The 57362-nt window shown below is 57.7% G+C and carries 52 protein-coding genes and 3 pseudogenes (1 of these 55 running past the window's edge); 21 read left to right on the top strand and 34 right to left on the bottom strand.

Translation table 11 applies throughout. The features are described from left to right. The 5 genes from modC to ND528_RS08785 all read right to left on the bottom strand — a co-directional run. A protein-coding gene (gene modC / locus ND528_RS08805; RefSeq protein ID WP_263470124.1) for a molybdenum ABC transporter ATP-binding protein crosses the window boundary here: on the bottom strand, positions 1–81 show its beginning. Its footprint begins 999 nt before the window's first position; only the first 81 of its 1080 coding nucleotides appear in the window; it begins with the start codon at positions 79–81; its stop codon lies off the left edge, out of view. Positions 82–84: 3 nt separating this feature from the next. Next, positions 85–765 carry a molybdate ABC transporter permease subunit gene (modB, locus tag ND528_RS08800; RefSeq protein ID WP_122506786.1) on the bottom strand — a complete coding sequence of 227 codons (681 nt, stop codon included), beginning with the start codon at positions 763–765 and terminating at the stop codon, positions 85–87. Beyond that, positions 766–1470, bottom strand: a complete 705-nt coding sequence (gene modA, locus ND528_RS08795) for a molybdate ABC transporter substrate-binding protein (RefSeq protein WP_408005031.1) — start codon at positions 1468–1470, stop codon at positions 766–768. It abuts the gene before it with no gap. 199 nt (positions 1471–1669) lie between these two features. Further along, positions 1670–2734 (bottom strand): NAD(P)H-dependent flavin oxidoreductase, encoded by a 1065-nt coding sequence (locus ND528_RS08790; RefSeq protein ID WP_263470123.1) that lies wholly within the window; start codon positions 2732–2734, stop codon positions 1670–1672. 104 nt (positions 2735–2838) lie between these two features. Then, positions 2839–5280 carry an autotransporter gene (locus ND528_RS08785; RefSeq protein ID WP_263470122.1) on the bottom strand — a complete coding sequence of 814 codons (2442 nt, stop codon included), beginning with the start codon at positions 5278–5280 and terminating at the stop codon, positions 2839–2841. A gap of 185 nt (positions 5281–5465) precedes the next feature. On the opposite strand from ND528_RS08785, the gene acuI reads away from it, so the two are divergent. Then, on the top strand, positions 5466–6449 hold the full coding sequence (gene acuI, locus ND528_RS08780; protein WP_263470121.1) for an acrylyl-CoA reductase (NADPH): 984 nt from the start codon (positions 5466–5468) through the stop codon (positions 6447–6449). Here acuI and ada read toward each other — a convergent pair. The 4 genes from ada to ND528_RS08760 form a co-directional block, all read right to left on the bottom strand. Beyond that, complete coding sequence (gene ada / locus ND528_RS08775; protein WP_263470120.1) at positions 6439–7500, bottom strand: bifunctional DNA-binding transcriptional regulator/O6-methylguanine-DNA methyltransferase Ada; 1062 nt, start codon at positions 7498–7500, stop codon at positions 6439–6441. The genes acuI and ada overlap by 11 nt on opposite strands. Positions 7501–7580: 80 nt before the next feature. After that, entirely contained in the window at positions 7581–8252 is a 672-nt protein-coding gene (alkB, locus tag ND528_RS08770) for a DNA oxidative demethylase AlkB (protein ID WP_263470119.1), read from the bottom strand. 7 nt (positions 8253–8259) lie between these two features. Continuing rightward, positions 8260–8430, bottom strand: a complete 171-nt coding sequence (locus tag ND528_RS08765) for a hypothetical protein (RefSeq protein WP_016774926.1) — start codon at positions 8428–8430, stop codon at positions 8260–8262. A 28-nt stretch (positions 8431–8458) separates the two neighbouring features. Continuing rightward, positions 8459–8761, bottom strand: coding sequence for a DUF1883 domain-containing protein (locus ND528_RS08760; RefSeq protein WP_007912251.1), 303 nt, complete (start codon positions 8759–8761; stop codon positions 8459–8461). Positions 8762–8972: 211 nt separating this feature from the next. Between ND528_RS08760 and ND528_RS08755 the strand changes: the two genes are divergently transcribed. Beyond that, positions 8973–9329 (top strand): hypothetical protein, encoded by a 357-nt coding sequence (locus tag ND528_RS08755; RefSeq protein WP_130909750.1) that lies wholly within the window; start codon positions 8973–8975, stop codon positions 9327–9329. A gap of 72 nt (positions 9330–9401) precedes the next feature. After that, on the top strand, positions 9402–9632 hold the full coding sequence (locus tag ND528_RS08750; RefSeq protein ID WP_263470118.1) for a hypothetical protein: 231 nt from the start codon (positions 9402–9404) through the stop codon (positions 9630–9632). 2 nt (positions 9633–9634) lie between these two features. Here the strand turns inward: ND528_RS08750 and ND528_RS08745 are convergent, their stop codons facing one another. After that, entirely contained in the window at positions 9635–9922 is a 288-nt protein-coding gene (locus tag ND528_RS08745) for a hypothetical protein (RefSeq protein ID WP_137213729.1), read from the bottom strand. 140 nt (positions 9923–10062) lie between these two features. Then, entirely contained in the window at positions 10063–10248 is a 186-nt protein-coding gene (locus ND528_RS08740; protein ID WP_016774922.1) for a hypothetical protein, read from the bottom strand. 258 nt (positions 10249–10506) lie between these two features. Between ND528_RS08740 and galU the strand changes: the two genes are divergently transcribed. Together galU and gorA are read left to right on the top strand one after the other, a co-directional pair. After that, on the top strand, positions 10507–11346 hold the full coding sequence (galU, locus tag ND528_RS08735) for a UTP--glucose-1-phosphate uridylyltransferase GalU (protein WP_024013124.1): 840 nt from the start codon (positions 10507–10509) through the stop codon (positions 11344–11346). Between the two features lie 129 nt (positions 11347–11475). Then, positions 11476–12834, top strand: coding sequence for a glutathione-disulfide reductase (gene gorA / locus ND528_RS08730; protein WP_263470117.1), 1359 nt, complete (start codon positions 11476–11478; stop codon positions 12832–12834). On the opposite strand, the gene ND528_RS08725 is transcribed toward gorA, so the two are convergent. After that, positions 12831–13847, bottom strand: a complete 1017-nt coding sequence (locus ND528_RS08725) for a DNA-binding protein (RefSeq protein WP_263470116.1) — start codon at positions 13845–13847, stop codon at positions 12831–12833. The genes gorA and ND528_RS08725 overlap by 4 nt on opposite strands. 177 nt (positions 13848–14024) lie before the next feature. Between ND528_RS08725 and ND528_RS08720 the strand changes: the two genes are divergently transcribed. The 3 genes from ND528_RS08720 (at position 14025) to ahpF (ending at position 17351) form a co-directional block, all read left to right on the top strand. After that, positions 14025–14963, top strand: a complete 939-nt coding sequence (locus tag ND528_RS08720; protein WP_263470115.1) for a site-specific integrase — start codon at positions 14025–14027, stop codon at positions 14961–14963. 137 nt (positions 14964–15100) lie between these two features. Beyond that, positions 15101–15664: an alkyl hydroperoxide reductase subunit C gene (gene ahpC / locus ND528_RS08715; protein ID WP_126363038.1), complete on the top strand. Its 564-nt coding sequence runs from the start codon at positions 15101–15103 to the stop codon at positions 15662–15664. Between the two features lie 124 nt (positions 15665–15788). Continuing rightward, positions 15789–17351 carry an alkyl hydroperoxide reductase subunit F gene (ahpF, locus tag ND528_RS08710; RefSeq protein ID WP_212616445.1) on the top strand — a complete coding sequence of 521 codons (1563 nt, stop codon included), beginning with the start codon at positions 15789–15791 and terminating at the stop codon, positions 17349–17351. A 252-nt stretch (positions 17352–17603) separates the two neighbouring features. Here ahpF and gloA read toward each other — a convergent pair whose 3' ends face one another. Beyond that, positions 17604–18125 carry a lactoylglutathione lyase gene (gene gloA / locus ND528_RS08705; protein ID WP_212616444.1) on the bottom strand — a complete coding sequence of 174 codons (522 nt, stop codon included), beginning with the start codon at positions 18123–18125 and terminating at the stop codon, positions 17604–17606. A 137-nt stretch (positions 18126–18262) separates the two neighbouring features. On the opposite strand from gloA, the gene ND528_RS08700 reads away from it, so the two are divergent. Beyond that, the gene (locus ND528_RS08700; RefSeq protein ID WP_263470114.1) at positions 18263–18781 is read left to right on the top strand and encodes a DUF4946 domain-containing protein; all 519 of its coding nucleotides are present in this window, start codon (positions 18263–18265) and stop codon (positions 18779–18781) included. A gap of 216 nt (positions 18782–18997) precedes the next feature. Here the strand turns inward: ND528_RS08700 and ND528_RS08695 are convergent, their stop codons facing one another. Both ND528_RS08695 and ND528_RS08690 read right to left on the bottom strand, forming a co-directional pair. After that, positions 18998–19363 carry a histone-like nucleoid-structuring protein, MvaT/MvaU family gene (locus tag ND528_RS08695; protein ID WP_016774912.1) on the bottom strand — a complete coding sequence of 122 codons (366 nt, stop codon included), beginning with the start codon at positions 19361–19363 and terminating at the stop codon, positions 18998–19000. Between the two features lie 227 nt (positions 19364–19590). Continuing rightward, positions 19591–21126, bottom strand: coding sequence for an EAL domain-containing protein (locus ND528_RS08690; RefSeq protein ID WP_263470113.1), 1536 nt, complete (start codon positions 21124–21126; stop codon positions 19591–19593). A gap of 351 nt (positions 21127–21477) precedes the next feature. Between ND528_RS08690 and hppD the strand changes: the two genes are divergently transcribed. Then, positions 21478–22554: a 4-hydroxyphenylpyruvate dioxygenase gene (gene hppD, locus ND528_RS08685; protein ID WP_263470112.1), complete on the top strand. Its 1077-nt coding sequence runs from the start codon at positions 21478–21480 to the stop codon at positions 22552–22554. Between the two features lie 173 nt (positions 22555–22727). On the opposite strand, the gene rarD is transcribed toward hppD, so the two are convergent. Continuing rightward, a complete protein-coding gene (rarD, locus tag ND528_RS08680) occupies positions 22728–23609 on the bottom strand; it encodes an EamA family transporter RarD (protein ID WP_263470111.1) in 882 nt (293 codons plus the stop codon). A 286-nt stretch (positions 23610–23895) separates the two neighbouring features. Beyond that, positions 23896–25206, bottom strand: coding sequence for an MFS transporter (locus ND528_RS08675; RefSeq protein ID WP_039762752.1), 1311 nt, complete (start codon positions 25204–25206; stop codon positions 23896–23898). Positions 25207–25377: 171 nt separating this feature from the next. Here ND528_RS08675 and ND528_RS08670 point away from each other — a divergent pair, with 171 nt between their 5' ends. The 4 genes from ND528_RS08670 to ND528_RS08655 all read left to right on the top strand — a co-directional run bounded on the left by ND528_RS08670 (position 25378) and on the right by ND528_RS08655 (position 31012). Continuing rightward, positions 25378–26496: a sugar diacid recognition domain-containing protein gene (locus tag ND528_RS08670; protein WP_263470110.1), complete on the top strand. Its 1119-nt coding sequence runs from the start codon at positions 25378–25380 to the stop codon at positions 26494–26496. Positions 26497–26713: 217 nt separating this feature from the next. Continuing rightward, positions 26714–27853 (top strand): glycerate kinase, encoded by a 1140-nt coding sequence (locus ND528_RS08665; RefSeq protein WP_263470109.1) that lies wholly within the window; start codon positions 26714–26716, stop codon positions 27851–27853. 304 nt (positions 27854–28157) lie between these two features. Then, positions 28158–29783, top strand: a complete 1626-nt coding sequence (locus ND528_RS08660; RefSeq protein ID WP_130912217.1) for a methyl-accepting chemotaxis protein — start codon at positions 28158–28160, stop codon at positions 29781–29783. A gap of 41 nt (positions 29784–29824) precedes the next feature. Beyond that, on the top strand, positions 29825–31012 hold the full coding sequence (locus tag ND528_RS08655; protein WP_137213720.1) for a pyridoxal phosphate-dependent aminotransferase: 1188 nt from the start codon (positions 29825–29827) through the stop codon (positions 31010–31012). A gap of 137 nt (positions 31013–31149) precedes the next feature. Here ND528_RS08655 and ND528_RS08650 read toward each other — a convergent pair whose 3' ends face one another. The 5 genes from ND528_RS08650 to ND528_RS08630 form a co-directional block, all read right to left on the bottom strand. Next, on the bottom strand, positions 31150–32145 hold the full coding sequence (locus ND528_RS08650; protein WP_263470108.1) for a 2-hydroxyacid dehydrogenase: 996 nt from the start codon (positions 32143–32145) through the stop codon (positions 31150–31152). Positions 32146–32158: 13 nt separating this feature from the next. Then, complete coding sequence (locus ND528_RS08645; RefSeq protein ID WP_137213718.1) at positions 32159–33457, bottom strand: MFS transporter; 1299 nt, start codon at positions 33455–33457, stop codon at positions 32159–32161. A gap of 57 nt (positions 33458–33514) precedes the next feature. Continuing rightward, positions 33515–34534 carry a sugar kinase gene (locus tag ND528_RS08640; RefSeq protein ID WP_263470107.1) on the bottom strand — a complete coding sequence of 340 codons (1020 nt, stop codon included), beginning with the start codon at positions 34532–34534 and terminating at the stop codon, positions 33515–33517. Beyond that, positions 34527–35309: a sugar phosphate isomerase/epimerase family protein gene (locus ND528_RS08635; protein WP_263470106.1), complete on the bottom strand. Its 783-nt coding sequence runs from the start codon at positions 35307–35309 to the stop codon at positions 34527–34529. The genes ND528_RS08640 and ND528_RS08635 overlap by 8 nt, the downstream gene beginning before the upstream one ends. A 149-nt stretch (positions 35310–35458) precedes the next feature. After that, positions 35459–36487 carry a LacI family DNA-binding transcriptional regulator gene (locus tag ND528_RS08630; RefSeq protein ID WP_263470105.1) on the bottom strand — a complete coding sequence of 343 codons (1029 nt, stop codon included), beginning with the start codon at positions 36485–36487 and terminating at the stop codon, positions 35459–35461. Positions 36488–36710: 223 nt separating this feature from the next. On the opposite strand from ND528_RS08630, the gene ND528_RS08625 reads away from it, so the two are divergent. The 3 genes from ND528_RS08625 (at position 36711) to ND528_RS08615 (ending at position 42234) form a co-directional block, all read left to right on the top strand. Continuing rightward, a complete protein-coding gene (locus ND528_RS08625) occupies positions 36711–37541 on the top strand; it encodes a hypothetical protein (RefSeq protein ID WP_137213714.1) in 831 nt (276 codons plus the stop codon). Between the two features lie 126 nt (positions 37542–37667). Further along, a complete protein-coding gene (locus ND528_RS08620) occupies positions 37668–39656 on the top strand; it encodes a hypothetical protein (protein ID WP_263470104.1) in 1989 nt (662 codons plus the stop codon). A 223-nt stretch (positions 39657–39879) separates the two neighbouring features. Then, the gene (locus ND528_RS08615) at positions 39880–42234 is read left to right on the top strand and encodes an autotransporter outer membrane beta-barrel domain-containing protein (protein ID WP_263470103.1); all 2355 of its coding nucleotides are present in this window, start codon (positions 39880–39882) and stop codon (positions 42232–42234) included. A 55-nt stretch (positions 42235–42289) separates the two neighbouring features. Here ND528_RS08615 and ND528_RS08610 read toward each other — a convergent pair whose 3' ends face one another. The 4 genes from ND528_RS08610 to ND528_RS08595 all read right to left on the bottom strand — a co-directional run bounded on the left by ND528_RS08610 (position 42290) and on the right by ND528_RS08595 (position 48152). Then, positions 42290–42763: a hypothetical protein gene (locus ND528_RS08610; protein ID WP_137213711.1), complete on the bottom strand. Its 474-nt coding sequence runs from the start codon at positions 42761–42763 to the stop codon at positions 42290–42292. A gap of 313 nt (positions 42764–43076) precedes the next feature. Next, positions 43077–43718: a DUF1345 domain-containing protein gene (locus tag ND528_RS08605; protein WP_130912206.1), complete on the bottom strand. Its 642-nt coding sequence runs from the start codon at positions 43716–43718 to the stop codon at positions 43077–43079. 162 nt (positions 43719–43880) lie between these two features. After that, positions 43881–46979, bottom strand: a complete 3099-nt coding sequence (locus ND528_RS08600; protein WP_263470102.1) for an efflux RND transporter permease subunit — start codon at positions 46977–46979, stop codon at positions 43881–43883. Positions 46980–46994: 15 nt separating this feature from the next. Beyond that, complete coding sequence (locus tag ND528_RS08595) at positions 46995–48152, bottom strand: efflux RND transporter periplasmic adaptor subunit (RefSeq protein ID WP_263470101.1); 1158 nt, start codon at positions 48150–48152, stop codon at positions 46995–46997. A 253-nt stretch (positions 48153–48405) separates the two neighbouring features. Here ND528_RS08595 and ND528_RS08590 point away from each other — a divergent pair, with 253 nt between their 5' ends. Together ND528_RS08590 and ND528_RS08585 are read left to right on the top strand one after the other, a co-directional pair. Then, positions 48406–49107 (top strand): response regulator transcription factor, encoded by a 702-nt coding sequence (locus tag ND528_RS08590; RefSeq protein WP_016774890.1) that lies wholly within the window; start codon positions 48406–48408, stop codon positions 49105–49107. A gap of 4 nt (positions 49108–49111) precedes the next feature. Further along, positions 49112–50413: an ATP-binding protein gene (locus ND528_RS08585; RefSeq protein WP_263470100.1), complete on the top strand. Its 1302-nt coding sequence runs from the start codon at positions 49112–49114 to the stop codon at positions 50411–50413. A 5-nt stretch (positions 50414–50418) separates the two neighbouring features. Here the strand turns inward: ND528_RS08585 and pncA are convergent, their stop codons facing one another. Next, the gene (pncA, locus tag ND528_RS08580) at positions 50419–51045 is read right to left on the bottom strand and encodes a bifunctional nicotinamidase/pyrazinamidase (RefSeq protein WP_263470099.1); all 627 of its coding nucleotides are present in this window, start codon (positions 51043–51045) and stop codon (positions 50419–50421) included. 50 nt (positions 51046–51095) lie between these two features. Further along, entirely contained in the window at positions 51096–51263 is a 168-nt protein-coding gene (locus ND528_RS08575) for a hypothetical protein (protein ID WP_163032847.1), read from the bottom strand. A gap of 285 nt (positions 51264–51548) precedes the next feature. Here ND528_RS08575 and ilvA point away from each other — a divergent pair. Continuing rightward, positions 51549–52538, top strand: a pseudogene (gene ilvA, locus ND528_RS08570) (threonine ammonia-lyase, biosynthetic); the annotation flags it as partial. Positions 52539–52574: 36 nt separating this feature from the next. Here ilvA and eco read toward each other — a convergent pair. Further along, positions 52575–53060: a serine protease inhibitor ecotin gene (gene eco / locus ND528_RS08565; RefSeq protein WP_122698181.1), complete on the bottom strand. Its 486-nt coding sequence runs from the start codon at positions 53058–53060 to the stop codon at positions 52575–52577. A gap of 369 nt (positions 53061–53429) precedes the next feature. Between eco and ND528_RS08560 the strand changes: the two genes are divergently transcribed. Continuing rightward, positions 53430–53699 carry a DUF1652 domain-containing protein gene (locus tag ND528_RS08560; protein WP_263470098.1) on the top strand — a complete coding sequence of 90 codons (270 nt, stop codon included), beginning with the start codon at positions 53430–53432 and terminating at the stop codon, positions 53697–53699. Here the strand turns inward: ND528_RS08560 and ND528_RS08555 are convergent. From ND528_RS08555 to ND528_RS08535, 5 genes and pseudogenes are all read right to left on the bottom strand, one after another. Continuing rightward, the gene (locus tag ND528_RS08555; RefSeq protein ID WP_263470097.1) at positions 53696–54094 is read right to left on the bottom strand and encodes a hypothetical protein; all 399 of its coding nucleotides are present in this window, start codon (positions 54092–54094) and stop codon (positions 53696–53698) included. The two genes, ND528_RS08560 and ND528_RS08555, sit on opposite strands and share 4 nt — an antisense overlap. A 90-nt stretch (positions 54095–54184) precedes the next feature. After that, positions 54185–54454: pseudogene (locus tag ND528_RS08550) on the bottom strand (DUF2790 domain-containing protein). Between the two features lie 282 nt (positions 54455–54736). Then, positions 54737–55807, bottom strand: coding sequence for a DUF2931 family protein (locus tag ND528_RS28230; RefSeq protein WP_330221311.1), 1071 nt, complete (start codon positions 55805–55807; stop codon positions 54737–54739). Between the two features lie 3 nt (positions 55808–55810). Further along, the gene (locus ND528_RS08540; protein WP_263470096.1) at positions 55811–56752 is read right to left on the bottom strand and encodes a PoNi-like cognate immunity protein; all 942 of its coding nucleotides are present in this window, start codon (positions 56750–56752) and stop codon (positions 55811–55813) included. An 80-nt stretch (positions 56753–56832) separates the two neighbouring features. Further along, a pseudogene (locus ND528_RS08535) lies at positions 56833–57362 on the bottom strand (hypothetical protein); the annotation flags it as partial.

Here is a 57362-nt window from a genome sequence, read left to right as displayed (position 1 = left end):
GGTGACGCCGCGGCCCGGCACTTGCAGATCGATATCCAGTTCGAACCCCGGATAAGTGCGTTTCAGGCGTACATCAATCATCGATCAGCTCCAGCCTGCGCGGGTCTTGCGGCTGGAATACAGCGCCAGCAACACCAGAAACGAAAACACCAGCATCGCCGCGGACAGCCAGTGCGCCTGGGCATATTCCAGGGCTTCGACGTGGTCGTAGATCTGCACCGAGACCACGCGTGTCTTGTCGGGAATGTTGCCGCCGATCATCAGCACCACACCGAACTCACCCACGGTGTGGGCAAAGCCGAGGATCGCTGCGGTGATGAAGCCGGGACGCGCCAGCGGCAGGATCACGCTGAAGAACGTGTCCCAGGGATTGGCGCGCAAGGTCGCGGCGACTTCCAGCGGGCGGGTGCCAATCGCCGAGAAAGCGTTTTGCAGCGGTTGCACCACGAACGGCATGGAGTAGATCACCGAGCCGATGACCAGCCCGGTGAAACTGAACGTCAACGTGCCCAGCCCCAGCCATTGAGTGAACTGGCCGAGAAAACCGTGCGGCCCCAGCGCCAGTAGCAGGTAAAAGCCGATCACCGTCGGCGGCAGCACCAGCGGCAGGGCGACGATGGCGCCGATGGGCCCGCGCAACCACGACGATGTGCGCGATAGCCACAACGCGATCGGCGTGCCGATCACCAGCAGGATCGCCGTGGTCAGCGACGCCAGTTTCAGGGTCAGCCAGATCGCGGCGAAATCGGCACTGGTCAGTGACATTTACAGTTCATATCCAAAGGATTTGATCACCGCAGCGGCTTTCGGCCCCTTGAGGTAATCGACCAGGGCCTTGGCAGCGGCGCTGTCCTTGCCTTTGTTCAAGATCACCGCGTCCTGTTTGATCGGATCATGCAGGGTGGCCGGAACAATCCATGCCGAGCCGCTGCTCACCTTGCCGTCCTTGTAGATTTGCGACAGCGCTACAAAGCCCAATTCGGCGTTGCCCGTGGAGACGAACTGGTAGGCCTGGGTGATGTTTTGACCTTCGACGATTTTGCTTTTCGTGGCTTCGCTCAACTGGAGTTTTTCCAGCACCTGAGTGGCGGCGAGACCGTACGGCGCTGCTTTCGGGTTGGCGATGGACAGGTGCTGGTATTGGTTGGTTTTCAGCACATCACCCTGTGCATCGACATAACCTTCTTTTGCCGACCACAGCGCGAGGGTGCCGACGGCATAGGTGAAGCGTGAGCCTTTGACGGTTTCGCCTTCTTTTTCGAGCTTTTCCGGGGTTGTGTCGTCAGCGGCGAGGAATACCTGGAACGGCGCGCCGTTCTTGATCTGGGTGTAGAACTGGCCGGTTGCGCCGTAAGCAGCGACCAGTTTGTGGCCGGTGTCTTTTTCGAAGTCGGCAGCGATGGCCTGGATTGGCGCGGTGAAATTCGCGGCGACGGCCACTTGTACTTCGTCAGCCTGCGCGGCGCCCATGCTGAACAGTGCGAGGAATGAAGCGAAGCAGACGGGGGTGAAGCGTGTGGCAGCAAGTGTCATGTAAAGGCTCCGTCATCGGCGGCGGTAATTGCTCTGGTTGGGATAACGCCGATACATGGGCGTAATCGCTGTATACGGAAATATATAGCGATACGCCGCCAGGTGGCGAGGGAATAAATCCGCTCGCCGCATTAATTCAGTGACGGTTGAGTTTCGCCAATGCGCCCTCGGCCAGTTGCCGGGTCAGCTCAGCGCTGCCGATATCCTTGCCCAACGTCAGCGCCTGTCCGGCCCAGAGGTTGGCAAAGTCGGCGTCATCCTTGGCCCGCAGCGGCATCAGCGCACCGCCGGCCAATGGGAAGGCCGGCGCCTGCGCCGACATCGGCCCGAGCTCGCGCATCGCCCGATTGACAATGCCCCGCGCCGGACGGCCGGTGAAAATATTGGTGATGGCGGTCTGGCTTTCTTTCGCAGTGCGCAAGGCTTTGTGGTGCGATGCGCTGACTTTGGCTTCCGGGGTGAACAGGTACGCCGTGCCGACTTGCACCGCCGAGGCGCCGAGCATGAAAGCTGCGGCAACACCCCGGGCATCGCTGATCGCGCCCGCCGCGATCACCGGCACTTTCACCGCGTCGACCACCTGCGGCACCAGGGCGAAGGTGCCGACCTGAGTGCTCAGATCATCACTGAGAAACATCCCGCGATGGCCACCGGCCTCATAGCCCATGGCGATGATCGCATCGCAGCCGTGTTGCTCCAGCCAGATCGCTTCCTCGACCGTGGTGGCAGACGAAAGGATTTTCGCCCCGGTGGCCTTGACCCTATCAAGCAGGTTTTTTTCCGGCAGCCCGAAATGAAAACTCACCACCTCGGGGCGGAATTCCTCAAGCACGGCACACGCGGCTTCGTCAAAGGGTGCGCGGTTGGACACTGGTGTCGGCGCGTCGAAATCGGCACCCAGTTCGCGGTAGTAGGGTTCGAGCAGATTTTTCCAGTCACGGGCGCGCTGTTCATCAGGCGCCGGTGGCTGATGGCAGAAGAAATTGACGTTGAACGATTTGGCGGTGTGCTGGCGAATCGTTTTCAGTTCTTCGCGCAGTTGTTCGATGCTCAGCATTGCTGCCGGCATTGAACCGAGGCCGCCGGCGTTGCACACGGCAATCACCATCGAAGAATTGGTCGCCCCGGCCATCGGGCCCTGGATGATCGGCAGTTCCATGCCGAGAAGATCAAGGATGCGGGTGTCTGGCCACTGGCTCATATAGCAATTCTCCGACGATGAAACGGGCAGGGACGGCAGGCGGTTTTTAGCAGCAAAACCTGTTGCGGGGCCAGTCTGAAATTCTGAACATCACGTGCAGTTTTTCAGCGTCGGTGCAATCCGCCACCGCCAAACGAACGGTTCATCATTTGTGAAGAATGGTTGAAGTTGTGCGTGCGCTGGTTACCGAGATTACGTGCGGCGGATTCGCGGTTGAGATTCTGCAACTGCGCATTGTTGTTCGCGGGCCTGGTTCGGTTTGCACTACTACTGGCCACGGACTGCCAGCCGTTGTCGGTTTTCTTGTAAACGTTACCGTCGCGCCCGGCATAAACGTTGTCGCCGACCCGCGCGGCGCCGCCGTTGCGGCCATGGATGCCGCCGTATTGCGTAGTATTGCCGGTATTGGGGTTGTAAACCGCACCGCGATTGGCAGTGACATGAGTCCCGCTGCGGACGTTGCCGGCGCTAACCCGTTCGCCGGCGATGGCGCCGCCGTTCGGGCCGACTGCCACGCCGCTGCGTCCGGCAGCGTAGTTGCCGGTGTAGGCGTTGTGCACCGCGCCACGTTGCCCGGCGGCGGCAATGCCGGTACGCGAGTTGTACGAGGCGCCGACCTGACCTGCCCAGCGATTGCCAGTCCAGGCGTTGTAACCGGCGCCATAACGGCTGACTGTCGCACGATCACCCCACTGATGATAAAGATTGCCGGTGGTACCGGCCCAGCCACCCGGGCCCCATGCCACGGCGCCGCCGCGATAACCGTAGGCCGCGCCACCCCAGGCCAGCGGCGCCGGGTACAGACGCGGGCCCCACGCATAGCCCCAGCCATAATTTCCCCACCATGGATAGGCGCCCCAGCCCCAGCCCATGGCGACGGTGTTGCCGCCCCAGCTCCAGCCGAATCCGAAGCCAAAGGTCCAGCCAGTCCACGGCGTGTAACGAATCGCGACGCCGAAACCATAGGTCACCGGCGGCCCGTACCAGACGCTACCGACCCACGGCGTATACGGATAACCGGTGCCGTACACCACAACGCCAGTCGCCGGGTCCAGCGTCGAGCCTTGATAGCCCGGTGTGTAGCCGACCACCACGGTATCGCCACTGGCCTCGTAAACCTTGACGTATGTGAGGTAGTGCATCGGTGAGCTGGGCGGAATCGAATAAATCACCGCTGGTACTGAAGAGGCCACACTCCACGGCCCGTTCAGTGAGGTGGCGCTGAACCAGATGCCGTTCTCCACCGCCCACCAACTGTCGTTGTCGACTCGAATAATCGGAGTGGCGCTGTTGACCACGTATTGCAGCGGCGTATTGCTGATCGCTTTGAGCTGCGGCTCGCCGTCAAATTGCGGCGCCGTCATCTTCACCGCGCTCTTCTTGATCGCCGAGGTCTGCGGGATGGTCGCGGCAATGGCCGCCTCCTGTGCCTGTGGCGTGCCGGCTACCGAGGCCTTGACGTTCTCTTTGGCGCTGTCGTCAGGAATATTGGCAAAGTCGGCCGGCAGTTTGTCTGCCGGGACAAAGGTCCATGGCCCGCTCATGTCGCTGGCGCGGAACCAGCGCCCGGAGATCAGTACATAACTGTTCTGATCGCCGATTTCCTTGAAGATGTGCCCGGTGGTGTTGCTCACGTACAACAGGCTGGTGCCCTGAATCGGTTGCCATTGCGCGGCGCCGTCGGTGACCAACAGTTCCGTTGGCGTGGTGGCGATGAAGATCTTTGGCTGCGGAGGCTTGGCCAGGCTGGGAATCTTGTCCTTCGGATCGCTTTGTCCGGTGAGCAAATCCACCTGGCGACTCTTTATCGCCGCCTGTTTGGCTTTTTCCAGTTCGGGCGGCGGTGCAGCGAGGCGCGTGTAGTTGCCGTCCACTTGATCCGCGACCATCCAGCCGTCGAATACGTGCAGGTAGTGTTTGCCCTGGACGTCCTTGAGCAGCAATGGGCGCGTGTTGATCACCCGTTGCAGCTCGGTGCCTTCCACCGGCCGGTAAGCCGCTTCGCCGTCGATGTACACGAGGATTGCCGGGCTGTCGGAGCTGATGATGGTCGGCGGTGTGTTTTCCAAGGGCGCGCTGTCGGCTTTCTGTTCAGCGTTGAGCACGCCAACCGCTGCTTCCAGCTGATCCAGTGAAATGGTTTTCTTGCGGCTCTCGGCATCTTTTTCCAGGACGGCTAGCCACGTGTCGGCCTGTTTGGCATCGGCGGGGAAATCGGCCTTGATGATGTTGTACTGATCGAGCGCGACCCAGCGGGTGGCTTTATCGACGAGGGTGTGAGCGCTGAACTGGACGATGCCGTAGGTGGACTTGCCATCGGCAGCCGTGGCTTCGACAGCCGCGCGGGCATTGAGCGTATAGCCATCCCAGCTGTCGAGCTGCGGCTGATACACCGTCAGCTTGCTCTTGCCGCTGCTGATCACTTGCGGCCATGTCGGCTCGCTTGGCGCCGCGTTCGGCTTTGCCGCCGGTGCGGCTGCCCAGGCGTTGCCAAGTGTCAGCAGACATAACATCAGCAACCAGGGTAAAGCGCGCAGGAAAGGCATCGTCAGCTCCATCGACAGACCGGTTCGCAAGGCAAAACCGGGAAAACACAACCGTCGAAAAAGCATAGCCGCCCGCCGAGGATTTACCCGGCTGATCGAGCAGTCAGCGCAAAGTCGAGTGTGGCAATGTGTTGCGATGTGCTATTTCAAGGCATGCTTTTACAAATCATCTTCGAGAGGCCGTCATGTTCAACGCCATTCTGATCGACAAAGACGACAGCGGTTATCGCGCCAATCTGCAGCAAATCGATGAGCAGCAACTGCCCGAGGGCAACGTCAGCGTGAACGTCGCGTACAGCACGCTGAATTTCAAGGATGGCCTGGCGATCACCGGCAGCAGCCCGGTGGTACGCAAGTTTCCCATGGTGCCGGGGATCGATCTGGCGGGAACTGTCGAGTCCAGTTTCCATGCGGATTTCAAGGCGGGCGATCGGGTGCTGCTCAACGGTTGGGGCGTCGGGGAAAGCCACTGGGGCGGACTGGCGCAAAAGGCCCGGCTCAACGGTGACTGGCTGATTCCACTGCCCGAAGCTTTCACACCTGCGCAATCCATGGCCATCGGCACCGCAGGCTACACGGCAATGCTGTGCATTCTGGCGCTGGAGCGCCATGGCGTAACGCCGGATCACGGCGAAGTGTTGGTCACTGGCGCCAACGGCGGGGTCGGCAGCTTTGCCATCGCCTTGCTCAGCAAGTTGGGATACCGGGTTGTGGCATCCACCGGCCGCGTGTCCGAGCATGAATACCTGGAGCAATTGGGCGCTGCCGAAATCATCGATCGAGCCAGCTTGTCCGAACCGGGCAAGCCATTGGCGAAGGAACGTTGGGCGGCGGTGGTCGACTCTGTTGGAAGCCACACGTTGGCCAACGCTTGCGCCAGCACTCGCTCGGAAGGCGTGGTCGCGGCATGCGGGTTGGCGCAAGGCATGGACTTTCCCGCCTCGGTAGCGCCGTTCATTCTGCGCGGCGTGACGCTGGCTGGAATCAATAGCGTGACCCAGCCCAAAGCACGCCGTATCGAGGCCTGGGACCGACTGGCCAAGGATCTGGATTTCTCCTTATTGCAGCTGATCAGTCAGGAAATCAGCCTGAGCGAAGCCCTTGAGGCTGCGCCCAAACTGCTCGCCGGGAAACTGCGGGGCAGGGTGGTGGTCGACGTCAATCGTTGAGTTCGCGCTCAAGCAGTTGGCGTTTGCGCTCGACGCCCCAGCGGTAGCCGGAAAGGTTGCCATCGCTGCGCACCACGCGGTGGCAGGGAATCGCCACCGCCAGGCGGTTGGCCCCGCAAGCCTGGGCCACCGCACGCATCGAAGTCGGCGCGCCGATGCGTTGCGCGATTTCGGCATAACTGGCGGTGCTGCCTGCGGGAATCTCCCGCAGCGCCTGCCAGACGCGCTCCTGAAACGCTGTGCCGCGTATATCCAGCGGCAAGTTCAGGCCTTTCGCCGGTGCTTCGACAAAGCCGACGACGCTGGCGATCAACTGTTCAAATTCGCTGTCGGCGCCGATCAGGTTGGCCTTGCGAAACTGATCCTGCAGGTTGCAGACCAGTTGATGCGGATCGTCGCCGAGCAGAATCGCGCAGATCCCACGTTCGCTTTGCGCCACCAGAATCGCCCCCAGCGAGCATTGGCCAACGGCAAAGCGAATGTCGTTGTTCTGCCCGGCGGCGCGGTAATCGGTGGGCGTCATGCCCAGCAGTTGATCGGCTGATTCGTAGAAACGGCTGTTGGAATTGAAGCCAGCGTCATACAGCGCGTCGGTCACCGAGCCGCCATCCGCCAGGCGCGCACGCAGTTTGCGTGAACGATGCGCCGTGGCGTAAGCCTTGGGCGTCAGGCCAGTCGCGGCTTTGAATACTCGATGAAAATGGAAAGGGCTAAGGCCGGCGCTGGCGGCAAGGCTGTCGAGCGCGGGCAATGTCTCGGACGCTTCGATCTGCCGGCAGGCTGCGGCGATGATCGCCGCATGTTGCGCGTCATTCTGGTCCTTGCTGGCCCGTTTGCTCGGCCGATATCCGGCAGCTTCGGCCAGTTCGGCGGTTTCGAAAAATATGACGTTCTGCGGTTTCGGCAGACGCGCAAGGCTGCTCGGTCGGCAATAGACGCCGGTGGTTTTCACCGCGTAGACAAATTGCCCGTCGGCACTTGGGTCGCGAGCAACCACAGCGGCCCAGCGGGGATCGTCTTCAATACTGATGGTGTTCGAAAGCGTGTCCATGAGAGGGAATCCGTTGACCTGTTTGAGTCAGGTTAGCCAGCATCGTAGCTCACGACACTCCGCGCCTTGCGGTCAAACTTTTACTGATCGCCAGCAACGCGGAAGGTGATGTTGATGCGCCGTTCGCCCAAGAGCGGGTGCTGGCCGGGTTTGACTGGCAGCACGCCGTGATAGCGCAGACGGTCCACGCCGCCCCAGACCACCATGTCTCCATGCAACAGCGGGATGCGCTGGCTCTTGTCGCTGCGTTCGAAACCGCCAAACAGAAACATTGCCGGCAAACCCAGCGACAACGAAACGATGGGCGCGGCATAACCCTTTTCGTCCTTGTCCTGATGCAACGACATCTTGGCGCCGGGGACGTATTGGTTGATCAGGCAGGAGTCGGCCTGAAAATCCGGAAAGCCGGCACGCTCAGCCGCTTGGTGTGCCAGTTCGGCAAATACCGTCGGCATCGACGGCCACGGCAAGCCGCTGAGTGGGTCGACGCTGGAATAGCGGTAACCGCTGCGATCGGTGATCCAGCCCAGCTGTCCGCAACTGCTGGTGCCGACCGACATGCTGAAACCGCCGGGCGTGACCATGTGGCGTAGCGGGGCGGCGACGAGAACGGTTTCGAGCGCCGTCAGCAGTTGCTCGACCCGAGACAAGGCGAATCCGCGCAGCACCCACGATTGCTCGCCGATCTGCTCGGCGCGGGGTTGCTGAACGGGCTCGTTGTCGGCGAACAGGTCAAACGTGGTCGGTTGCATGATTCGGTTACAGCGCTTTGCTGACCTTGATGTCACTGAGTTCTTCGTCAGCGTGCATTTTCTTCAGCGCCGCTTTCGCTTCCTCGTCAGTGCCGGTTTCCAGTTCGGCGAACTCGAAACGCTGTTCACCGTCCAGTTTGTACTTGATCACGTATTTGGTTTTTTGCGCCACGGTCATGTTTCCCTTTCAGAATAGGCTGTGCGTCTCAGCTCAGTTTGGTGCTGGAGCGACGGATGATCTTGATCGAATGGGTCAGCGTCGGCTTGCGCGTCACGCTGATCGCGCGGCGGTTGACGGTGTCGATGGTGATGTTCCAGAAACCGGTGCTCGGTGCTGTGATACGCGCTGGGAAGGTGTCGAACGCGCCGCCGTGGTAGGTGTGACGACCGCCGTTTTTGAAGCTGCGGAAGTTGGCGTCGTTCATCAAACGGATGTTGCACATCTGCGAGCATTGAATGACGACGATGTCGTCTTCGTTGAGGTGCTCGCGCTGGTGAATGAATTTCATGGGCGCCTCCAGAAGGGCTTTTTCTACTAAATCAAAACGATAGCTTGTCGATGGGCGCAGTTTATCAGCCCGCACGGGTTATTATCTGGCCGTCGGGCGTTGCTTTGACAAATTTTGAACAGAACTTCGCCATGGCCGGCGGGTTAAATGCACAAGGCCCCGGAGAAAAGCGGCATTTGTGCTGTCGGACGGTCTTTAACGGAGGATTTATATGAAGTGGGGTGTGGTGTGTGTGCCGTTGATTCTGGCAATGGCCGGTTGCGCAAATGTTTCCGAAATCAATGAAACCCTGCCGACCATGAGCGTTATCTCTGGCAAAAAGCCTCAGGAATACGCGCAGTGCCTGACTGAAAAACTCGCCGACAGTCGCGGCGCGTTGCAGGTTCAGCCGCAGAAGGACGGTGTACGAGTGATCGTCCCCGGCAAACTTTCGTCAGGTCCAGCAGCAGTGTTTGATATCGAGGATCGCGCCGGTGGCAGCAGCATCAAGCTGCATGAGCGCATGTCAAACGTGCCGGTTCGCCCTCACGATGTACAGAAAGCCGCGAACGCCTGTATTTCCGGCTGATAGACTACCGGACATCAGCACCCGATGCCGTCACAGTCCTGCTGTGGCGGCATTGTCATTTATGGAGTCGCGATGAAGCGAGAGCACGTGCGGGAGCGCCATGCAGAGGGCCTTATCTCTGCCACCCATGTCATCCAGAACCCGGCAAATCCCGGTGAATGGATCGTGTTTTTCAAGAAGAGTGCAGGGCGCAGCTACTTTTTGGTGGATGACAGTGATGAAGTCGAGTCCTTCAGTCGGCTCGACGATCTGATCGAGGTCGTCCGTGGCCTCGGAATCAAGTTCGCCGAAATCCACATGTAGGCTTACTTGCAGACAACCACGACGTTGCGGGTTTTGTAATTGCCGACGTCGACGCCCAGGGTTTTGTCGTCTTCCGCAGGTGCCGGTGTGCCGTCAGTGCCGACAATCCGATAACCGGTGCCGGCGCAGGAGGCATCTGCCTTCTCGTAGCACATCGCCCAGGAGTTGGCCTCGCCTGAACAGTCTATGCTCAGGCCTTGTTCGCCATTGTTCAGAAAGGTCGGCTGCGAGGTGGCACAGCCGCTCAGTACCAACACCGCGAAAATCAAATGCAGTTTGTTCAGGTTCATGGTTGCGTGGTCTTCAAGTGGGGGACTGGATGCTCTGACAGCGCCGCGATGAAAAGGTTATAGCGATTGGCCACTTGTTTGCCAACAAGGCACAAAAAAGCCCTGCGTCCTGGCAGGGCTTGGAGCGTGTGGCGACAAGGTCAGTCCTGATCCTTGCCACGGCGCTTGGAAGAAGCGGGCGTATCGGTGAACACCGAGGCCACATCCGTCGCCATCTGCTCGCTGTCGAAAGGTCCGGCGATATGTTCGCCGTTGGTGGTGGTCAGCGTCCACTTGCCGTCTTTCTTGTCGATCACATACCCGTTGATGATTTTTACCGCAGCCATCTGGTCTTTCTCGTTCGCTGGTTCAAAGGCGCCATGATAGCGGCAAATGCTCGCATTGGGGGCTGATAAGCGTATGGTGATCCAGTTTCCACGGATCTTGAGCTACGCTGACTTTGCTGCGCAAATACCCGGATGGAACTATCCGCGCGAATATTTCTCTATGTTGGCATCGGTTAGCCAGCGCGGGGCATTGTAAGGCGCACGCCGCCTGATTAGACTGCCCCGAAACTCGTACACACAGCCTTTTCAAGGACTTATATGATCAAGAAATGCTTGTTTCCAGCAGCCGGTTACGGCACTCGCTTCCTCCCAGCGACCAAAGCCATGCCTAAAGAAATGCTGCCGGTGGTAAACAAGCCACTGATCCAGTACGGCGTTGAAGAAGCACTGGACGCAGGCCTGACGGAAATCTCCATCGTCACCGGCCGTGGCAAGCGTGCCCTGGAAGACCACTTCGACATCAGCTACGAGCTGGAAAACCAGATCAAGGGCACCGACAAGGAAAAGTACCTGGTCGGTATCCGCAAGCTGTTGGACGAGTGCTCGTTCTCCTACACCCGTCAGACCGAAATGAAAGGTCTGGGCCACGCCATCCTGACTGGCCGCCCGCTGATCGGTGACGAACCGTTCGCCGTGGTCCTGGCGGACGACCTGTGCGTCAACATCGACGGCGACGGCGTGCTGACCCAGATGGTCAAGCTGTACAAGCAGTTCCGCTGCTCGATCGTCGCTATCCAGGAAGTCGATCCGCAGGAAACCAACAAGTACGGCGTAATCGCTGGCGAAATGATCCGCGATGACATTTACCGTGTGCACAGCATGGTCGAGAAGCCAAAGCCGGAAGACGCGCCGTCGAACCTGGCCATCATCGGTCGTTACATCCTGACCCCGGACATCTTCGACCTGATCGAGCAGACCGAGCCAGGCAAGGGCGGCGAAATCCAGATCACCGACGCCCTGATGAAGCAAGCCCAGAACGGCTGCGTGATGGCCTACAAGTTCAAGGGCAAGCGTTTCGACTGCGGTGGCGCTGAAGGCTACATCGACGCGACCAACTTCTGCTTCGAAAACTTCTACAAGACTGGCAAAGCTTACTGATAGCGTTTGCCCCGTCTGCAAGAGAAAGCCACCTTCGGGTGGCTTTTTCATTTTCCGCCCTTATATGGATGGCAGTGCTTGCCCAATGAATGGCTGCGGGTATGCTGATGGCCTGCCGAGGAGATAGAAATGGCCTACGATTTTGACCTTTATGTGATTGGTGCCGGTTCCGGCGGTGTGCGGGCTGCGCGGTTTGCCGCCGGCTTCGGGGCGAAAGTGGCGGTGGCCGAAAGCCGTTATCTGGGCGGCACCTGCGTCAATGTCGGCTGCGTGCCGAAAAAACTCCTTGTGTACGGCGCGCACTTTGCCGAGGACTTCGAGCAAGCGTCCGGTTTCGGCTGGAACCTGGGCGAAGCCAACTTCGATTGGGCCACCCTGATCGCCAACAAGGATCGCGAGATCAATCGCCTCAACGGCATTTATCGCAATCTGCTGGTCAACAGCGGCGTGACCCTGCACGAGGCGCACGCGAAAATCGTCGGGCCGCACGAGGTCGAGGTCAACGGCGAGCGCTTCACCGCGAAGAACATCCTGATCGCCACTGGCGGCTGGCCGCAGATCCCCGAAATCCCGGGGCATGAGCATGCGATCGGTTCGAACGAAGCGTTCTTTCTCAAAGAACTGCCCAAGCGTGTGCTGGTGGTTGGCGGCGGTTATATAGCGGTCGAGTTCGCCGGAATTTTCCATGGCCTCGGTGCCAACACCACGCTGCTGTATCGCGGCGATCTGTTCCTGCGCGGTTTCGACGGTTCGGTGCGCAAGCATCTGCAGGAAGAATTGACCAAGCGTGGCCTCGATCTGCAATTCAACGCCGACATTGCGCGCATCGACAAGCAGGCTGATGGCAGCTTGAAGGCCACGCTCAAGGATGGTCGGGTATTCGAAGCCGACTGCGTGTTCTACGCCACCGGTCGCCGTCCGATGCTGGACAATCTGGGCCTGGAAAACACCGATGTGCAACTGGACGACAAGGGCTTTATCAAAGTCGACGACGAGTATCAAACCACCGAGCCGTCGATTCTGGCGCTGGGCGACGTCATTGGTCGCGTGCAGCTGACACCGGTCGCGCTAGCCGAAGGCATGGCTGTGGCGCGGCGTCTGTTCAAGCCGGAGCAGTATCGTCCGGTGGATTACAAAATGATCCCGACCGCCGTGTTCAGCCTGCCGAACATCGGCACAGTCGGTTTGAGCGAAGAAGAAGCGCGCGAATGTGGCCACGAAGTGGTGATCTTCGAGAGTCGCTTCCGGCCGATGAAGCTGACCCTGACGGACTGTCAGGAGAAAACCCTGATGAAGCTGGTAGTCGACGCCAAGACCGACAAGGTGCTTGGCTGCCACATGGTCGGCCCGGATGCTGGCGAGATCGTGCAAGGACTGGCGATTGCTTTAAAGGCGGGCGCGACCAAGCGCGACTTCGACGACACCATCGGGGTGCACCCGACGGCTGCAGAAGAGTTTGTGACCATGCGCACGCCAGTCAGCGCTTAAGCATCCTTCGCTTTGGTCGATTCTGGCGCTGCCGCAACGGTAGCCGCCAGACGCTGGCTGTCCTCAAGGCTCGCCTGAGCCTTGAGCAATTCCTTTTCCAGTGACTGATTGAGCTGCGTCTGCTCGTCGACGCTCTGTTTGAGCGCCTGGCTTTCCAGTGTCGCCACGCGCAGACGTTCCTGGAGGAGGGTGCGCTCGCTGTCCATGCGCGTCGCCTGCTCGAGCAACTGATCCTGACGCTGATTGCTCTGCTTGAGTTGATCCTGCACCAGGTTCAGCTCGCGCTGGGTGCCACGGTTTTCGGTAAGCAGGCGTTCGTTGTCGCGGTGCAACTGCGTGATCTCATCCTGACGCACCAGCGCGCTCTGCTGGGCTTGACGCAGTTCCGCCTGTATCTGCTGAAGTTGCCCTTCGTGGCGGGCCTGGTCCTGCTCGCGCTGTTCCTTGCTGGCGTTGCGGTAATGCTCCAGCGCATCGCGGGCGTGCAGGTGTTTTTCTTCCAGCGAGCGGATCTGCTCGTCCTTGTCCTGCAGACGCAATTCGAAGTCGGCCAAGGCCTGGTTCAGGCCGGCATTGCGCGTCTGTTCGGTTTGCAGCATCGAGCGGGTGTTGCTCAGCGCCTCGGATTCGCGTTGCAGGGCGGCGCCCTGAATGTCGTGGTCGTGTTCGAGTTTTTCCAGCGCCTGGCGCGTCTGCTTCAGCTCGGTTTCCAGTGCTTCCCGTTGTTCCTCGAACTGTTCTCGGGCTTGCTCGATGGGCTCCTGCGCCTGTTCTTTCAGGCGCTGGGCGAGGCGAGAGACGAGGGCGGTCAGTTCATCATCGATCGGTTCTGCTGACGCTTCTATTGGCTGGGCGCCGTCATCCAGCTCTTTCAGATAACGATGGATCGTGGTTTTCGAGCCGGTGTTGCCCATTTCGATGCGTACTGCATCGATGCTTGGGTGTTCGCCGCGGGCCAGGATTGCTGTGCGTGCGATTTGCACCAGTGCTTTGGTAATGCCGCCACGGGCCATGTGAACTCCTACGTTTACGTACTGTGGTACATGCCACTAAAGTACGCAGTGTACCATGCTGAAAATATAGGTGAATCGTTGATGTAAAACAGGCGGGATATACTGGTATTACCCAATGTCAGGCGGCAAAATGCGCTTTTGCATGCCTGAACCCGTACACCAGCGAGAAAACCGCCCATGAGTGACATTGATCGATATCTGCAAGCCGCCACCCGCGACAACACCCGCCGCAGCTATCGCATGGCCATCGAGCATTTCGAGGTGACGTGGGGCGGATTTCTCCCGGCCACCGCAGATAGCGTTGCGCGCTATCTGGTGGAGCACGCCGGGGTTCTATCGATCAACACGCTGAAATTGCGCCTGTCGGCGCTGGCGCAGTGGCACAACAGTCAGGGTTTCGCCGATCCGACCAAGGCGCCAGTGGTGCGCAAGGTGTTCAAGGGCATTCGCGCCTTGCACCCGGCGCAGGAAAAACAGGCCGAACCATTGCAACTGCAGGATTTGCAACGTGTGATCGATTGGCTGGAACAGGAGGCGCAAACCGCCCGCCAGGAACAGGACCGCCCGACGTTGCTCAAGGCCTATCGGGATCGCGCGCTGATTCTGTTGGGCTTCTGGCGGGGCTTTCGCAGCGACGAGTTGTGCCGCTTGCAAATCGAGCATGTGCAGGCCAGTGCTGGCAAGGGAATCACCTTGTATCTGCCGCGCAGCAAGGGCGACCGGGAAAACCTCGGACAGACCTATCAGGCCCCAGCGCTGCTCAAGCTGTGTCCGGTGCAGGCTTATATCGACTGGATCACCGAGGCCGCGCTGGTACGCGGCGCAGTTTTCCGAAGCATTGATCGGTGGGGCAATCTGAGCGAGGAGGGCTTGCACGCCAACAGCATCATTCCGCTGCTGCGCCAGGCATTGCAGCGCGCCGGGATTGCCGCCGCCAACTACACCAGCCATTCACTGCGGCGTGGCTTTGCCACATGGGCGCATCAAAGCGGCTGGGACCTGAAATCGCTGATGAGTTACGTCGGCTGGAAGGACATGAAATCCGCCATGCGCTATGTTGAGGTCAGCCCATTCCAGGGAATGGCTCGGATCATGGATAAGCCGGATCAAGCGTAGAGATCGTTTTCTTCTATTAATACAGTCAGCTAATAGCGAAAACAAATCAGCAGTATCAGGTTTGCCAATGAGCCTTCCGTCGAGTGAGTGGGTAGGATTCACCCATCAACTTCATAACCCCTGACGGAGAGTCATCGATGCCTATCATCAACAGCCAAGTAAAACCGTTCAAAGCTACCGCGTTCAAAAACGGCGACTTCGTTCAAGTCTCGGATGCTGACTTGAAAGGCAAGTGGTCCGTGGTGTTCTTCTACCCAGCCGACTTCACCTTCGTGTGCCCGACCGAGCTGGAAGACCTGGCCGACAACTACGCTGAGTTCAAGAAGCTGGGCGTGGAAATCTACAGCGTTTCGACCGACACCCACTTTGCTCACGCTGCCTGGCACAACACTTCGCCAGCCATCGGCAAAATCCAATACACCATGATCGGCGACCCTACCCACGTCATCTCGCGCAACTTCGACGTACTGATCGAAGAAGCTGGTCTGGCTGACCGTGGCACCTTCGTGATCAACCCTGAAGGCCAGATCAAAATCGTTGAACTGAACGATGGCGGCGTTGGCCGTGACGCTTCCGAGCTGCTGCGCAAGATCAAGGCTGCTCAGTACGTCGCTGCACACCCAGGCGAAGTTTGCCCGGCCAAGTGGAAAGAAGGCGAGGCCACTCTGGCTCCGTCGCTGGACCTGGTCGGCAAGATCTAAGTCTGTGACATGCAACGCAGGGCGGCACGCCGCACCTTCTTAAGTTAGCTGCACCGCCCAATAAAAATGCCCGGGCGAGATTCGCTCGGGCTTTTTTTCGCCTCAAATAAAGGAAATCGCCCGTATGTTGGACGCCAATCTTAAAGCCCAGTTGAAATCGTACCTGGAACGGGTCACCCAACCGATCGAGATCGTTGCATCCCTCGACGACGGTGCGAAATCCCGTGAAATGCTGGAACTGCTGAAAGACGTTGCCAGTCTTTCGAGCCAAATTACCCTGATCGACAGCGGTGACGATGCCCGCAAACCATCGTTCTCGATCAATCGCCCCGGAGCCGACATCAGCCTGCGCTTTGCCGGTATTCCGATGGGCCACGAATTCACCTCCCTGGTGCTGGCGCTGCTGCAAGTCGGTGGCCACCCGTCGAAGGCCAGCGTTGAAGTCATCGAGCAGATTCGTTCGCTAAAAGGCGAGTTCAGCTTCGAGACCTACTTCTCGCTGTCTTGCCAGAACTGCCCGGACGTCGTTCAGGCGCTGAACCTGATGGCCGTGCTCAACCCGAACATCCGCCACGTCGCCATCGATGGCGCGCTGTTCCAGGACGAAGTCGACGATCGCAAGATCATGGCTGTGCCGAGCATCTACCTCAACGGCGAAAACTTCGGCCAGGGCCGTATGGGCCTGGAGGAAATCCTCGCCAAACTCGACACCGGCGCGATTGAGCGTCAGGCCGAGAAAATCAGCGCCAAGGAAGCCTTTGACGTGCTGGTCGTCGGCGGTGGCCCGGCCGGTGCTTCGGCGGCCATCTATGCCGCACGTAAAGGCATCCGCACCGGTGTCGCTGCTGAGCGCTTCGGCGGTCAGGTGCTGGACACCATGGCCATCGAGAACTTCATTTCCGTCCAGGAAACCGAAGGGCCGAAACTGGCCACGGCTCTGGAAGAACACGTCAAGCAGTACGACGTCGACATCATGAACCTGCAACGTGCCGACAAGTTGATCCCGGGCAAGAACGGTGAGCTGCACGAAGTTCGCTTCGCCAGTGGCGCAACCCTGAAAGCCAAGAGCGTGATCCTCGCGACCGGTGCACGCTGGCGCGAAATGAACGTCCCCGGTGAGCAGGAATACCGCAACAAGGGCGTGGCTTACTGCCCGCACTGCGACGGCCCGCTGTTCAAAGGCAAGCGCGTAGCGGTGATCGGTGGTGGTAACTCGGGCGTTGAAGCGGCCATCGATCTGGCCGGTATCGTCTCGCACGTAACGTTGCTGGAATTCGACGTACAACTGCGCGCCGATGCTGTGTTGCAGCGCAAGCTGCACAGCCTGCCGAACGTCACCGTGATCACCAGTGCGCAAACCACTGAAGTCACCGGCAATGGCGAGAAGGTCAACGGTCTGCGTTACAAGGATCGCACCACAGATGAGCTGCGCACGGTTGAGCTGGAAGGCATCTTCGTACAGATCGGTCTGCTGCCCAACACCGATTGGCTGAAGGGCACCATCGAGCTGTCGCCGCGTGGTGAGATCATCGTCGATAATCGTGGCGAGACTTCGATTCCGGGGATCTTTGCAGCGGGCGACGTGACGACTGTGCCTTACAAGCAGATCGTGATCGCAGTGGGCGAGGGCGCCAAGGCTTCGCTGAGCGCGTTCGATCACTTGATCCGGACTTCGGCCCCGGCGTAACTTCCAGGTCGAAAACGAAAAAACCCATGAGCGATCATGGGTTTTTTATTGCGCGTGGAAAGCCACCCCTCACCCCAGCCCTCTCCCGAGGGAGAGGGAGCCGACCGAGGTGTCTGAAGTCATCCATCGACCTGAGAGAGCCGGTCGATTATGGATTCACCGCCAATCTTTCAAGTCGGCGTAATTCTCCAACATCCCGCAATCAGTCCCCTCTCCCTCTGGGAGAGGGCTAGGGTGAGGGGCTTTCAGCTTTTACAGCGGCGCAGGCTGAATGATCTCGACCCAGTAGCCATCAGGATCCTTGATGAACGCCAGGCTCTTCATCCGGCCATCGGTCAGGCGCTTCTGGAAATCGCAACCCAGCTCTTCAAAGCGCGCGCAGGCCGCGACGATATCCGGCACCGAAATGCAGATGTGGCCGAATCCGCGCGGGTCCGTGTTGCCGTTGTGGTAGGAGAAGTCGGCATCGTTTTCGGTGCCGTGGTTGTGGGTCAGCTCAAGAATGCCCGGGATCGATTTCATCCACTCGGTACGCGCTGCGGCGTCGGCCGGGATCTGTGCTTTGTCGACCAGTGCGAGGAAGTACAGGCTGAACTCGGCTTCCGGGAAATCACGCTTCTCGACCAGCGAAAAACCCAGCACGCGGGTGTAGAAATCCAGCGATTTGGTGATGTCCTTCACGCGCAGCATGGTGTGGTTGAATACGAAGTTGCGGGTTGCGCTGTCTGGCGTGGCAGTCACGCCAGGGAAAGTGTTCAATTCGTTGAGGCTCATGGGCCCTCCAATAACAATGGGCGAGTGAATGGGCGCAATGATACGCATGCCGGCCGGCATCGCCAAATGCAAGGCGGGCTTGCCCTGCGCGAAGGCGGGGCTCAGACTTTGCCTTCTATCCATGAGTGCGTCCGGCAATGATCCGACTGTTCAAATCCGTGTTTGTTTTTTTTGCTTTGTCATCGGCTGTGGTTTTCCCGGCCATGGCCGAACCAGGCATTACCTGGCCGGCGGGCTGGAAGGTTGAAGCGTTGCCGGACACCGCGCCGCCAGTCTCGCGGCAACGAGCGGTGAAGCTCGACGCCGATGGTAACCAGGTGATGGTGATGGAGTTGACCATGACTCAAGTGGAAGCGGGGCATCAGGTCAATCTGCAAGGCGTGCTGCTGGAGATGCGCAAATCGATTCAGAAGGATTTCTTCCGCAGCGGTTATCAGAGCGTCTGCAACCGCATTCATCCGGCTGCGCTCGGATCATTGGCCGGGCTGGAGACCACCTGCACAGTCACCGAGAACGGTCGGCACGTATTATCACAAACGTTGGTGGCAGCCGTGGAAGCAGACAAGGCTTATGTACTTTCATATGCCGGTCAGGCCGAGGTTTATAAGGCGAGCGCCGACGACATAGAGGCGGCGCGCAACAGCCTGAAATTATAAACGTCCGTACTAACTTGCAATGATTTGAATGCCGGAAAGGATTAAGCACAAAGTTTGGTCCAGCGTGTCGTAGCAACATTGCGCAGCAAAATGTTTAGCCTGATGATTCAGTAACGTTACACAAATTTCCAACTTGTTCGATGAAAATCATTTCATTTGTTAGATATTGTCAATAAAAAAGCCCTGCATCGAGCAGGGCTTTTTGTTGGTGTCAGATCAACCGCGCAACCATGAATCCACGGTGGCTGCACCGTACTGCTCTTTCCAGGCTTTCAGACCGCGATGGTTGCCACCCTTGGTTTCGATCAGCTCGCCAGTGTGCGGGTTCTGATAAACCTTGACCACCCGAGCGCGGCGGGTCTTGGGCGCTGCGGACTGCTGGAGACCGGACTTTGCCGGGTTTGGATCAAGGATGGCGATGATGTCTTTCAGGCCTTTGCCATAGGTTTTCATCAGTCCCTGGAGCTTTTCTTCGAATTCGATTTCTTTCTTGAGCCCGGCATCGTTCTTCAGCGATTCCAGCTGTTTGAGCTGTTCCTGAAGGGCCTTTTCAGCTGCGCGAAATTCGGCGAGTCTGGACAATATCTTTACTCCAATAGTGTGTTTGGCTGATACCAACCGCAAACAAAGCTATAAGCCAAGAGCCTGGAAGCGACTCGGTGATAATTGGCTCACCTGCCAGTCTGGCTCAGGTTGAAAAAATTGTAGTAGTTAATGCGACGAGAGTAAATCCTGATGTTGTCGTCATGTAACAACAATGACTTTTTGTATCAATTTGGTGCGGCTGTTCGGCGGGCCATGTCGGCGACTTAATGATGAGTTAATGCGTCGAGGAAATCAGCGCCAGGCATTGGTCTACCGTACAAATAGCCCTGCAAAAAATTAACGTTATGCTCGGTCAGGTAATCAGCCTGGACCTGAGTTTCGACACCTTCGGCAACAATGCGCAAGTCCAGTTTGGCCGACAGCTCGATAATGGAGTCGAGGATATGCCTCGATAACGCGTCTATGCCGATCATGGCCACGAAGCTCTGATCGATCTTTAGAAAGTCGACATTGAAGGTGCGCAGATAACCAAGGCTTGAATGTCCGGTACCGAAGTCGTCGATTGCGATTTTCACACCCAGTGCATGCAGCTGCTCAAAGAGCTGCAGGGTGATGTCATTCGGCTCGACCAGCTGGCGCTCCGTCAATTCCAACACCAGTTCGATGCTGCCAGGCGCAAATGCAGCCAAGAGGTCACGACAATCCTCGACCAGCTCCAGATCCTGGCAATGGCTGGCGGTGATATTGATGCCGATATGGAAAGGTTTGGCGAAGCTTGTGGATTGCGGCCCCAGCAGCACCGCAGTCTGTTGCATCAGGGCGCGGGTCATCGGCACGATCAAGCCCGAGTGCTCGGCAAATGGAATAAACAGATCCGGCCGTACCAGGCCCTCTTTCGGATGATTCCAGCGCATCAGCACTTCGGCACCCGACCATTGCTTGCTGTCACCGTGAACCACGGGCTGGAAATAAGGGATGAACTCCCCGGCTTCCAGCGCACGCAGCATTTCATGGCTGGGCGAGGTCGATCGCTTCTGGACGAAGTGGCCGATTGCACCGGAGACTGCACCGAAGAAAATCAACAGGCTGAACAGCGGAGGATATTCAGCCGCCATGTAACGCCGGATTTCGCCCTCGGGGAACCCCGCGGAGACCTTGAAACCGTAGCGTTCGGATTCCAGCAGGCTGTGCGCGACCGGCAGGGCAGGCAGTGATCCGTGATGCACTTTGCCGTCGGCGGACAGCCAGTTATCGCCTACTTGCAACATCAGTAATGTCTGGCGGCCGATCAGGCGCAGGATGTTACTCAAGTGATAGCCATCCAGTGTGGTCAGTGCGCCACCACGACCGTCGCTGAGACGGTAGATCAATAATGCCGTGTCGGGCGTCACCGGATTGCCATTCATCAGCCACAGTTTGCCATCGTGGTAGTTTCCGGCATCGACGGCTTCGTTGAACTGGCCGAACAGCGAACTACAGTAGAGATTGTTGTCCCAGACCAGATTGGTTGAGCGCACGAAGGGGCGACGGGTCACCTGTTCGCGCAGGGCGAGTTTCACTTCTTCGCAATTTTTCCCGGCAAGCGGCAGCAGAATCCGGGCAGCTTCTGCGGTGTTATCGAGCATCAAGTCGAACTGTCGCAACGCTTGCTCGGCAGTTTCTCCGGCGCTTTGTTGCAACGTGCGTTCTGCCTGCATATAGAGAATCACACTGCCCAGCACGATTGGCAGCAGGCTGCTGAGCAAAGTCACAACGTTGCGGGTGCTGCGCTTGCGGCGGGGGCGGCGGGTCAGCGGCATGGACACATCCTGTGGCTTCGAAGTCGGGCCCGGTAAACAATCGAGGCAGAGGGGAGAATAGATGGCAGATGGCTCTTGTGCCGTATCCAAAAAACAGGATTTTATAGAGAGGGCAGACAGGCTCGGTTACGCTGTGTAGAATCGGTTTACGCATACAATAATAATCGTCTTCTGGCAGCAGAAGCCTCGCCCGCAAGAGCCTTGGGTCGACAATGAAGATATTCGGGTTTCAACTGATCTACGGAGACTTCCTCGCTCGCAGCGTGCGTGGCATCTCCTGTGCGCCTCCCACTACATCACTTTCCTGACAAATAACCCTGGTTAATTGATAAGAAATGATGAGGCGTCACCATGGCAGATTTATACGAAAACCCAATGGGCCTGATGGGCTTTGAGTTCATCGAGTTCGCATCGCCGACTCCCGGCACGCTGGAGCCGATCTTCGAGATCATGGGCTTCACCAAAGTCGCGACCCACCGTTCCAAGAACGTGCACCTGTACCGTCAGGGCGCGATCAACCTGATCCTCAATAACGAACCCAACAGCGTCGCCTCGTACTTCGCGGCTGAGCACGGCCCGTCCGTTTGCGGCATGGCGTTTCGCGTCAAGGATTCGCAGAAAGCCTATTCCCGCGCACTCGAACTCGGCGCTCAGCCGATCCACATCGAAACCGGTCCGATGGAGCTTAACCTGCCGGCGATCAAAGGCATCGGTGGCGCGCCGCTGTATCTGATCGACCGTTTCGGCGAAGGCAGCTCGATCTACGACATCGACTTCGTGTTCATCGAAGGCGTTGATCGCAACCCGGTTGGCGCCGGCCTGAAGATCATCGATCACCTGACCCACAACGTGTATCGCGGACGCATGGCCTACTGGGCGAACTTCTACGAGAAGCTGTTCAACTTCCGTGAAATCCGTTACTTCGACATCAAAGGCGAGTACACCGGTCTGACTTCAAAAGCCATGACCGCACCGGATGGCATGATCCGCATCCCGCTCAACGAAGAGTCGTCCAAGGGCGCCGGGCAGATCGAAGAGTTCCTGATGCAGTTCAACGGCGAAGGCATCCAGCACGTTGCATTCCTCACCGACGACCTGATCAAGACCTGGGATCAGTTGAAGAAAATCGGCATGCGCTTCATGACCGCGCCGCCGGACACCTACTACGAAATGCTTGAAGGTCGCCTGGCGAACCACGGCGAGCCGGTCGATCAGCTGCAATCGCGCGGCATCCTGCTCGATGGCGCTTCGGAGCAGGGCGACAAGCGTCTGCTGTTGCAGATCTTCTCGGAAACCCTGATGGGGCCGGTGTTCTTCGAGTTCATCCAGCGCAAGGGCGACGACGGTTTCGGCGAAGGTAACTTCAAAGCCCTGTTCGAATCGATCGAGCGCGACCAGGTGCGTCGTGGTGTGCTGACCACCGAGTAATCTGGAATGAGAAAATCCCGGCCTGCAGAGATGCAGGGCCGGGATTTTTTTGCTTCATACAAAACCTGTGGGAGCGAGCCTGCTCGCGAATGCGGACTTTCATTCAACAGTCATGTTGACTGGTCTGACGACTTCGCGAGCAGGCTCGCTCCCACATTTGTCTTGTGTTGGATTCAAGAGCGGCGTTGGCGCGTCAAGTGTTTGAAGCCCTCGAACACCAGCACCACAACCGCCAGCCAGATCGGGATGTTAGTCAGCCACTCGCCCGACTTGATGCTTTCCCCGAGCAACAAAGCCACCGCAAGCAGCAACACCGGTTCCACATAACTCAACAAACCAAACAGACTGAACGCCAGCAAGCGGCTGGCGATGATGTACACCACCAGCGCGGACGCACTGATCAGGCCGAGCAGCGGAATCAGCCACATCAGTCCCGGATATTGATCGAACACGGCCAGGCCCTGTTCGCCACCCTGCACAAACCAGTAGGCGACCGGCAGCATCAGGGTCATGTCGACCCACAGGCCACCGAGGTTGTCGGTTTTCAGGTATTTGCGCAGCACGAAGTACAGCGGATAGCCAACCACGACCACCAGTGTCGCCCAGGAAAAACCACCCACCTGATACAGCTCGTTCAACACGCCAAGGCTGGCAAAAAACACCGCGATTTTCTGCAGGTAAGACAGGCTCTCGCCATAGGCAATCCGCCCCGTCAGCACCATCGCCAGTGGCAAGAGGAAATAGCCCAGCGATACATCCAGGCTGTAATCATTGAGTGGTGCCCACATGAACAGCCACAGCTGTACCCCGAGCAGGGCGGAAGAAACCAGCAGCCCGGCAATCAGCTTCGGCCTGGCCGCCATCAATCGAACCAGCTCCAGCACCCGCCGCCATTCCCCGGAAACCAGCATGAACACGGTCATGCACGGCACGGTCAGGAGCATGCGCCAGCCGAAGATTTCCACGCCGCTCAGAGGCGTCAGCAGCGACGTGTAGTAATACATGACGGCAAACAGCACCGAGGCTGAGACCGATAGAGCGATACCTTTAGACAAACTGTCCTCGCGACGTGATGGTTGAACGGGGCGCGCAGGATACGTGGTTTTTGTGCTGAATATTGAGCGGGCGCTCATTATTTCCCACATCCAGGAGCCACAAATCCTGTGGGAGCGAGCCTGCTCGCGAAGCGGCCGGCAGATTCAGCATAGATGTTGCGTCGACTGGCGCTATGCATGATTGCACCGATTAAACGCAAAAAGATCGCAACCTTCGGCACTTCCTACAGGGAACGCATTCCACAGTAGCTGCCGAAGGCTGCGATCTTTTGATCTGCGCTTCTGATTAAGCCCGCAACGTCCGCGTCATCCGCAACGCCAACAGACTACCGCCAACGATCACCGCCGCCAGCACATACAACGCCGCATCCGTCGAGCCTGTGCTGTCCTTGACCCAACCCACCAGGTACGGGCTGAGGAACCCGGCCATCTGCCCCATCGAGTTGATCAGCGCCAGACCACCAGCCGCCGCGCCAGCGCTCAGCATGGCGGTCGGTACCGGCCAGAACATCGGCAGACCGGTCAGTGCGCCCATGGTCGCGATGGTCAGGCCGAGAATCGCAATCGCCGGATTGGCCGCAAAGTTCACTGCGATCACCAGACCGACAGCGCCCATCAGCATCGGCACCACCAGGTGCCAGCGGCGCTCCTTGCGCAAGTCCGCCGAGCGGCCGACGACCAGCATGAACACCGCTGCAAGCAGATATGGAATCGCACTCAGCCAGCCGATCACCAGGTTATCGCTGAAGCCAAGGTTCTTGATGATCGACGGCAGCCAGAAATTGATGGCGTAAACGCCGCTCTGGATGCAGAAATAGATCAGGCCGAAGGCCCAGATCGCAGGGTTTTTGAACACCGCGAGCAGCGAGTCGGTGGCGGTTTTCGGTTTGTTGGCGAGGTCTTCGGCGTGGTCGGCTTCGAGCACCGAACGTTCATGGGCGGTCAGCCATTTGGCATTGGCGAAGCTGTCGCTCAACAGGAAATACGCCAGTGCGCCGAGGATTACCGTCGGGATGCCTTGCAGCAGAAACATCCACTGCCAGCCGGCCAAGCCACCCTGGCCCGCGGCGAAGTGGTTGAGGATCCAGCCGGAAAACGGGCTGCCGAGCAAACCGGAGACCGGGATTGCCGACATGAACAACGCCATGATCCGACCACGGCGGAACGTCGGGAACCACTGCGAGAGATACAGCACGACGCCCGGGAAGAAACCGGCCTCAGCGGCACCGGTGAAAAAGCGCAGGGTGTAGAACTCGGTCGGGGTGGTGACGAACAACAGGCAGGTCGACAGCGTGCCCCAGGTGATCATCATCAAGGCAATCCAGCGCCGAGGACCGAAGCGGGTCAGTGCCAGGTTGCTCGGCACGCCGCACAGCACGTAACCGATGAAGAAGATGCCGGCGCCGAGGCCATATACGGTTTCGCTGAATTTCAGTGCGTCGAGCATCTGCAACTTGGCGAAGCCGACGTTGACCCGGTCGAGGTAGTTGAACAGGTAGCAGATGAAAATGAAGGGAATCAAACGCAGGGTGATGCGTTTGTAGACGGCGTTTTTACCGTCGTCGATGGTCTGGGTAGCTGCGGCGCTCTGCGACATAGCGGCTCTCTCTTTATTATGATTTTTTGCGATGCAAAGGGTAACGTTGATCGCCCTGAGAGTCTCGGCCACCTTTGGCCGGATTGTCTTTGTGCCTGAGCACAGGGTTTGCCGCCAGACCCTGTGCGGCTGAACAACCGTCCGTGCCTGAAATGAAGGATTGCCGCCGCTATGTTCGAACTCGATCACGACCTTGCCCAAGACATCGTCGACCGGGCCATGGCCATTTTGCCGTACAACGTCAACGTCATGGACAGTCAGGGCCTGATCCTCGGCAGCGGCGAACCGGAGCGGATCAACACCCGGCATGAAGGTGCGCAACTGGTGCTGGCCAACGGGCGCGTGGTGGAAATCGATGCGCAGACGGCGGTGCACCTCAAAGGCGTGCAACCGGGGATCAACCTGCCGCTGTTGCTCGATCAGCGCTTGATCGGCGTGCTCGGCATTACCGGCGAGCCTGAGCAATTGCGCACTTACGCCGAACTGGTGCGCATGACCGCTGAAATGCTCGTCGGCCAGCGCAATCAGCAGGCCGAGCAGCAGTGGCGACGGCAGCGCTGCGATGATCTGCTGGCGTTGCTGTTGAGCGAGGCGGGGGATTCGCCGCGTCTGGTCGATGAGGCGCAACAGTTGGGACTCAAGCCGCAACTGACGCGTGTGCCGTATCTGTTTGAACTGGGGCTTGAGCACGGCCCGGGGCAAACCATCGAGGCACTGAGTGCGTGGCTGACCTCGCGGTATCCCGACAGTTGGTGCGTGAGTCCTGCGAAGTCTTCGTTGTTGTGGTGCCGCCCGGCGAGCCAGAACGTCGAGCACGATCGCCTGCTGGAAAAGCTCGATGGCCTCGGCTGGAAGATTCTGCGCATCGCCGTCGGCGGGCAGGCGGATGGCCTGGCCGGGTTGCGCCGCTGTTACCGGCGGGTCGGCGATTTGCTCGCTTATGGTCGCGACGTGCTGCCGAGCTCTCGGCTGCTGACGCTCAATCGTTATCGCTTGCCGGTCATGCTGTGGCGTCATCGCAACGATGATGCGCTGGATGAACTGCTCAAGCCGCTGCGCAAGGTCATCGCCAAGGACAGCAACGGCCAGTTGCTGGCGACCCTGCGTAGCTGGTGCGAGCACGACGGGCAGAGTCAGGCCTGTGCCGAGGCGTTGGGCATTCATCGCAACAGCCTGCGCTATCGCATGGAGCGGATTGCCGAGTTGAGCGGGGTTGATCCGTTGAAGCTGGACGGGATGCTGGCGTTGTACCTGGGGGTGCAGCTGTTGCCGCAGACGGATCCGAACTGATCGGTGTATTCAATGGCCCCTTCGCGAGCAGGCTCGCTCCCACATTTGGAATGCATTTCAAAATGTGGGAGCGAGCCTGCTCGTGAAGGGGCCGGAACATCCAATGCCAGCCTTTTGTGGAAATGAACAATAAACGCCGACGCCACTTGTGCAGCCGACCGGCGTCAAGGCGCAGGCCGACTGGCAGCATGAACGCCAATGCAACCGGAGAATTCCCATGAAGATCGTCATCGCCCCCGACTCGTTCAAGGACAGCCTGAGTGCCCAAGGCGTTGCCGAAGCCATCGCCCTCGGACTGGCGCAGGTCTGGCCGCAGGCGACGCTGATCAAATGCCCGATGGCCGATGGCGGCGAAGGCACGGTCGAGTCGATTCTTGCAGCCTGCGAAGGTGAGTTACGCCGCACCCGCGTGCGCGGTCCACTGGGCGCGCCGGTCGATGCTGCTTGGGGTTGGCTACCGCACAACCACACCGCGATCATCGAAATGGCCGAGGCCAGCGGTCTGCAACTGGTCACGCCGGGACAGCGCGATGCCTGCATCAGCAGCACGTTTGGCACCGGTGAATTGATTCGTGCAGCGCTGGATGCCGGCGCGCAACGGGTGATCCTGGCGATTGGCGGCAGCGCGACCAATGACGGCGGTGCCGGGGCGATGCAGGCGTTGGGCGTGAAGTTGCTGGATGCGCAGAATCAATCGTTGGTGCCGGGCGGCCTGGCCTTGGCGCAACTGGCGCGACTCGATGTGGCTGGGCTTGATCCGCGTCTGGCCGAGGTGCGTTTCGACATTGCCGCCGACGTCAATAATCCGCTCTGCGGCCCCCATGGTGCCTCGGCCATTTTCGGCCCGCAGAAGGGCGCATCGCCTGCGCAGGTTGAGCAGCTCGATCAGGCGCTGGGGCACTTTGCCAAACTCTGCGCGCAAGCATTGGGCAAAGACGTGCGCGATGAACCGGGCAGCGGCGCGGCGGGTGGTCTGGGCTTTGCCGCCAAAGCTTTTCTCGGCGCGCAGTTTCAGGCGGGCGTCGAGGTAGTGGCGGAACTGGTCGGGCTCGCTGACGCGGTCAAAGGTGCGGATCTGGTGATTACCGGAGAAGGCCGCTTCGATGCGCAAACCCTGCGCGGCAAAACACCGTTCGGTGTCGCGCGAGTTGCCAAACAATACGCTGTGCCGGTGATCGTGATTGCCGGGACCTTGGGCGAGGGTTATCAGGAACTCTATCAACACGGCATCGACGCCGCGTTTGCTGTTACCAGCGGGCCGATGACTCTGGAACAGGCCTGCGCCGAAGCCCCGCGCTTGCTGCGTGAACGCGCCACCGACATCGCCCGGATCTGGCAGCTCGCCGCCAAACGCTGAACCGCTGGCCTCTGTAGGAGCTGTCGAGTGCAACGAGGCTGCGATCTTTTGATCCTGCTATTAAAAGTCAGAAGATCGCAGCCTCGTTGCACTCGACAGCTCCTACCCAAGGCAGCGGACCTTGGTTGATTGTTGTAACGTCCCGAAAAATATTTACTGCGGACCCGAAACCTTCCTCAAGCCTGGCCGATACAACGGTCAGGCGCACACAAAACCAAAACCCAGTGACGCCGGACTGTCGCCCGCTATGGGCCAGTGCTCACGGCATGGATGCTCGTAGTTTCTTTCTTTCGAGAGTCCGACCATGTCCCTGCGTAACCTGAATATCGCGCCCCGTGCTTTCCTCGGTTTTGCCTTTATCGCCTTGCTGGTGATTGTCCTCGGCGTGTTCGCCGTCAGCCGCATGACGGTCATTCGTCAAGCGTCGATCGACATGGACACCAACCAGTTGCCAAGCGTGACTCACCTCAGCGTGGTCACGGAAAACGTCCTGCGCATGCGCATTCTCTCGTTCCGTGTGCTGGTCAATCGCGAACCGGTCAGCCTGCAAGAGGCAGAAACCCGCATCGCGGTGCTGGTCGACAAGGTGCGCAAAGCTCAGGCCAGCTACGCTGCGTTGCCGGCAGGTCCTGAAGAGCACGCAGTTTTCCAGACGTTTTCGACCACCCTCGATAACTATCTGCAAGCCCAGAACCGGATGCTTGAGCTGTCGCGCCAGGGCGATCTGGAAGCGATGCGTGCGTTGATCAACACGCGCATCAAGGAAGGCACCGATCAGATGGGCGAGCAGCTCAACAAGCTGATCGGCATGAATACCGCCGGGGCCAGAGCGGCGGCCACCAAGGCCGGTGAAAACTATGACAGCGCGATCACCGGGATCATCATCGTCGCCGTGATTGCGGCGCTGGCCACCGTGTTGCTCGCCTGGTTGCTGACCCGCAGCATCGTCACGCCGCTCAACCGCGCCGTGCTCGCTGCGCAAACCATTGCCAACGGCGACCTCAGCAAAGCTATTGAAGACGACGGCAAGGATGAACCGGCGCGCCTGCTCGAAGCCTTGGCCGCGATGCAGACCAACTTGCGCAAAACCATCGAGCAGATCGCCGGCTCCGCCACGCAACTGGGCGCCGCTGCCGAAGAGCTCAGCGCTGTCACCGAAGAAGCGTCGCGCGGCCTGCAGCAGCAGAACAACGAAATCGAGCAGGCCGCCACTGCCGTCAACGAGATGACCGCTGCGGTGGAAGAAGTGGCGCGCAACGCCGTTTCGACTTCCGAAGCTTCCAATCAGTCGACCCACGCCGCCCGCGAAGGTCGCGATCAGGTGGTGAAAACCGTCGACGCGATCCAGACCATGACTCACGACGTGCAGAACACCGCGCAGATGATCGAAGGCCTCGCCGCGCAAGGTCGTGACATCGGCAAGGTGCTGGACGTGATTCGGGCCATCGCCGAGCAGACCAACCTCTTGGCGCTCAACGCTGCGATTGAAGCGGCGCGTGCCGGCGAGGCTGGCCGCGGTTTTGCCGTGGTGGCTGACGAAGTGCGCGCCTTGGCCCATCGCACCGCACAATCGACTCAGGAAATCGAAAAAATGGTCGCCGGCATCCAGAACGGTACCGGAGAAGCGGTTTCGTCGATGCAGCAAAGCAACCAGCGCACCCAGTCCACATTGGAAATGGCCCGCGCGGCCGGTGTGGCGCTGGAACAGATCACGCAATCGATTCACCAGATCAACGAACGCAACCTGGTTATAGCCAGCGCTTCGGAAGAACAGGCGCAAGTCTCGCGCGAGGTCGATCGCAACCTGGTCAACATCCGCGACCTCGCCACGCAATCGGCCGCCGGCGCCAACCAGACCAGCGCCGCGACCCACGAACTGTCACGGCTGGCAGTGGATTTGAACGCCATGGTGGCGCGTTTCGTGATTTGAGATACGGTGAAGGCTGGAAACCGCGCTAACAGGAGACGTACATGCGCTATTCAGCCTTGACCCAACGAATCGCCGGGGAGGGTGCCGCTGCCTGGCAGATTCACGACCGAGCGCTGGAACTGCGCGCCGAGGGCGTTGATGTATTGTTGTTGAGCGTCGGCGATCCGGATTTCGATACGCCGTTGCCGATCGTCCATGGCGCGATCGATAGCCTGTTGGCCGGCGATACCCATTACGCCGACGTGCGTGGTCGATTCGAGCTGCGCAGGCTGATTGCCGAGCGTCATCGCCAGCGTAGTGGTCAGCGTGTTGATCCTGATCAGGTGATTGTCCTCCCCGGCGCGCAATGCGCGGTGTACTCGGTGGCGCAGTGTCTGCTCGATCCGGGTGACGAGGTTATCGTCGCTGAGCCGATGTACGTCACCTACGAAGGTGTGTTTGGCGCTTGCGGTGCCAAGGTAATTGCGGTGCCGGTGCGCCCGGAAAACGGTTTTCGTGTCGACCCAGCGGATGTTGCGGCGCGTATCACCCCGAGAACCCGCGCCATGTTGCTCAACAGCCCGAACAATCCCAGCGGCGCGAGTTTGTCCTTGCTGATCTGGCAGGAACTGGCGGCGCTGTGCATTCGGCATGATCTGTGGCTGATCAGCGATGAGGTGTACAGCGAGCTGTTATATGAAGGCGAGCACATCAGCCCGGCGAGCCTGCCGGGCATGGCCGAGCGCACCGCGACGATCAACAGCCTGTCGAAATCCCATGCGATGACCGGTTGGCGCATCGGCTGGATGATCGGCCCGAAACCCTTGGCCGAGCATCTGGTGAATCTGTCGCTGAGCATGCTCTTCGGTCTGCCGGATTTCGTACAGAAGGCCGCACAAGTGGCGCTGCAAAGCGATCTGCCGGAAGTCACGCAGATGCGCGAAGAATATCGGTTGCGTCGGGATCTGGTCTGCGAACGTTTGTACGGTTGTCCTGGATTGCAGCCGATTTGCCCGGATGGCGGCATGTTCGTGATGGTCGATGTGCGCCAGACCGGCCTCGGCGCTCAGGCGTTTGCCGAGCGCTTGCTGGAAGGTTACGGCGTGTCGGTGCTGGCCGGCGAAGCGTTCGGGCCGAGCGCGGCGGGGCATATTCGCATCGGGCTGGTGGTGGATCGGGTCAAACTGGCGGATGCCTGCGCGAGGATTGCGTTGTGTGCGATGCAGCTGTTGCAGGCGCGCAGTGCCTGATGGATTTGCGTAGTTTGTAAAGGCCTCTTCGCGAGCAGGCTCGCTCCCACAGTGGAATGCATTCTGCTGTGGAAGCAGGCTTGCTCCCATTTTGAAATGCATTCTCTGTGGGAGCGAGCCTGCTCGCGAAGGCGGCTTTACTGGCGCCAGAGATCTCTGCTTTGCCACGCAGAGGCATTCACCAGATTCCCCGGCCGCTGTCCATTCAACGCCGCCAACAGATTCTCCACCGCACACCGCGCCATTGCTTCCCGGGTTTCATGGGTCGCCGAGCCCATATGCGGCGTCGCCACCACATTGCTCAACTGCAACAACGGCGAGTCATGATTCAACGGCTCGCGCTCGAACACATCCAGGCCCGCCGCGCGGATACGCTTGCTGCGCAACGCCTCGATCATTGCCGCCTCATCGACCACTTTGCCCCGCGAGATATTGATGAAGATGCTCTCCGGCCGCATCAGCGCAAATTGCTCGGCGCCGATCAAGCGTTCGGTCTGCGCCGTCAGAGGCAAGGTCAGGCAAATGAAGTCGGCCTGCTTGAGCAACTCTTCGAGGCTGCGATATTGCGCAGCGAACCGCTCCTCGACCGCCGGTTTGCGTGACTGGCTGTGGTAGATCACCGGCATGCCGAAACCGAAATGCCCACGCTGGGCCAGGGCCTCGCCGATGCGGCCCATGCCGATGATGCCCAGCGTCTTGCCATGCACATCGGTGCCGAAATGCGCCGGGCCGATATTGCGGCTCCACTGCCCGCCACGGACCATGTTCGCCAGTTCGACCACACGCCGCGCGGCAGCGAGGATCAGGGCGAAACCGGTGTCGGCGGTGGTTTCGGTGAGCACGTCGGGGGTGTTGGTCAGCAGGATCTTGCGCCGACTCAGATACTCGATGTCGTAGTTGTCGACGCCCACCGAGACGCTGGCAATCGCCTCCAGCTGCGGCGCCAGATCCAGCAACGCCGCATCCAGTTTCAGGCTGGCGCCGAGCAAACCGTGGGCGCGGGGCAGGGCATCGCGCAGCTGCATGAGGCCATCGGCGTCGAGGCTTTCGATCAGCGTTACGTCAAATTGCTCTTGCAGGCGCGCCATCAGCGCGGGCGAAAGTTTCTTGTACAGCACGACCTGTTTTTTCATGGCAAAAGTCCCTTCAGGAATGCGCCGGCACACGCGGCGTGGCGGCGGCTTTGGCGACGACGCGATCACTGGCGCCGGGCTTGAGGAAAATCGTCAGCACCACCGACAACAGCAATGCACCGCTCATCAACAGGTAGGAGGCGCCGGGCGAACCGGTGGAGCTGTTCAGATAACCGACCAGATACGAACCGCCGAACGAGCCGAGCGCGCCCATGCTGTTGATCAGCGCCATGGCGCCACCGGCAACGTTGGCCGGAAGGATCTCCGGGACGATGGCGAAAAACGGACCGTAGGGCGCGTACATGCAGGCGCCGGCAATCACCAGCAGCGTGTACGACCACCAGAAATGCTCGGCGCCCAAGGCATATGAGCCGTAGAACGCAATCGAGGCGATCAGCAGTGGCGGCCAGACGAAGCGTTTGCGCTTCTGCAATTTGTCCGAGCCCCACGACACCGCGAGCATGCCCAGCACTGCCGCCAGATATGGCAGTGCCGAGAGCCAGCCGGCCTCGATCATGTCCATTTGCGCGCCGGCCTTGAGGATCGATGGCAGCCACAGCACGAAACCGTAGACGCCGATGCTCCAGCAGAAAAACTGCAGCGCCAGGATGATCACCTTCGGCGAACGGAACGCCTCGGCGTAGTTCTTCACAGCCTTGATGCCGACCTGCTCTGCGGCGAGGGCGCTTTCCAGATCGTGCTTTTCCTGGTCATTGAGCCACTTCGCCTGGGCCGGGCGATCGTCGGCCAGGCGCCACCAGATAAACGCCCAAAGCACCGCCGGCAGACCTTCGATGATGAACATCCAGCGCCAGCTGAAATGCTGCACCAGATAGCCCGACACCACCGACATCCACAGCATGGTCACCGGGTTGCCGAGGATCAGAAAAGTGTTGGCCCGCGAGCGTTCGGCACGGGTGAACCAATGGCAGAGATACACCAGCATCGCCGGCATCACCGCCGCTTCGACCACGCCGAGCATGAAGCGAATGACGATCAGCCAATAGGCGTTGGATACCACGCCAGTCAGCGTGGCGAGCCCGCCCCAGAGAATCAGGCTGACGAAAATCAGCTTCTTCACGCTGTGCTTTTGCGCGTAGATCGCGCCGGGGACCTGAAAGAAAAAGTAACCGAGAAAGAACAGCGCACCAAGCAGCGAGGACAGACCCGGTGTGATCATCAGGTCTTCGGCCATGCCCGATGCGGCGGCAAAACCGTAGTTGGCGCGATCTAGATAGGCCAGGCTGTAAGTGATGAACACAATCGGCATGATGTACCACCAGCGGCGGGTGGCGAGGGTTGCAGTTTTCATCGGTGTAACTCCTGAGCTTGTTGTTTTTGTCGCAGCAGGTTCATTGATTTGCGGTGATCAGGCGGGCTTCTTAGCGAGCAGGCTCGCTCCCACATTTGAAATGCACTCACCTGTGGGAGCGAGCCTGCTCGCGAAGGCGGCCTTTAATTCAACCGATAACTCCTGACGGGTTGGGAGGCCTTCCATATCCCCACGACTCTGCACCGCGCGACTGCCAATCCAGTTCGCTCGCTGCACGGCCTCGGCAAAACTCTGATGCTCGAGCAGGGCGCTGATCATCCCCACCGCAAAGCCATCACCGGCGCCCACGGTATCGACCACGTTGCTTACCGGCACGCCAGCGACAAAACCCTGATCCAGCTGCGTGCGGTAATAAGCGCCTTCAGGCCCGAGCTTGATCGCCACCGCCTCGGCACCTTGATCCAGGTAAAACGCAGCGATGTCCGCCGGGTCATCGAAACCGGTGAGCAAGCGGCCCTCGCTCAACCCCGGCAGCACCCAGTGGGCGAGGGCGGCGAGGCGGTTGATCTCGCGAATCATCTCGCTTTCGCTGGCCCACAGGCTTGGGCGCAGATTCGGGTCGAACGACACGCTGCGTCCGGCGGCGCGCATGCGGGTCATCAGTTCGACGGACATTTCCCGCGCCGAGGCGGATAGCGCCGGTGGGATACCGGTGGCGTGCAAATGGCGGGCGCTGAGCAGGTTGTCGTTGATGGAGTGCGGCGACAAATGACTGGCCGCCGAACCACGGCGGAAGTATTCGACTTGCGGGTCGCTGCCATCGTCGTTGCGTGATTTGAACTGGAAGCCGGTCGGATGGGTTTTATCGACTTCAACGTGGCTGCAATCCAGACCTTCCTTGATCAGTGTCTCGACTACAAAGCGCCCGAGTGAATCGTTACCGACCCGGCTCAACCACGCGACGTTGAAACCCAAGCGCGACAAGCCGATCGCGACGTTGCTGTCGGCCCCGGCAATACGTTTATGAAACTGCTCGACCTTGGCCAGATCACCGGTCTGCTCGGCGACCAGCATTGCCATGGTTTCACCGAAAGAAAGAATATCGATCTCAGACATGGGCTGGCTCCAGGCGCGATTGACCGAGGCGGGCGAGGGCGGCGACGTGTTCGCGGGTCAGTTGCACCAGGTCATCGCCTTGCAGCGGGTATTCGGCGGCGCGCATAACGCCTTGGTCCATGTGCCGCAGCAGTTGTTCCCACAGATGCAGATCGCTGATGGCCGGCGGTACGGCGACCAGTTTGCCGTCGGCGCGGCGCGCCACGGCTTTGCAATGCACGTAACCGACATGACGCCCAAGCGCGCGGGCGGCGCTGGCGGCAGATTGGTCCTGCCAGTGCCAGTTGCCAATGTCGAAGGTCATCTTGATCGGCAGGTTGTGCTGCTCAACGGCGGCAAAGAAACGCTGGAACGGCTCGATACGTCCGCCGTGCAAGGTCTGGTCGTTCTCCACCAGCAGTTGCACCGGGCTCTGCTTGAGTCGCTCGGCCAGTGCCTGCAAATCAGAGTTGTCAGTGAAATAGCCCAGCGACACTTTCAGCCATTTCGAGCCGAATGCCTGGGCCTGTTGCAGCGCGGTAATCAGTTCGGGATTTGGCTGCGCTTGCCCTGCGAGCCAGAGTTCGGTGGGTGAGGAATAAATGCTTTGCAGGCCCTGCGCCTGGGTAGCCTGAGCCAGTTCCGCCGGGTCTTCACGGGTAAGCAGTTCTTCGCGCCACTCGATGCGATTGGCGCCGGCCGCAGCCAGCACATCGATGAAAGCATCCTGTCCGCGCTGACGCACAAGCTCGGCACCGTAGCTGGACAGACTGATGGAAACGGCTGGTTTATTCATTGTTATTGACCTCTGAAACCGGTTTCATTTTTGTTCAAAAAAATCAGGTGATTCTGTAGTGTTTTTGCAGGCCGTTTCGCGAGCAGGCTCGCTCCCACAATGGAATGGGATCAACCTGTGGGAGCGAGCTTGCTCGCGAAGGCGTCAGATCAGACTCCGCCAACCTCACGGGTCGACCCACGCTCAACCAGCGCCGGCGCAAAATCCAGCACCCGCGCCATCTCATCATCTCCGCGCAAGCGCTTGAGCAGACACTCAAACGCCCGCGCGCCTATCTCTTGCGTCGGCTGTGCCAGCGCGGTGATCCCGCTGCCTACCAGCGGATACCAATCCAGATCATCCAGGGCAATCAACCCGACATCCTCGAACAAGTGCACACCGAGTGCGCGTAACGCGTGAGTCGCCGCAAGCGCCGCGACACCATTGGCGCAAAACAGCGCTTTCGGGCCATCACCGGGTGTGTTTAAAAAGGTTTGAAGTCGCGCGTTCAGATCATCACCGGTTTCCAGCACCGCGCCAGTCAGAGTCGTGCGCTGAGCAATCTGCGCCTGAAAACTGCTGACCCGCTCGATCCGCGAGCTGGTGCCGTCATACGGTTCAGTCACCAGCAAAAGATCCCGATATCCGCGTTGCTCCAGATGCGCGAGCGCCATCTCTACTGCTTGCGAGTTGTTCAACCCGACCATATCACTGTCGAGCCCATCGACCTTACGATCGACCAGCACCAGTGGCATCTCGCGGCGCAGCTCATGCAATTCGTCACGGTGATGGCCCAGCGTGTTCACGATCAGCCCTTCGATGTTGTACGAGCGCAACAGCGCCAGATGCTGGCGCTCCTGCTCGTCATCGCGGTCGGTGTTGCACACCACCAGGCTGTAGCCGTGCGCCCGGCATGCGGTTTCCACCCCGTGCATCACGGCAATCGAATAGGGGTTACGGATATCGGCGACAAGCATGCCGATCAGGCGTGTGCGCCCGCGCTTCAGGCCGCGAGCCATCTGGTTGGGGCGGTAGCCGAGTTCGCTGATGGCCAACTCGATGCGCAGGGCAATGGCGTCGGAGAGCAGGGCGCGATCATCGCCGATGAAGCGCGAGACACTGGCCTTGGACACCCCAGCGCGTTCGGCGACGTCGAGCATGGTCACGCGGCTGCGCTGGGCGGCGGAGAAGTCGTTCATTGCGGACCTTTTTGTTATTGGGGTAGCGCTGAAACCGGTTTCAGTGAACGACAGTGATGTGATTTCGTCAAGCGCAGGATCAACAGCAATCCTGAGTTGACCCGACGAACGGTGCAAATACCTGTCAGATATGACAGTAGGCAAACATCGCGCGGAGCCTTCTAATCCTTACACACCGATATTCACTATTTAGAGCAATTATCTGGCTTGTAAGGACTTCGCTATGTCGATGCATCGCAAGAGTGATAACGCTGGCATATTACTGGCTGATCCTCCGACCGTAGATGGTGTCCCGGACAGTGATCCTGATGGACGGTTACCCGCAGAAGTATTGCTCAACGGTGGTGTGGCAAGAGTGCCTCGATGGCCAATCTATGCCGATGCTCCCGAAAAGACCGATTTGCTGGAAGTGTTCTGGAGGCCAGATGGTGGCGTCGCAGTCCGGATTTACAACGACCCCAAAGTAGGACCAATTACTGAAACCGAGTTTATGATCCCGCTCGATAAGGGGCTGTTTCAGAATGATGGAGTTGCCTTCCTTTATTATCGGGTGTCGCCTCAGCCATTTGGTAACCCATTAACCTCCGAAGAAAAGAGGTTAACGATTGATCACAGCGTTATTCCACTGCCGATTCTGTTGAGTCCGAGCTTTACGGGTGTGGATTTTTACGGTTATTTGAACTGCGCTACCAAAAAACCGATATGGGAAGGTGTGTATGTGAAAGTGCCTTTCCAGAACTTTAGAGAAAACGACGTTTGTGAACTTTCATGGCGAGGTTTTTCCGAGCTTACTAATAGTGAAGAATTCTATGTAGAGGGTTCGGCGGGAGAGTTGAGTCATACTATGAGTCTTGCTGAGGCAGGAAACAGGGACGGGTTTGAATTGCCATCTATTCCGTTTTCCCCGTATTTGGAGCAGCTGATTGATAAATGCTCTATCACCGCGCGATATAGAGTCAAAAGGGATGGGCGTTATATTGGTCAATCCAGGGATGAGTTGGCAAAAATCGACCGTATAATACCGGGTGAAGATATTCCCTGTGGGCCGGTTTGAAGAAAAATATTAATTCGCTCTGAAATTGAATATTGGTTGTATCAATGTTCGTGCGAGGTTGTGGTGTTGCGTAAACGTTGAATTCTCATCTGTGAGAATTTGGGTAATGGGCGAGGAGAAAATCAGATGAATGCTAAGCAAGAGCTTTCCGAAGTTGATCGGTTGGCAGTCGAGAGCAGAATGAATGTGCCTTTGGCCGGCCCGCCGCCTGTGGTGGACGACATCATTAGCCCCGCGGACCGACGTGTATATGCAAACAAACTCTTGCCGGGTGCAAAACTCCCAGTAAAGTTGCCAAGATGGCCTATCGATATGCCTAACGACAAAGTGGTGACGCGCATACGCCAAGCAGGCACTACGGCATGGACAATCGTTAACTCTTTCGACGCTGAAGCTGTTGATGGAAGACCTTCAGAGTATGAAATCTCCATTGACTCGGATCTGTTGTTGGAGGTCAATCCGCCCGAAACACCGACCACGTGGGAACTTCAATACCGTGTAGAACCGCAACCGGCCGGTAATCCATATTCCTCAGATATTACAACAATCATCATTGACAGGCGTGCGCCTTATCAAGCCGTGCCGGGTGGCGCGAAAGCTCGTCCGACAATTGGCAGGCTGCCTATCCTATCGCCTGGCAATCTGATCGACGAAGATTTTATCGAGCGCAACTCACCAAACGCTGTTATTAATTTTACCCATAACTATCAAAATCCTTTGCCGGGTGACATTCTGCGTTTTTGGATAAGCAGGGTCTATTCTGCAAGTAATACGGAGGAACCGATTTATGAGGGGCCTGCGGCAGCACTTATTAATGTCAGTATCAACAAGTTCAGGTTGCTTGACCCTCTGGCTATCTATGCGTACTACACGATTACTGATGAAGTGGGGAATGTCAGTAATTTGTCGTTCGCCGCCGGAGTGAAAGTACTATTTGCGCCACTGCCAGTGCTTGAAACGCCTATTGTTGATCTGGCGGAAACTGATAAGTTGATTGATCTTAAAGATTCAGCCAATACCACCGTAAAGTTGAGGAGAGTAGATAATATACTGGATGATGATGAAGTCAGAGTAGAGTGGGGCGGCCAAAACCTTGGCGAGTTTGCATTCGGGACTAACGACCCATTATCGGTGCCAGTGCCCTTTACTGATATTTTCACTGAGTACTACGATGGTGATGCGGATATCACGACGGACAAGCCGGTAACTATTGTTGCAACTCTCTTGCGCGGCACCGAAGTCATCAGTGATTCCGAGCTTGAAATTGGTGTAAATATCTACTATCCAGGTCCCGTCAACCCCACCGACCCTGTTCCTCCCAATGATTTATTGGAAGAGCCACACATCACGAGTACCGCAGTACCAGACATCCTGGAACCTGCGGACTATGACAAAGATCACACGGTGACTATCCAGCTCTGGACGGACGTCGACAAACCGGTGAAGACTGGACAACAAATTCACGGCGAGTATGAGGGGGTGCGTTTCGGACCTGAATTCCTGACTGATGGGGATACCAGTGTAACAATGACCCTGCCGTGGTCTGTTATTAGTGCTGGTGGACTGGGGATCAACAAGAAACTTCGATATTTCGTATCCGATATCGGTGGGGTCAATGAAAATCCGTCTCCGATTACCGATGTCACCAATAACGCGATTGTGGTTGAGCTGGATCCACCAGTCGTTGCGCGAGAGTCTGGCACGACTATTTATTGTGAGGATCTCACAGAAGCTGGTTTCGGACTGAAAGTTGGTATTCCGGGCAATGCAACTCATCTGCTGGACGGTAGAACTGTGATTCTCTACGCCCAAGGGTATCGCGATGCGGCGATGACTGAGGAGTCTCCGAATACAGCATTCGAGTCTGCGCCACACCCAATAACCGGAGGGGAAGGCGCTGCCGGATTCGATATGGCAATTACGCCATATGACCCAAACATCAGAAATATTCCGGTGCCACCTCCTGATCCGATTCCCGTTCCACCCGGCGATTACCGTGGGTATTGGAAGATCTGGTACACGGTGGAGATCAACGCGACGGAATATCCGTCGGTGGAGTTCGATAGCCCGATATACCTGGTCAATCCGAAAGGTGAGTACTGCGAGGATCAGTAAAGCGTTTTAGTTGTTTCCCGCCACGACAGCAGGTTGAACGTCGTGGCGGGAATCGTTGCGTTAAAATTTCCGACATCTCAGGAGGATAAAACCCTCACCATATCAGACTTTTCCTACATCGAATGTGCGTGTGTGACGATAATCTTGCCGCCCTTCGGTTGGGCATTCTGATAGCGAGTTGTCGAGCCGATTCTTTATATTTCGGTAAGTTCGGTGAACTCTTATGTTGACGTTTAGCAAGCATAGAATTATCAGAAAGTGGTCGCCCGGTTTGATGTTGATATTTTTCTGTTCCTCTGCCGCGCAAGCACGAGTACTCAATCCTGGTGAAAGTGAAACCCTTACGCCCGCATCCCCGATCGAGAGCTGGAGTTTCGGTACAGGTTCTACCTTGACTGTCAACGGAGCAGAGACTCACGATATTTCTACTTTCGGCGGGACGTTGAATGTCAACGCGGGCAAAACCCGAGAAATAGAGGCTACTGAGGGAACTCAAGTCAATCTGAATGGCGCGACGATATCTGGTACAAGCGGCTCCATCACGCTGTCGCTGGTTAACAGCTCAGCAAACATCGAGAGTTCCACGATATCAGGTTTGGCTATTGGTTTGCAGGCTGTCCGGGAGCAGGGCACCCAAACTGGCTCGGTTGTTCACTTGCAGGACAGCACTGTTCAGGGAGCCGCGGGCGGGGCGTTTTTGACCTCTTATAGTGTCCTTGACATGAGTAACAGCACTGTCGAGGGAACTGGTAGCGATAGCTTTGGTTTGTCACTGTCTGGTGGTTCTGCTAATTTGAGTGCCAACTCGAAGGTAATCGGTGATCTTAACGGCGTGATTTATGGGCTGGATGGTTCGGATGAACTACTCAGCCAGCTGGTATTGGACAAGTCGAGCATTGAAGGAAAAACCGGCGCGGCGATTGTCGCTGACCTGGGTCTCAATCCGTTGGGGCCGTTGGTCATACAAGTGCTGAATGGTTCTACTCTTTCAGGGGGTAACGGTTCGATTCTGGAAGTCGCGGGAGGTACGTCTGTTGATTTCAGTGTCGCGAATAGCCAGCTGAACGGCAATGTCACTGTCCAGCCAGGCAGTGCAGTGAGTGTTTCGTTGGATCAAAGTGCTTCCTTAACCGGTGATCTGTTGAATGTCTCTGCATTAAAGCTCAGCAACAACAGTGCGTTTCACGGGCTATTCAAAGGAAATGCAGTGGATGGCTCAAGCGTGAGAGTCGAAAGCGGTTCGACGTTTACCGGGAATGTCGAGAATGTAACGAGCTTTACCCTTAATGATTCTGCCTGGGTTCTGGCCGGTAACAATCAAGTCGGCAATCTGGAAATGGCAGGTGGCACGCTCGATTTCGCTCCGGGGCAGACCTTCTACAAGCTGGATGTCGAAAATTTGTCTGGCAATGGCGTAATAAAAATGGCCACGGATTTTGGCAGTCAACAAACGGATTTCCTCAATGTCACCAACCGCGCAGACGGCAACTATCAGCTGTCAGTGACAGCGACTGGCAGCAAACCCACGAGTGACGAGCCGATTCAGTTGGTCAAGGTGGCCAGTGGTGATGCGAAGTTTGCGTTGAACAACGGCTCGGTAGACGCAGGCGCTTTCATCTACAAGTTGTTCGAGGAAGGCGACGGCTGGTTTCTTCGACCTGATACGCAAATCAGCACCAGTACCCGCTCTGTATTGGCCATCGCCAATACTGCACCTACAGTGATTGATGCGGAGCGTACGCTGCTCAATACGCGAATGGGCGATCGTCGGTTGACGGCCGGGGCCGGCGGCTTCTGGATGCGCACCTATGGCAATCGTTACAGCGTGCAGAACGGATACGGTGATGGTTATAGCCAGACTCAACAGGGGCTGGTTATTGGAGCCGATACCCGTCTGGCGGAGAGCGAATGGTTAGTGGGGGCGATGGTTGGCTATGGCAAAACCGATCTCGATTTGAAACATGGTAGTACTGGCACGGTCGATAGCTATTCGGTAGGTGGCTACCTGACAAAGTTTGATGCCCAGTCCGGTTTCTACATCGATGCAATCGTGAAGATCAACAGCTTCGACAACAGGTTGAATGTCAGCATGAGCGATGGCGAACGCAGCAAAGGTGACTACAACACGTATGGTTTAAGTGGATCGCTGGAAGTGGGTAAGCAATATGATTTGACCGCTGATCTGTTTCTGGCCCCGTTTGTTCAAGTCAATGCCGCGGTGATCTCTGGTAAGCATTACTCTCTGGACAATGGGCTTGAGGTCGACAGTCAACTTACACGCACCCTTGTTACCAAGGGGGGGATGTATGTGGGTAGCCAGATCGATTTGGGCAATGGCCAGAAAATTCAGCCGAGAGTTCGTGTAGCGATGGGCCATGAGTTCATTAAGTCCAATGAGGTCAATGTCAACGAGAGCCGCTTCAATAACGACACGTCGACAACCAGTATGGAGCTCGCTGGTGGTGTCAATTGGGCTTTGCCGAACGGAGTACAGATTTTTGCCGAAGCGGGGTCGAGTCAAAGCAAGACGGTCAGTCAGGATTATAATGTGAGCGCTGGCTTCAGCATTGCGTTCTAAATGCATATCTTATAAAAAAGGAGGCGAAAGCCTCCTTCTTATTGTCTTGCAAATGTCATTTAATACGTTTTACCCAATTCTCTGCGATCAAGTTGAAAGCGATAGTTAGTTCATGAGTCTTTGGTGTTTCCAAGCCGTCACTGACAGTTGCGCTGATATTGCCACTCACTGAACCAGCCGCCGAATCAAAATCTATTGCCGTTGTCGCAGCGCTTGTAGAGTACTCAGAAGGTGGATCTTCTGCGGTATTGCTGTAGAGAATTCGCAGATTTTCATTTGCAAGGACCGGTTTGTTATTTTCCGGAGTCTTCAGAAAAATAACCCTGATGCTCTGGATCTGGTTGGTTGTCGAGTCACGATAACGTGCCTCAATCGTCCAGCGAGGAGGTTCCCCCTCCTGTGGATAGATAACCTTTTTAAACGTCGCCTGAAAATCAATAGGCTCCGATTTGTCGATAGATGCGCTGAAGCTATTATCGAGAGGGGAGTACTTCGTAATAGGTGTACGCAGTTTCCGTGCTGTACTCATGAGTTTGTCTCCATCATTGAAGTCGCAAGAGGGTCCAGCGGATCAGCATTCAAATCGAGCCACGGGAACTGCATCAGAGCGCGATTAGGTGAGTCTGTAAACTGTCAGACTTCACAGTTTACAGAATGCGTTTTTTATGATCTGTCAGGAACGTTGATGGATTGCAGAATGGCGATGCATCAACGCATACACAGACATCCTTGATGTCTGTTATTTCCCTGAATATCCAATTACGCAACAGCGATAGCGAATGCCGCCTGAGTAAAGACAACCAATCGACTATATTTCTGCAGTTTCGGAGATTCGCTGAGTTTCAGCCAAACAACCCTGCCGCAATATTAATCGAAAACCCCAAAATCGCGGTGTTGAACACAAACCCGATCAACGACTGCGCCAGCACGATTTTCCGGATATCCCGAGTCGCCACGCCGACATCCGCTGTCTGTACCGCCACGCCGATGGTGAAGGAGAAGTACAGGAAGTCCCAATAGTTGGGCGTGGTCAGCCCTTCGGCAAAGCGCAACGCCGGTTCTTTGCCATCCCAGGTGTAATACAACCTCGCGTAGTGCACGCAGAAAATCACCCCGATCAGCAGCCACGAACCGATTATCGTCAGCGCGGTAAAACCGTAATGCATGAGTTTGCGCGTGGTTTCCAGATCCTTGCTGCCGGCAAGCTCGAAGGTAATGGTCGCCAGACTGGCCAGTGCGGCGATGCACACCACGAACAGTACCAACCCGGCATTTTCGTCTTCGACTTCAGCGATGCGTTTGACGTCCGGTGCCTTGGCGCGCACGGTCAGCCAGAACATCAGGATCAGGTAAGTCCAGACACCGGCGTTCCAGCCGATGAGGATTTTGCTGACGATGGAGTCGGCCGGGACCAGCAGGCCGGTGGCGAGGCCGAGCACGGCGGCAACGGAAAGGCGAGGGTGGGTGCGGGAGAGCAAGCGCATGGGGACTCACGTTGGTGAACTGTCAGCGCACCATAGCGCAGGCGATCCGGCTTTTGTAATAGCTGCCGAAGGCTCGGGCCGCGATCGGACGATCTTTCGACTTTAGCTTTTCAAGATCAAAAGATCGCAGCCTCGTTGCACTCGACAGCTCCTACATTTGGATCAGTGGGGTTTGTTGAAGCGTTGTACGAGTTTGATGACGACGACGAAAAAGACTGGGACGAAGATCACCGCCAGCGTGGCAGTGATCATCCCGCCAATTACGCCGGTGCCGATCGCTTGCTGACTCGCCGAGCTTGCGCCAGTGGCAATCGCGAGCGGCACCACGCCAAGAATGAACGCCAGCGAAGTCATCACGATTGGCCGCAAGCGCAAGCGAGCAGCCTGCAACGTTGCATCGATCAGGTCGTGACCTTCGTCATACAGGCTCTTGGCAAATTCGATAATGAGGATCGCGTTCTTCGCCGACAGTCCGATGATGGTGATGAGACCAACCTTGAAGAACACGTCGTTAGGCATCCCGCGCATCGTCACCGCCAGCACCGCGCCGAGTACACCCAGCGGCACCACCAGCAATACCGAGGTCGGAATCGACCAGCTCTCATACAGCGCCGCCAGACACAGGAATACCACCAGCAGCGACAGGCCAAGCAGAATCGGCGCCTGATTGCCGGACAGACGCTCCTGGAGCGACAGCCCGGTCCATTCCTGGCCCAGGCCTTTCGGCCCCAACGCTACCAAGCGTTCAATTTCCGCCATCGCTTCGCCGGTGCTGTGCCCGGCAGACGGTTCGCCGGAAATCGCAATCGCCGGATAGCCGTTGTACCGGGTCAATTGCGCCGGCCCTTGAATCCAGTCGGCCTGGACGAAGGCCGACAGCGGCACCATGTTCCCGACGTTGTTGCGCACGTGCATTTGCAGCAAGTCGTTCACCTGACTGCGCTGATCGCCTTCGGCTTGCACGACCACGCGCTGCATGCGCCCCTGATTGGGGAAGTCATTGATGTAGCTGGAACCCACCGCAGTGGACAGCACATTGCCGATGTCGGCGAACGAAACGCCCAAGGCATTGGCCTTTTTGCGGTCGACGATCAGTTGCACCTGCGGCGCTTCGGCCAGCGCGCTTTCACGGACGTTCATCAATAGCGGACTTTTCTCGGCGGCGGCGAGCAGTTCCGTTCGCGCCTGCATCAACGTGGCATGGCCCAGTCCACCGCGATCCTGCAAGCGGAACTCGAAACCACTGGACGTGCCGAGACCATCCACCGGCGGCGGCAGCACCGAGAACGCCATGGCGTCCTTGATCTGACTCAACGCAGCATTGGCGCGATCGGCAATCGAGCTGGCAGCATCGTCACTGCCACGTTCCGACCAATCCTTGAGCGTCGAAAACGCCAGCGCCGCATTCTGCCCGCTACCGGAGAAACTGAAACCCAGGATCACTACGCTGTCACTGATTCCCGGCTCACCGGCGTTGTGCGCTTCGAGCTGTTCGGCTACTTGTACGGTACGGTTCTTCGTTGCGCCTGGTGGCAGCTGGATATCGGTAATGGTGTAACCCTGATCTTCTGTGGGCAGAAACGAAGAGGGCAGGCGCGCAAAACAAAACCCGAGCCCAATCAGCAGCACGACGTAGATCAACAGATAACGACCAGTGCGCTTGAGCGCGTAGCCGACCCAACCCTGATAGCGGTCGGTCAGTTGTTCAAAGCGACGATTGAACCAGCCGAAAAATCCGGACTTCTCGTGATGCTCACCCTTGGCGACAGGCTTGAGCAATGTTGCGCACAACGCCGGCGTCAACGTCAGGGCGAGAAACGCCGAGAACAGAATCGAGGTGGCCATGGACAGCGAGAACTGTTGGTAGATCACGCCGACCGAGCCCTGCATGAACGCCATCGGAATAAACACCGCGACCAACACCAGCGTTATGCCGATGATCGCCCCAGTGATCTGCGTCATCGCCTTGCGCGTGGCTTCCTTGGGCGACAGGCCCTCGGTGGCCATGATCCTCTCGACGTTCTCTACCACGACGATGGCGTCATCCACCAGAATGCCGATCGCGAGCACCATGCCGAACATGGTCAGCACGTTGATCGAGAAGCCCAGCGCGAGCATGGTCGCGAACGTGCCCATCAGCGCCACTGGCACCACCAGCGTCGGGATCAGCGTGTAGCGCACGTTCTGCAGGAACAGGAACATCACCGCAAACACCAGCAGCATCGCTTCGCCTAGGGTGTAAATCACTTTGGTGATCGAGACTTTGACGAAGGGCGAAGTGTCGTAAGGAATCTTGTACTCCACGCCGGCCGGGAAGTACCGTGCCAGTTCATCCATCTTCGCCCGCACCAGCGTCGCGGTGTTCAGCGCGTTGGCACCCGGAGAGAGCTGCACGCCGACGGCTGTGGACGGCTTGCCGTTGAGGCGCGTGCCGAATTGATATTCCTGACTGCCGATCTCCACTCGCGCTACATCACCGATGCGCACCGTGGAGCCATCGCGATTGGCCTTGAGCACGATGTCGGCGAATTCCTGAGGCGTCGATAACTGGCCCTTGACCAGAATCGTCGCAGTGATTTCCTGTGTGGAAGGCGACGGCAAATCACCGATGCTGCCCGCTGAAACCTGGGCGTTCTGCGCAACGATGGCTTCATTGACATCGGCCGGCGTCAGGTTGAAGGCGATGAGCTTCTGCGGATCGATCCAGATGCGCATCGCCCGCTCGGCACCATACAACTGAGCCTTGCCGACACCGTCCAGGCGCTTGATCTCGTTCATCACGTTGCGCGCCAGATAATCGCTGAGCGCCACGTCATCGAGCTTACCGTCGCTGGAGGTCAGGGTAATCAGCAAGAGGAAACCGGAAGAGACCTTCTCCACCTGCAAACCCTGCTGATTGACCGCTTGCGGCAGGCGCGACTCGACCACCTTCAGGCGGTTTTGTACATCGACCTGCGCCAGCTCGGGGTTGGTGCCCGGCTGGAAAGTTGCCTTGATCGTCGCGCTGCCCAGGCTGCTCTGCGATTCGAAGTAGAGCAGGTGATCGGCGCCGTTGAGTTCCTCCTCGATCAGGCTGACCACGCTTTCGTCGACGGTCTGCGCCGAGGCGCCTGGGTAGACGGCGTAGATTTCGATCTGCGGCGGCGCGACGTCCGGGTATTGCGCGACCGGCAACTGCGGAATGGCCAGCGCACCGGCCAACAGGATGAACAAGGCGACCACCCAGGCAAACACCGGACGGTCGATAAAGAACTGCGGCATATTAAAGCGTCCTGCTTACTGACCAGTGGTCTGGACAAGTGGAAGAGGGGTTTCGTCGATCTGTACCTTTTCCCCGGGACGGGCGTGTTGCAGGCCTTCGATGACAATGCGGTCGCCGGGCTTCAGGCCACCGGTGACGATCCACCGATTGTTCTGCACCGCACCCAGTTGCACCGGTTGCTGCGCCACGCGCATCTGCTCATCGACGGTCAGCACTTGGGCAATGCCGGCACTGTCACGCTGCACCGCGCGTTGCGGCACGGTGATGCCGTTCTGGATGGTTGCCTGCTCAAGGCGTACGCGGATGAAACTGCCGGGCAGCAGGTCGAGATCCGGATTGGGGAATTCACTGCGCAGGATGATCTGGCCAGTGCCTGGATCAACGGTGATGTCGCTGAACAGCAGCTTGCCGGGAAATGGATACAGGCTGCCGTCATCCTGAATCAGCGTGGCCTTGACCTGATCCTGACCGACTTCCTGCAACTGCCCGGAGCGAAATGCGCGACGCAATTCATTGAGCTCGCGGGTCGACTGGGTCAGGTCGGCATGGATCGGGTTGAGCTGCTGGATCAGTGCCAGTGGCGTGGTTTCGTTCTGTCCGACCAGCGCACCCTCGGTGACCAGCGCGCGACCGATGCGGCCGGAAATCGGCGCGGTCACGGTGGCATAACCGAGGTTGAGTTTCGCCCGTTCCAGCGCTGCCTTGCTGGCGGCGACATCGGCGGCAGTTTGCCGGGCAGCGGCGCGGGCGTTGTCGTAGTCCTGACCGCTGATGGCCTGGTCCTCGATCAACTGCGCATAGCGTTTTTCTTGCAGTTTCGCCTGAAAGGCGTTGGCCTCGGCTTTGCGCAGCGCGGCTTCGGCACTGTCCAGATCGGCCTTGAAAGGTGCCGGGTCGATGCGGAACAGCACATCGCCTTTTTTCACGTCACTGCCTTCGCGGTAGGTGCGTTGCAAAACTACGCCGGCCACTCGCGCACGCACTTCGGCAATCCGTGGTGCGGCGATGCGGCCACTCAGTTCGCTGCTGATCGACAATGGCTGGGTTTTGATGGTCTCGATGCGCACCGTGGCCGGCGGCGCCTGCTCTTCGGCATTCGATGACGAATCACAGGCGCTCAGTGTCAGTGCCAATGCGATCAGGCCGAGCCCGGCCAGCAGTTTTCCAGACATGTACAACCCCCAATATTGAAGGCCGCATCCTACGGCCAGACGGGGAGGTTAGCGGTGAAGCTTTGTAGTTGCTGTGTGAAATTGTGTAAGGGTTTTGCTCGGTGGTGCGCGAGGGCGTATATCCTGCAAACCTTGAAATTTATTGCGACAGTTCGATCGCTTTCGCGAGCAGGCTCGCTCCCACAGGAGATCGCATTTCAATGTGCGAGCGAATGAGTCCTGACTGTCGCCCCAGCATTTTCTGGAACACCCCATGCCCAATATCCTGCTGGTCGAAGACGACACCGCCCTCGCCGAACTGATTTCCAGCTACCTGGAGCGCAACGGTTATTCCGTAAGCGTCATCGGCCGTGGCGACCATGTGCGCGAACGGGCGCGGATCAGTCCGCCGGATCTGGTGATCCTCGACCTCATGCTGCCGGGCCTCGACGGCTTGCAGGTGTGCCGCTTGCTGCGGGCCGATTCGGCGACACTGCCGATCCTCATGCTCACGGCCCGCGATGACAGTCATGATCAGGTGCTGGGCCTGGAAATGGGCGCTGACGACTACGTCACCAAACCCTGCGAGCCACGAGTGCTGCTGGCGCGGGTGCGTACCTTGTTGCGGCGCAGCAGCCTCGGCGAGCCTTTGGCGGTAAATGATCGGATCGTCATGGGCAATCTGTGCATTGACCTGTCCGAGCGCACCGTGACCTGGCGTGATCAAGCGGTTGAGCTGTCCAGCGGCGAATACAATTTGCTGGTGGTGCTGGCCCGGCACGCCGGCGAAGTGCTGAGTCGCGATCAGATCCTTCAGCGGCTGCGCGGTATTGAATTCAATGGCACCGATCGCTCGGTGGATGTGGCGATTTCCAAGTTGCGGCGCAAGTTCGATGATCACGCTGGCGAAGCACGCAAGATCAAGACCGTGTGGGGCAAGGGCTATCTGTTCAGCCGCTCCGAATGGGAATGCTGAGCTGATGTTTCGCATCCTGTTTCGCCTGTATCTGGTGACCATCGTCTCCTATAGCGCGGCGATCTATCTGGTGCCGGACCTAGTGGTCATGGCCTTCCGGGATCGCTTCGTCACCTACAACCTGGACTTTTCCCGAGGTCTGCAATCGCTGATCACCAAGCAGTTTCATGCTGCGCCGCAAGAGCAGTGGCCGGCGATTGCTGCGGCGATGGACAAGGAATTCCAGCCCCTGCACATCGTCCTGACGCCAATCGACGACCCAGTGTTCACGCCCATTGAGCAGGAGCGACTGCACCGTGGTGAGAACGTCGTACGCATCGGCGACTGGGGCTGGCGCACCTTGGCGGTCACTCCGTTGAATGCGGAAATGGCCGTGCGCATGGTCGTGCCGCCGGATCCGGTCGACGTCGATCTGTTGTACTGGAGCATCAACGTCCTGATCGGCGCCATGTTGCTCGGTTGTCTATTGCTTTGGCTGCGCCCACACTGGCGCGATCTGGAGCGTCTGAAAGGCACCGCCGAACGCTTCGGCAAAGGCCACTTGAGCGAGCGAACCAGAATCGCCCCGAGTTCGAACATCGGCAGCCTCGCCAACGTGTTCGACACCATGGCCGGCGATATCGAGAACCTGCTCAACCAGCAGCGCGACCTGCTTAACGCTGTTTCCCATGAACTGCGTACGCCGTTGACGCGTCTGGATTTCGGCCTGGCCTTGGCGTTGTCCGAAGACTTGCCAGCCGCCAGTCGCGAGCGCTTGCAGAGCCTGGTCGCGCATATTCGTGAACTGGATGAACTGGTGCTGGAGTTGCTTTCCTACAGCCGCTTGCAGAATCCCGCGCAATCGCCCGAGCGCATCGAGGTGTCGCTGGACGAGTTCATCGACAGCATTCTCGGTAGTGTCGACGAAGAACTGGAATCGCCGGAGATCGTCATTGATGTTCTGTTGCACGGTCAGCTCGAACGCTTTGCGCTGGATCCGCGTCTGACCGCCCGGGCTATCCAGAACCTGTTGCGCAATGCCATGCGCTATTGCGAAAAGCGCATTCAGATTGGCGTACAAGTCATTGCCGGCGGGTGTGAGATCTGGGTCGATGATGATGGCATCGGCATTCCCGACGATGAGCGCGAGCGGGTTTTCGAACCGTTCTACCGGCTCGACCGCAGCCGTGATCGCGCGACGGGTGGTTTCGGCCTCGGTCTGGCGATCAGCCGCCGAGCGCTGGAAGCGCAGGGCGGCACTTTGACAGTTGAGGATTCGCCATTGGGTGGTGCGCGGTTCAGATTATGGCTGCCTGCGACCGCCTGACACGTCTAACGGATATCGGATGACTGAATCAGGCCGACGCCGGCCTCTTGCATCCGGGCAGTCGCGGCTGCCAGCGAACCGTCCAGATCAATCGCCCGGCAAGCATCCATCACTACGAAGGCATTGAAGCCTGCCGCGCGCGCATCCAGCGCCGAAAACATCACACAAAAATCCAAGGCCAGGCCGACCATGTACACGGTGTCGATGCCGCGTTCTTTCAGATAACCTGCAAGACCCGTAGTGGTGCGTCGGTCCGCTTCGAGAAAGGCCGAGTAGCTGTCGATGTCGGGATTGCAGCCTTTGCGGATGACCAATTGCGCGTGTGGCAAATCCAGTTCCGGGTGGAATGCGGCGCCGGCACTGGCTTGCACACAATGATCCGGCCACAACGTTTGTGCGCCGTACGGTAACTCGATGACGTCGTAGGGTTGCCGTCCCGGATGGCTGGATGCGAACGAAACATGCCCGCTCGGATGCCAGTCCTGAGCAATAACGACTTGCCTGAACTGACGCGCGAGCCGGTTGATCAGCGGCACAATCCGGTCACCTTCAGGCACCGGTAACTGGCCGCCGGGAATGAAGTCGTTCTGAACATCGATGACCAGCAAGGCAGTGCGAGATGAAATTGGCAAAGGGCGATCCTCCTTGGAATAAAACCTCTGCCAGTTTAGCAGGGCTGTGTTCAGCCGCTGGTCTGCAACACGCATTGCTGGGTTTTGCTGTCCCAGACTTGGCCTTTCGGGCATTCGGGTTTCTTGACGGCGTCGCTTTCATCTACAGCGAAAACAGCAGGGCTGGACAGGGCGGCGACCAGCAGCGGGACGGCGAACAGCACTTGGCGAATGTTCATGGTCAATCTCCACTTTCATCGGCTTGGAACGGAAGTTGTTGTTCTCCTTTGCAGTGACTGTTCCGTTCTGTGCAAGATTCAAAGTTCTGCAGCAGCCATTGACTTGTCATCCGCCGGCAGGCTAATTTCCAGTCCATGACTTTCACCGTATCGCGCTGCCAGCCAAGCATTATTACCGCCATTCCTCATTTGGCGGGCTAGCTCACTACTGCAGCACCCAACCCGCCCTAGAGGCGGGTTTTTACTTTCTGTCTCCGGGGTTCTGAAAAATGTCAGGAGACGACCATGCCGCACAGCCCCGACCAGCAAGCCCTGCTTGAGCACTACGTAAAGAAGATTCTGGCCGCGCCGGTGTACGACATTGCGGTGCGTACCCCGTTGCAGCCTGCGCCGGCATTGTCGCAAGCACTGGGCAATCGGGTCCTGCTCAAGCGCGAAGATCTGCAACCGACGTTCTCTTTCAAGATCCGTGGTGCTTACAACAAACTCGTGCAACTGAGCGATGAGCAGCGAGCGCGGGGAGTGATCACTGCGTCGGCGGGTAATCACGCGCAGGGTGTAGCGCTGGCGGCACGGGAGTTGGGCATCTGCGCGACGATCGTCATGCCGTCTACCACCCCTGAGCTCAAAGTTCTCGGCGTGCGCAGTCGCGGTGCCGAAGCACTGCTGCATGGCGAGAGTTTCCCGTTTGCTCTGGCCCACGCGTTGCATTTGGCCGAGCAGAGCGGACGCACGTTCGTTTCACCGTTCGATGATCCTGACGTGATCGCCGGACAAGGCACCGTGGCGATGGAAATACTGCGCCAGCATCAAGGCGCGCTGGATGCGATCTTTATCCCGGTCGGCGGCGGAGGCTTGATCGCCGGAATCGCGGCCTACGTCAAATACCTGCGCCCGGAAGTGCGGATCATCGGCGTCGAATCCGAACATTCGGCCTGTCTGCAAGCCGCTTTGCGCGCGGACGAGCGGGTGGTTCTACCAAGCGTCGGTACCTTTGCCGATGGCGTAGCGGTGGCGCAGATCGGCGCGTATGGCTTTGAGGTTTGCCGTTTTTGTGTAGATGAGGTAATCACGGTCAGCAATGACGAGCTCTGCGCCGCGATCAAGAATATCTACGACGATACACGTTCGATCACTGAACCTTCAGGTGCTCTGGCCGTGGCGGGGATCAAGCAGTACGTGGCGCGCAGTGGGGTTCGCGATCAGACATTCGTCGCCATCGACTCCGGGGCCAACATCAACTTCGACAGCCTGCGCCATGTCGCCGAGCGCGCCGCTGCTTGCGGCGTGCCGGCGTAACAAGCGCTCGGGTTATTCCTGCAGGGCGGTGCCGACTTTGTCCGACGCCGACCAGATGCGATAACGCACTTCGACGTCCGACGGCGCGTACACCACAACCGGCAATTTGCTGTTGTAACGCAACATGAAGCCGTCGCCGACGACCGGAACGAAAGCGCGCTTTTTCTGACTGCCAGGCGGGCAGGCCATCATCGTGCTCATTGGGCCGATGACCTTTTCCAGGCGATAGAACGGATAGCCCCAGCCTTGCAGATTCTTTTCATCGAGAACACCGCCCAGACGTTGACGGTTGCAATCTACTTCCAGAGTTTTGCCGGCGAGAATTTCAACCTGGAAATTCTCTTCCTGCTCTTGTTTGGGCAGATGGATGACTTGACGGGTAAACCCGGCTTCGGCTTTGGGATACGGCGCGACGTCTTCGAGTTTGGCGGCGTGGGCGAGGGTGGAAAGGTTGGCGATTAACAGGCCGGTGATCGCGCAAATACTCAAGGAATTCATGGAAGCCTCCGTGCGGGTTGAATTGCATTGGGAGACATTCTTGCCGTCATGGTCGTCGAAAGCAAATTCAGCCGGAGATTGCAGATTGCAGGGGACAGGTGGTCGGTTCATGCATTTTGCAAATAGCAGGATACTGGCCACTTTTCCAAGTGCTTGATTTTGAAAGAAGCAAAACGAACCGATCAAAGGCACGTTTTATGCGTTCTTTCGGTAAGGCGCACCGGATTTGGGCGCCTACACTCCAATGGGCATTTCGCAGTACCACCACTTGCTGCACCAAGGAAACAGCGGGGGCACACCCGTGAAGGCGCAGCAAAGGGTCAGCGTGAATACTTGATTGGCAATCGCACAGAAAGGAGAGGGTTCGCCATGTTTTTATCTGCCTTGGAATTACGCAATATCATTGAAAGCAGCTTCCTGCCGAAACGCTGCCAGTGCACGCTGACACCAGACTTGTCGATGTCGGTCAAAGTATTTGGCGACCATCGAACCGACCAGGCCGAGCTCTACGTCAGTGGAATCGACGCCAGCCGCTTGAACAGCTGCCGTGAGATCAACAACCTGGTCGCAGAGCTGCGTTCCGATCTCGCGCAACAAACCATGACACATCAAAACAGGGCTCGTTCTCGAGCCGTTTAACCCACCGTTTCACCCAGTTCGACCGTCACGCGCCGGGCCTTCACAAAACCAAGGCCCAGCGCGAACTCGACCAGCACCGCGAGCAAGATCCCGGGGCCGGCATGACCATTGAGCCATTCGCCAAAACCCAACGCCGCCAAACCGAAACAGCCGACGATAAAACTATTGCTCAGTGCACTGCGTGCCGCTGACGGCGGAGAATTGCGCAGCAAATAAAACATCACCCCCAACGCCGCAAACAGCACCGCGCTGCGCCTTGCGACTACGCCCGTGCCCTCCGAATAGCCAATACTCCAGATCGCCAGCAACACCTCTGGAAAAAATCCCCAGACCAGCGCCAGCAGAAAACACAGGATTGAAGTGAAGCTCGACAACGTGCGGAACGACAACTGCATGGCCAATCCTTGCGGCAGTAGGGAAGGGACCGAGCATACTCGCCGAAACCACCCCACGCCTATGGCCAACCGGAAAATCAGAAGCGTCTGTCAGTTCTGTTGACCGCAAGCGTCAGATAATTTCCTGTAGCTGATTTGTGCGGGCTTGCCGGTGTTGTCGATGTATTTCATGTCGGCGGTGATGACTTTGCACTAGAGGGTCGGCGGCTCGGTTAGCGAAAGCACCTTCGCCACGTGTAGTGGCATGCCGTATTGGTAGGGTGTTTGATTCGATGTGGCGGAGGTGTCGTTGGCTTGGGCCAGTGCGGCGTATGAGCAGCAGGCGAGGGTGGCGGTGAGCAGGAAGGGACGAATGTTCATGAGAGGACTCCAGCGTAACGGATAGGCGCCCGGCACGAAGCCGAACGAGCCTGCCGCACTGGACGTCAGCGGGGGAGAGCTGAGGGTGTGCGGTGCTGTGGAGTGTCTGACTGGGGGGTTAGGGGGGGGCTGATCGCCGGCTGTCGTAAGCAAGCCAGCTACAAGCGGCGGAAGCCGTACTTATATGTCTTTACTTGGTGGAGGCGAGGATACCAACGTGTGGTCCTCCTCATCGAAGCAGTTTCCTACGGTAACTGAGAGTGCAGTACGCAGCCGGTGACATCACCAAGAGCCATATGGCACGCCGAATTTCTTCACATGCATTCTAGAAATCTCAGAGAGCGCGTCGTATTGACCACCCGATTTGCCTTCGTACGGCCCCCGCGGATCCACCTCAGCTTTTACTCGCATAACCTCTAAGGGTGTCAGGCATGGCCCAAGTACCCAAACTTTAACAATGCCACCGGGTGCGAGACCGATTGCGATTGCTTTTCGGTATCCGGTTGTCCACTTTCCTGTAGCTGCGCAATAAGTTTTTTCACTCGTGCACATAATCTCCCGAGTTGACTCAGCTATATCAATGCCTACTTGATATGTCTGGGGTTCGACTAAAGATTGCCAACGGACGTAGATTTTTTTCGGTAAATCTGCATTCGTCACGTACTTACCTTTCCCCCAACCCGATTTCTTAGGCCAGCCTTTCGGGTTGCCCTTATTATTCTCAGGGGTCTGAATGGCTGAAACTCCACTCATTGCACGTCGATATACTTGCCCTTTCATATCCACAACATCCGCTGTTTCGATCCAGACTTCCATGTAGTCAGATGCCGAAAAGCCCAAGCGCCAAGCATCATATGGCAACGAACCTGCATTTGAGCAGGTGGATCCTGCCAGCAGCATGGTGGCAAGTAGGAAGGGAGTAATATTATTCATTTGTGTGTGCCTGGTCTTGGGGCCGCCGCCCGCCGAAAGTTTCCCCAACTTGCTCGCGCGTGGCACTCCCTCAAGCCACTTACCGTCAACGCCCTTGTCGTGTCCATCCCAGTCCTTGCCCCAGCCAAACTCCACGGCATAGATGTATTCGGCAATGTGCTCGCCGCTGACACCCAAGCCCTCGTTCAAAATGCTGGAAGGAGCCTGAAGACCAACTTTGGAGGCTTCGACCTGATTGGAGTGAGTGCCACTTGCGCCGTGTGTGCCTTTGGCTGCAACGGCGGCACCTTTGTTCGCAGGCTTTTCCGCTCTTTTCGGATGGCTTGAACCGGAGGAGGCGGCAGAGCTGTTGCGCTGCATGCCTTTCCATTTGACCAAGCGCTTTTCAACAGCTCGGATCATAGCCGAGAGATGCGGCAATGGTTACTCTTCGCCAGACCAATACCAGATAGTTTCGCCCCATTTGGAATCACTGAATCTCGGCATAATCTCGCCCTGCTGGAAATGTTGTCTTGAGTCAGATTTCGCAGGAGTGAACCAGTAACCAGTTCTACTGCAGGGTTGGCCGCCGTCGATTCGCGAGACCTGAGAATTATTGGTTGGTTGATAGTTGCGGGCGTATTCAACTAGATCCTTTGGATAAACCATGTGATTTATTTTGCTGTCGTTGATACCGTATAGAAAAGCAACAGCTCCAGCTTCGAAAGCCCAGTATCCAACATAGTTTCCTTCCTCTCCCTGAAGGTGGGTGTCATGCCAAGGGGCCTGTTTGAAAGCTGGATACCATTGACTACAGAATTTCTTGAGAAGGTCCGAAGCTTCTTCTCCTGTATCTGCATAAATCGCTTGAATTAGAGGAGAATAAACCTCGTGATACCACTGATCTACATCTGTTCGGTCAGGCAGGATTTTGCAGAGCAAGTCTTCATATAATGTGTCGTCACCGGCATATCCCGCATTGTCGAGCAGTCTTACGAATCGTTTAAGGAGGTCTGTGCGATGAAGCAAAATACAAAGACTAATAACTTGCACGCATTCTTCATATTCATGCGCCCAATCATCAATGGCTAACGGTGATATTTCGGGTAGGTTTTCAGATTTCGCTAGCGTGGCCTGCCTAAGCTCATACTTCTCAACTAAATTTTCAAGGAGGGGAATCAAAGACTGAATCTCTTCTCCCGCCGTATAAGTCGCGCTCAACTTTCGGAGTGCCAAACGCTGAATAAATCTCGCGCGGATTGTTTGTTCGCCTTCTGGAGTGTCGGATTTGAATATGGTGGTTTTCAGAAGCTCAGTTGCTTCGTCGTGCTCTCGTAAAAAGTTTTTATAATGAGCTTCGCTAAAGAATTTTTGTCTTTTAGTCATTTTTTACACCTCTAGCTTAAGCGAATCTATTGCGCCATATTTCTTTGTTAGTGATTTTTTACGTTTATTGACAAAGCTCTTCACTTCAGCTTCCGAATAGTGGAACGCTTTATGGTTTTCATGAGTCGATTCGTTTGTATTGTTAAGGCGAGCGCTAGCGTTTCCTTAGGGCTGGAGCTGATGTGGTAGAGAGGGGTGTAAAACAAATGGCGACTATATGAGCCAGCTATTTGCAGTTGTAGCGAATATCCCGATACCGCTTTCTCCAGATTTTCCTCAATCCATTCGTCACTCATCTGCACGAGTATTCTTTTCGTTTTTTTAGTTGTGGGTTTTTCACTTTTTTGGGCGTGAGTTTGTTTCTTGCCTTTGTTGATTTTTCTCTTGGTTGCTGCGATGGCTGTTGGTTCGGCGTTTTCGGCAGGTTCTATGAGTTCACTCGGTTCCGAGAGCCCAGAAACGCCTAACTTCGATGCGACCCCCGGCTTTCTCGTATTATTCAGTTTCCGCATGAACTTCGGTGCATCTTCATCACGGCTTGCCTTTGCCTCTACGATGGCGAACTTTTCGCCGCCATTGTTTGCGGGATTAGCCCGCCAAACCGCGTCTA

It is taken from the genome of Pseudomonas mercuritolerans (assembly GCF_025706525.1).
GTDB classification, from domain to species: Bacteria; Pseudomonadota; Gammaproteobacteria; order Pseudomonadales; family Pseudomonadaceae; genus Aquipseudomonas; species Aquipseudomonas mercuritolerans.
This window is presented reverse-complemented; position numbering and strand designations above follow the sequence as displayed.

Bases quoted from the DNA above. Each gene is read 5' to 3' on its own strand.
- hppD (WP_263470112.1), top strand. From the start codon at position 21,478: ATGGCAGATTTATACGAAAACCCAATGGGCCTGATGGGCTTTGAGTTC.
- ND528_RS08740 (WP_016774922.1), bottom strand. From the start codon at position 10,248: ATGGCTGCGGTAAAAATCATCAACGGGTATGTGATCGACAAGAAAGAC.
- ND528_RS08620 (WP_263470104.1), top strand. From the start codon at position 37,668: ATGAATGCTAAGCAAGAGCTTTCCGAAGTTGATCGGTTGGCAGTCGAG.
- ND528_RS08645 (WP_137213718.1), bottom strand. From the start codon at position 33,457: ATGAAAACTGCAACCCTCGCCACCCGCCGCTGGTGGTACATCATGCCG.
- ND528_RS08755 (WP_130909750.1), top strand. From the start codon at position 8,973: ATGAAGTGGGGTGTGGTGTGTGTGCCGTTGATTCTGGCAATGGCCGGT.
- ND528_RS08555 (WP_263470097.1), bottom strand. From the start codon at position 54,094: ATGCAGTTGTCGTTCCGCACGTTGTCGAGCTTCACTTCAATCCTGTGT.
- eco (WP_122698181.1), bottom strand. From the start codon at position 53,060: ATGAATTCCTTGAGTATTTGCGCGATCACCGGCCTGTTAATCGCCAAC.
- ND528_RS08635 (WP_263470106.1), bottom strand. From the start codon at position 35,309: ATGAATAAACCAGCCGTTTCCATCAGTCTGTCCAGCTACGGTGCCGAG.
- acuI (WP_263470121.1), top strand. From the start codon at position 5,466: ATGTTCAACGCCATTCTGATCGACAAAGACGACAGCGGTTATCGCGCC.
- ND528_RS08675 (WP_039762752.1), bottom strand. From the start codon at position 25,206: ATGTCGCAGAGCGCCGCAGCTACCCAGACCATCGACGACGGTAAAAAC.
- ND528_RS08765 (WP_016774926.1), bottom strand. From the start codon at position 8,430: ATGACCGTGGCGCAAAAAACCAAATACGTGATCAAGTACAAACTGGAC.
- alkB (WP_263470119.1), bottom strand. From the start codon at position 8,252: ATGCAACCGACCACGTTTGACCTGTTCGCCGACAACGAGCCCGTTCAG.
- ND528_RS08760 (WP_007912251.1), bottom strand. From the start codon at position 8,761: ATGAAATTCATTCACCAGCGCGAGCACCTCAACGAAGACGACATCGTC.
- modA (WP_408005031.1), bottom strand. From the start codon at position 1,470: ATGGGCGCCGCGCAGGCTGACGAAGTACAAGTGGCCGTCGCCGCGAAT.
- ND528_RS08655 (WP_137213720.1), top strand. From the start codon at position 29,825: ATGCGCTATTCAGCCTTGACCCAACGAATCGCCGGGGAGGGTGCCGCT.
- ND528_RS08585 (WP_263470100.1), top strand. From the start codon at position 49,112: ATGTTTCGCATCCTGTTTCGCCTGTATCTGGTGACCATCGTCTCCTAT.
- ND528_RS08745 (WP_137213729.1), bottom strand. From the start codon at position 9,922: ATGAACCTGAACAAACTGCATTTGATTTTCGCGGTGTTGGTACTGAGC.
- gorA (WP_263470117.1), top strand. From the start codon at position 11,476: ATGGCCTACGATTTTGACCTTTATGTGATTGGTGCCGGTTCCGGCGGT.
- ND528_RS08660 (WP_130912217.1), top strand. From the start codon at position 28,158: ATGTCCCTGCGTAACCTGAATATCGCGCCCCGTGCTTTCCTCGGTTTT.
- ND528_RS08615 (WP_263470103.1), top strand. From the start codon at position 39,880: ATGTTGACGTTTAGCAAGCATAGAATTATCAGAAAGTGGTCGCCCGGT.
- ND528_RS08750 (WP_263470118.1), top strand. From the start codon at position 9,402: ATGAAGCGAGAGCACGTGCGGGAGCGCCATGCAGAGGGCCTTATCTCT.
- ND528_RS08610 (WP_137213711.1), bottom strand. From the start codon at position 42,763: ATGAGTACAGCACGGAAACTGCGTACACCTATTACGAAGTACTCCCCT.
- ND528_RS08640 (WP_263470107.1), bottom strand. From the start codon at position 34,534: ATGTCTGAGATCGATATTCTTTCTTTCGGTGAAACCATGGCAATGCTG.
- ND528_RS08560 (WP_263470098.1), top strand. From the start codon at position 53,430: ATGTTTTTATCTGCCTTGGAATTACGCAATATCATTGAAAGCAGCTTC.
- ND528_RS08670 (WP_263470110.1), top strand. From the start codon at position 25,378: ATGTTCGAACTCGATCACGACCTTGCCCAAGACATCGTCGACCGGGCC.
- ND528_RS08600 (WP_263470102.1), bottom strand. From the start codon at position 46,979: ATGCCGCAGTTCTTTATCGACCGTCCGGTGTTTGCCTGGGTGGTCGCC.
- modB (WP_122506786.1), bottom strand. From the start codon at position 765: ATGTCACTGACCAGTGCCGATTTCGCCGCGATCTGGCTGACCCTGAAA.
- ahpF (WP_212616445.1), top strand. From the start codon at position 15,789: ATGTTGGACGCCAATCTTAAAGCCCAGTTGAAATCGTACCTGGAACGG.
- ND528_RS08540 (WP_263470096.1), bottom strand. From the start codon at position 56,752: ATGACTAAAAGACAAAAATTCTTTAGCGAAGCTCATTATAAAAACTTT.
- ND528_RS08650 (WP_263470108.1), bottom strand. From the start codon at position 32,145: ATGAAAAAACAGGTCGTGCTGTACAAGAAACTTTCGCCCGCGCTGATG.
- ND528_RS08790 (WP_263470123.1), bottom strand. From the start codon at position 2,734: ATGAGCCAGTGGCCAGACACCCGCATCCTTGATCTTCTCGGCATGGAA.
- ND528_RS08630 (WP_263470105.1), bottom strand. From the start codon at position 36,487: ATGAACGACTTCTCCGCCGCCCAGCGCAGCCGCGTGACCATGCTCGAC.
- ND528_RS08590 (WP_016774890.1), top strand. From the start codon at position 48,406: ATGCCCAATATCCTGCTGGTCGAAGACGACACCGCCCTCGCCGAACTG.
- ND528_RS08725 (WP_263470116.1), bottom strand. From the start codon at position 13,847: ATGGCCCGTGGCGGCATTACCAAAGCACTGGTGCAAATCGCACGCACA.
- ND528_RS08575 (WP_163032847.1), bottom strand. From the start codon at position 51,263: ATGAACATTCGCCAAGTGCTGTTCGCCGTCCCGCTGCTGGTCGCCGCC.
- ND528_RS08690 (WP_263470113.1), bottom strand. From the start codon at position 21,126: ATGCCGCTGACCCGCCGCCCCCGCCGCAAGCGCAGCACCCGCAACGTT.
- ND528_RS08785 (WP_263470122.1), bottom strand. From the start codon at position 5,280: ATGCCTTTCCTGCGCGCTTTACCCTGGTTGCTGATGTTATGTCTGCTG.
- ND528_RS08625 (WP_137213714.1), top strand. From the start codon at position 36,711: ATGTCGATGCATCGCAAGAGTGATAACGCTGGCATATTACTGGCTGAT.
- gloA (WP_212616444.1), bottom strand. From the start codon at position 18,125: ATGAGCCTCAACGAATTGAACACTTTCCCTGGCGTGACTGCCACGCCA.
- ND528_RS08720 (WP_263470115.1), top strand. From the start codon at position 14,025: ATGAGTGACATTGATCGATATCTGCAAGCCGCCACCCGCGACAACACC.
- ND528_RS08665 (WP_263470109.1), top strand. From the start codon at position 26,714: ATGAAGATCGTCATCGCCCCCGACTCGTTCAAGGACAGCCTGAGTGCC.
- ada (WP_263470120.1), bottom strand. From the start codon at position 7,500: ATGGACACGCTTTCGAACACCATCAGTATTGAAGACGATCCCCGCTGG.
- ahpC (WP_126363038.1), top strand. From the start codon at position 15,101: ATGCCTATCATCAACAGCCAAGTAAAACCGTTCAAAGCTACCGCGTTC.
- ND528_RS08605 (WP_130912206.1), bottom strand. From the start codon at position 43,718: ATGCGCTTGCTCTCCCGCACCCACCCTCGCCTTTCCGTTGCCGCCGTG.
- galU (WP_024013124.1), top strand. From the start codon at position 10,507: ATGATCAAGAAATGCTTGTTTCCAGCAGCCGGTTACGGCACTCGCTTC.
- ND528_RS08700 (WP_263470114.1), top strand. From the start codon at position 18,263: ATGATCCGACTGTTCAAATCCGTGTTTGTTTTTTTTGCTTTGTCATCG.
- ND528_RS08595 (WP_263470101.1), bottom strand. From the start codon at position 48,152: ATGTCTGGAAAACTGCTGGCCGGGCTCGGCCTGATCGCATTGGCACTG.